Annotated in this window: 59 protein-coding genes and 9 pseudogenes (1 of these 68 running past the window's edge); 34 read left to right on the forward strand and 34 right to left on the reverse strand. The window is 59.6% G+C overall.

Going from position 1 to position 53,151, the window contains the following annotated elements:
- The 5 genes from LJX93_RS13010 to LJX93_RS13030 form a co-directional block, all read left to right on the forward strand.
- Nucleotides 1–150, forward strand: the 3' end of a protein-coding gene (locus LJX93_RS13010) for an NAD-dependent succinate-semialdehyde dehydrogenase (protein ID WP_033697811.1). It extends 1,326 nt beyond the left edge of the window; 150 of the gene's 1,476 nt are visible here — the last part of the coding sequence; the start codon falls outside the window, past its left edge; it ends in the stop codon at nucleotides 148–150.
- A gap of 194 nt (nucleotides 151–344) precedes the next feature.
- Nucleotides 345–935: a hypothetical protein gene (locus LJX93_RS13015; protein WP_095064745.1), complete on the forward strand. Its 591-nt coding sequence runs from the start codon at nucleotides 345–347 to the stop codon at nucleotides 933–935.
- Nucleotides 932–1,924, forward strand: coding sequence for a hypothetical protein (locus LJX93_RS13020; protein ID WP_047583711.1), 993 nt, complete (start codon nucleotides 932–934; stop codon nucleotides 1,922–1,924). The genes LJX93_RS13015 and LJX93_RS13020 overlap by 4 nt, the downstream gene beginning before the upstream one ends.
- A 29-nt stretch (nucleotides 1,925–1,953) precedes the next feature.
- Nucleotides 1,954–3,579, forward strand: coding sequence for a serine protease (locus LJX93_RS13025; RefSeq protein WP_227697276.1), 1,626 nt, complete (start codon nucleotides 1,954–1,956; stop codon nucleotides 3,577–3,579).
- A gap of 101 nt (nucleotides 3,580–3,680) precedes the next feature.
- A complete protein-coding gene (locus tag LJX93_RS13030; protein ID WP_227697277.1) occupies nucleotides 3,681–5,264 on the forward strand; it encodes a toll/interleukin-1 receptor domain-containing protein in 1,584 nt (527 codons plus the stop codon).
- A 281-nt stretch (nucleotides 5,265–5,545) separates the two neighbouring features.
- On the opposite strand, the gene LJX93_RS13035 is transcribed toward LJX93_RS13030, so the two are convergent.
- The 3 genes from LJX93_RS13035 to LJX93_RS13045 all read right to left on the reverse strand — a co-directional run bounded on the left by LJX93_RS13035 (nucleotide 5,546) and on the right by LJX93_RS13045 (nucleotide 8,119).
- Entirely contained in the window at nucleotides 5,546–6,337 is a 792-nt protein-coding gene (locus LJX93_RS13035; RefSeq protein ID WP_227697278.1) for an NYN domain-containing protein, read from the reverse strand.
- A gap of 156 nt (nucleotides 6,338–6,493) precedes the next feature.
- Nucleotides 6,494–7,120: a histidine phosphatase family protein gene (locus LJX93_RS13040; protein ID WP_050506053.1), complete on the reverse strand. Its 627-nt coding sequence runs from the start codon at nucleotides 7,118–7,120 to the stop codon at nucleotides 6,494–6,496.
- Between the two features lie 51 nt (nucleotides 7,121–7,171).
- Complete coding sequence (locus LJX93_RS13045) at nucleotides 7,172–8,119, reverse strand: AraC family transcriptional regulator (RefSeq protein ID WP_084213369.1); 948 nt, start codon at nucleotides 8,117–8,119, stop codon at nucleotides 7,172–7,174.
- Nucleotides 8,120–8,397: 278 nt separating this feature from the next.
- Here LJX93_RS13045 and LJX93_RS13050 point away from each other — a divergent pair, with 278 nt between their 5' ends.
- Nucleotides 8,398–9,510, forward strand: a complete 1,113-nt coding sequence (locus tag LJX93_RS13050) for an MFS transporter (RefSeq protein ID WP_227697304.1) — start codon at nucleotides 8,398–8,400, stop codon at nucleotides 9,508–9,510.
- Nucleotides 9,511–9,694: 184 nt separating this feature from the next.
- On the opposite strand, the gene LJX93_RS13055 is transcribed toward LJX93_RS13050, so the two are convergent.
- Together LJX93_RS13055 and LJX93_RS13060 are read right to left on the reverse strand one after the other, a co-directional pair.
- On the reverse strand, nucleotides 9,695–10,702 hold the full coding sequence (locus LJX93_RS13055; RefSeq protein ID WP_227697279.1) for a zinc-binding alcohol dehydrogenase family protein: 1,008 nt from the start codon (nucleotides 10,700–10,702) through the stop codon (nucleotides 9,695–9,697).
- A gap of 124 nt (nucleotides 10,703–10,826) precedes the next feature.
- Nucleotides 10,827–11,624: an SDR family NAD(P)-dependent oxidoreductase gene (locus tag LJX93_RS13060; protein ID WP_033697825.1), complete on the reverse strand. Its 798-nt coding sequence runs from the start codon at nucleotides 11,622–11,624 to the stop codon at nucleotides 10,827–10,829.
- Nucleotides 11,625–11,730: 106 nt separating this feature from the next.
- On the opposite strand from LJX93_RS13060, the gene LJX93_RS13065 reads away from it, so the two are divergent.
- Nucleotides 11,731–12,681: a GlxA family transcriptional regulator gene (locus LJX93_RS13065; RefSeq protein ID WP_095064738.1), complete on the forward strand. Its 951-nt coding sequence runs from the start codon at nucleotides 11,731–11,733 to the stop codon at nucleotides 12,679–12,681.
- Nucleotides 12,682–12,746: 65 nt separating this feature from the next.
- On the forward strand, nucleotides 12,747–13,049 hold the full coding sequence (locus LJX93_RS13070) for a hypothetical protein (protein WP_156310199.1): 303 nt from the start codon (nucleotides 12,747–12,749) through the stop codon (nucleotides 13,047–13,049).
- Nucleotides 13,050–13,106: 57 nt separating this feature from the next.
- On the opposite strand, the pseudogene LJX93_RS13075 reads toward LJX93_RS13070, so the two are convergent.
- From LJX93_RS13075 to LJX93_RS13100, 6 genes and pseudogenes are all read right to left on the reverse strand, one after another.
- Nucleotides 13,107–13,316: pseudogene (locus LJX93_RS13075) on the reverse strand (transposase); the annotation flags it as partial.
- Nucleotides 13,317–14,049: 733 nt separating this feature from the next.
- A complete protein-coding gene (locus LJX93_RS13080; protein WP_156056757.1) occupies nucleotides 14,050–14,529 on the reverse strand; it encodes a hypothetical protein in 480 nt (159 codons plus the stop codon).
- A 365-nt stretch (nucleotides 14,530–14,894) separates the two neighbouring features.
- Nucleotides 14,895–15,200, reverse strand: coding sequence for a DUF6482 family protein (locus LJX93_RS13085; RefSeq protein WP_016486281.1), 306 nt, complete (start codon nucleotides 15,198–15,200; stop codon nucleotides 14,895–14,897).
- A pseudogene (locus LJX93_RS13090) lies at nucleotides 15,197–15,370 on the reverse strand (DUF3833 family protein); the annotation flags it as partial. The gene LJX93_RS13085 and the pseudogene LJX93_RS13090, both read right to left, overlap by 4 nt.
- A gap of 36 nt (nucleotides 15,371–15,406) precedes the next feature.
- Nucleotides 15,407–15,934, reverse strand: coding sequence for a chalcone isomerase family protein (locus tag LJX93_RS13095; protein WP_033697870.1), 528 nt, complete (start codon nucleotides 15,932–15,934; stop codon nucleotides 15,407–15,409).
- A gap of 99 nt (nucleotides 15,935–16,033) precedes the next feature.
- Nucleotides 16,034–16,594 carry a hypothetical protein gene (locus LJX93_RS13100; RefSeq protein WP_033697871.1) on the reverse strand — a complete coding sequence of 187 codons (561 nt, stop codon included), beginning with the start codon at nucleotides 16,592–16,594 and terminating at the stop codon, nucleotides 16,034–16,036.
- A gap of 214 nt (nucleotides 16,595–16,808) precedes the next feature.
- On the opposite strand from LJX93_RS13100, the gene chrA reads away from it, so the two are divergent.
- On the forward strand, nucleotides 16,809–18,026 hold the full coding sequence (gene chrA / locus LJX93_RS13105; protein ID WP_227697280.1) for a chromate efflux transporter: 1,218 nt from the start codon (nucleotides 16,809–16,811) through the stop codon (nucleotides 18,024–18,026).
- Nucleotides 18,027–18,180: 154 nt separating this feature from the next.
- Here chrA and LJX93_RS13110 read toward each other — a convergent pair whose 3' ends face one another.
- Nucleotides 18,181–19,191 carry a tyrosine-type recombinase/integrase gene (locus LJX93_RS13110; RefSeq protein WP_077747747.1) on the reverse strand — a complete coding sequence of 337 codons (1,011 nt, stop codon included), beginning with the start codon at nucleotides 19,189–19,191 and terminating at the stop codon, nucleotides 18,181–18,183.
- A gap of 186 nt (nucleotides 19,192–19,377) precedes the next feature.
- On the opposite strand from LJX93_RS13110, the gene LJX93_RS13115 reads away from it, so the two are divergent.
- Together LJX93_RS13115 and LJX93_RS13120 are read left to right on the forward strand one after the other, a co-directional pair.
- Complete coding sequence (locus tag LJX93_RS13115) at nucleotides 19,378–20,427, forward strand: DNA-binding protein (RefSeq protein WP_011154388.1); 1,050 nt, start codon at nucleotides 19,378–19,380, stop codon at nucleotides 20,425–20,427.
- Between the two features lie 135 nt (nucleotides 20,428–20,562).
- Nucleotides 20,563–20,832, forward strand: coding sequence for a hypothetical protein (locus tag LJX93_RS13120; RefSeq protein WP_033979952.1), 270 nt, complete (start codon nucleotides 20,563–20,565; stop codon nucleotides 20,830–20,832).
- Nucleotides 20,833–20,868: 36 nt separating this feature from the next.
- Here the strand turns inward: LJX93_RS13120 and LJX93_RS13125 are convergent.
- The 5 genes and pseudogenes from LJX93_RS13125 to LJX93_RS13145 form a co-directional block, all read right to left on the reverse strand.
- A pseudogene (locus LJX93_RS13125) lies at nucleotides 20,869–21,629 on the reverse strand (OprD family outer membrane porin); the annotation flags it as partial.
- Between the two features lie 159 nt (nucleotides 21,630–21,788).
- A complete protein-coding gene (locus tag LJX93_RS13130) occupies nucleotides 21,789–22,121 on the reverse strand; it encodes a DUF2790 domain-containing protein (protein WP_033979951.1) in 333 nt (110 codons plus the stop codon).
- Between the two features lie 314 nt (nucleotides 22,122–22,435).
- Nucleotides 22,436–22,890, reverse strand: a pseudogene (locus LJX93_RS13135) (DDE-type integrase/transposase/recombinase); the annotation flags it as partial.
- Nucleotides 22,891–22,903: 13 nt separating this feature from the next.
- Nucleotides 22,904–23,149, reverse strand: a pseudogene (locus LJX93_RS13140) (IS66 family transposase); the annotation flags it as partial.
- A 43-nt stretch (nucleotides 23,150–23,192) separates the two neighbouring features.
- Nucleotides 23,193–23,450: pseudogene (locus LJX93_RS13145) on the reverse strand (MerR family DNA-binding protein); the annotation flags it as partial.
- A 262-nt stretch (nucleotides 23,451–23,712) separates the two neighbouring features.
- Between LJX93_RS13145 and LJX93_RS13150 the strand changes: the two are divergent.
- Nucleotides 23,713–23,829 (forward strand): annotated as a pseudogene (locus tag LJX93_RS13150) (type II toxin-antitoxin system RelE/ParE family toxin); the annotation flags it as partial.
- Nucleotides 23,830–24,024: 195 nt separating this feature from the next.
- Nucleotides 24,025–24,240 carry a co-regulatory protein PtrA N-terminal domain-containing protein gene (locus LJX93_RS27365; protein ID WP_017849619.1) on the forward strand — a complete coding sequence of 72 codons (216 nt, stop codon included), beginning with the start codon at nucleotides 24,025–24,027 and terminating at the stop codon, nucleotides 24,238–24,240.
- A 162-nt stretch (nucleotides 24,241–24,402) separates the two neighbouring features.
- On the opposite strand, the gene merR (LJX93_RS13155) is transcribed toward LJX93_RS27365, so the two are convergent.
- Nucleotides 24,403–24,843 (reverse strand): Hg(II)-responsive transcriptional regulator, encoded by a 441-nt coding sequence (merR, locus tag LJX93_RS13155; RefSeq protein WP_003131870.1) that lies wholly within the window; start codon nucleotides 24,841–24,843, stop codon nucleotides 24,403–24,405.
- A 71-nt stretch (nucleotides 24,844–24,914) separates the two neighbouring features.
- Between merR (LJX93_RS13155) and merT (LJX93_RS13160) the strand changes: the two genes are divergently transcribed.
- The 9 genes from merT (LJX93_RS13160) to yidD all read left to right on the forward strand — a co-directional run bounded on the left by merT (LJX93_RS13160) (nucleotide 24,915) and on the right by yidD (nucleotide 30,025).
- The gene (gene merT / locus LJX93_RS13160; RefSeq protein ID WP_033869416.1) at nucleotides 24,915–25,265 is read left to right on the forward strand and encodes a mercuric ion transporter MerT; all 351 of its coding nucleotides are present in this window, start codon (nucleotides 24,915–24,917) and stop codon (nucleotides 25,263–25,265) included.
- Nucleotides 25,266–25,278: 13 nt separating this feature from the next.
- Nucleotides 25,279–25,554 (forward strand): mercury resistance system periplasmic binding protein MerP, encoded by a 276-nt coding sequence (merP, locus tag LJX93_RS13165; protein WP_003131872.1) that lies wholly within the window; start codon nucleotides 25,279–25,281, stop codon nucleotides 25,552–25,554.
- Nucleotides 25,555–25,625: 71 nt separating this feature from the next.
- Nucleotides 25,626–27,311: a mercury(II) reductase gene (gene merA / locus LJX93_RS13170; protein ID WP_034036508.1), complete on the forward strand. Its 1,686-nt coding sequence runs from the start codon at nucleotides 25,626–25,628 to the stop codon at nucleotides 27,309–27,311.
- 35 nt (nucleotides 27,312–27,346) lie between these two features.
- Complete coding sequence (gene merG, locus LJX93_RS13175; protein ID WP_033869423.1) at nucleotides 27,347–28,000, forward strand: phenylmercury resistance protein MerG; 654 nt, start codon at nucleotides 27,347–27,349, stop codon at nucleotides 27,998–28,000.
- A gap of 83 nt (nucleotides 28,001–28,083) precedes the next feature.
- A complete protein-coding gene (gene merB, locus LJX93_RS13180) occupies nucleotides 28,084–28,722 on the forward strand; it encodes an organomercurial lyase MerB (protein WP_079384172.1) in 639 nt (212 codons plus the stop codon).
- Entirely contained in the window at nucleotides 28,719–29,060 is a 342-nt protein-coding gene (gene merD / locus LJX93_RS13185; protein ID WP_033869424.1) for a mercuric resistance transcriptional repressor MerD, read from the forward strand. The genes merB and merD (LJX93_RS13185) overlap by 4 nt, the downstream gene beginning before the upstream one ends.
- Complete coding sequence (locus LJX93_RS27500) at nucleotides 29,053–29,223, forward strand: transcriptional repressor (RefSeq protein WP_196484667.1); 171 nt, start codon at nucleotides 29,053–29,055, stop codon at nucleotides 29,221–29,223. The genes merD (LJX93_RS13185) and LJX93_RS27500 overlap by 8 nt, the downstream gene beginning before the upstream one ends.
- A complete protein-coding gene (gene hisI, locus LJX93_RS13195) occupies nucleotides 29,223–29,696 on the forward strand; it encodes a phosphoribosyl-AMP cyclohydrolase (protein WP_034389874.1) in 474 nt (157 codons plus the stop codon). The genes LJX93_RS27500 and hisI overlap by 1 nt, the downstream gene beginning before the upstream one ends.
- Nucleotides 29,693–30,025 (forward strand): membrane protein insertion efficiency factor YidD, encoded by a 333-nt coding sequence (gene yidD, locus LJX93_RS13200; RefSeq protein WP_034389870.1) that lies wholly within the window; start codon nucleotides 29,693–29,695, stop codon nucleotides 30,023–30,025. The genes hisI and yidD overlap by 4 nt, the downstream gene beginning before the upstream one ends.
- 3 nt (nucleotides 30,026–30,028) lie before the next feature.
- On the opposite strand, the gene LJX93_RS13205 is transcribed toward yidD, so the two are convergent.
- The 3 genes and pseudogenes from LJX93_RS13205 to merR (LJX93_RS13215) form a co-directional block, all read right to left on the reverse strand.
- Nucleotides 30,029–30,445: a SufE family protein gene (locus tag LJX93_RS13205; RefSeq protein ID WP_033869425.1), complete on the reverse strand. Its 417-nt coding sequence runs from the start codon at nucleotides 30,443–30,445 to the stop codon at nucleotides 30,029–30,031.
- Between the two features lie 210 nt (nucleotides 30,446–30,655).
- Nucleotides 30,656–31,480: pseudogene (locus LJX93_RS13210) on the reverse strand (IS256 family transposase); the annotation flags it as partial.
- A gap of 33 nt (nucleotides 31,481–31,513) precedes the next feature.
- Nucleotides 31,514–31,987 carry an Hg(II)-responsive transcriptional regulator gene (merR, locus tag LJX93_RS13215; RefSeq protein WP_023102386.1) on the reverse strand — a complete coding sequence of 158 codons (474 nt, stop codon included), beginning with the start codon at nucleotides 31,985–31,987 and terminating at the stop codon, nucleotides 31,514–31,516.
- A gap of 52 nt (nucleotides 31,988–32,039) precedes the next feature.
- Between merR (LJX93_RS13215) and merT (LJX93_RS13220) the strand changes: the two genes are divergently transcribed.
- From merT (LJX93_RS13220) to LJX93_RS13255, 8 genes are all read left to right on the forward strand, one after another.
- Nucleotides 32,040–32,390: a mercuric ion transporter MerT gene (merT, locus tag LJX93_RS13220; RefSeq protein WP_023102385.1), complete on the forward strand. Its 351-nt coding sequence runs from the start codon at nucleotides 32,040–32,042 to the stop codon at nucleotides 32,388–32,390.
- 13 nt (nucleotides 32,391–32,403) lie between these two features.
- Nucleotides 32,404–32,682 (forward strand): mercury resistance system periplasmic binding protein MerP, encoded by a 279-nt coding sequence (gene merP / locus LJX93_RS13225; RefSeq protein ID WP_003131880.1) that lies wholly within the window; start codon nucleotides 32,404–32,406, stop codon nucleotides 32,680–32,682.
- A 12-nt stretch (nucleotides 32,683–32,694) separates the two neighbouring features.
- Entirely contained in the window at nucleotides 32,695–33,129 is a 435-nt protein-coding gene (gene merC / locus LJX93_RS13230; RefSeq protein ID WP_003131881.1) for an organomercurial transporter MerC, read from the forward strand.
- A gap of 32 nt (nucleotides 33,130–33,161) precedes the next feature.
- A complete protein-coding gene (gene merA, locus LJX93_RS13235; RefSeq protein ID WP_031633059.1) occupies nucleotides 33,162–34,841 on the forward strand; it encodes a mercury(II) reductase in 1,680 nt (559 codons plus the stop codon).
- A gap of 20 nt (nucleotides 34,842–34,861) precedes the next feature.
- Nucleotides 34,862–35,281, forward strand: a complete 420-nt coding sequence (locus LJX93_RS13240) for a hypothetical protein (RefSeq protein ID WP_017849615.1) — start codon at nucleotides 34,862–34,864, stop codon at nucleotides 35,279–35,281.
- A complete protein-coding gene (gene merD, locus LJX93_RS13245; protein ID WP_017849614.1) occupies nucleotides 35,278–35,640 on the forward strand; it encodes a mercuric resistance transcriptional repressor MerD in 363 nt (120 codons plus the stop codon). The genes LJX93_RS13240 and merD (LJX93_RS13245) overlap by 4 nt, the downstream gene beginning before the upstream one ends.
- Nucleotides 35,633–35,869: a broad-spectrum mercury transporter MerE gene (gene merE / locus LJX93_RS13250; RefSeq protein WP_017849613.1), complete on the forward strand. Its 237-nt coding sequence runs from the start codon at nucleotides 35,633–35,635 to the stop codon at nucleotides 35,867–35,869. The genes merD (LJX93_RS13245) and merE overlap by 8 nt, the downstream gene beginning before the upstream one ends.
- A 161-nt stretch (nucleotides 35,870–36,030) precedes the next feature.
- On the forward strand, nucleotides 36,031–36,243 hold the full coding sequence (locus LJX93_RS13255) for a DUF3330 domain-containing protein (RefSeq protein WP_032805095.1): 213 nt from the start codon (nucleotides 36,031–36,033) through the stop codon (nucleotides 36,241–36,243).
- A 293-nt stretch (nucleotides 36,244–36,536) separates the two neighbouring features.
- On the opposite strand, the gene tnpC is transcribed toward LJX93_RS13255, so the two are convergent.
- From tnpC to LJX93_RS13300, 9 genes are all read right to left on the reverse strand, one after another.
- The gene (tnpC, locus tag LJX93_RS13260) at nucleotides 36,537–36,899 is read right to left on the reverse strand and encodes a Tn3 family transposase post-transcriptional regulator TnpC (RefSeq protein ID WP_017849612.1); all 363 of its coding nucleotides are present in this window, start codon (nucleotides 36,897–36,899) and stop codon (nucleotides 36,537–36,539) included.
- Complete coding sequence (locus tag LJX93_RS13265) at nucleotides 36,899–39,916, reverse strand: Tn3 family transposase (RefSeq protein WP_033992796.1); 3,018 nt, start codon at nucleotides 39,914–39,916, stop codon at nucleotides 36,899–36,901. Before LJX93_RS13265 ends, tnpC begins: the two co-directional genes overlap by 1 nt.
- Nucleotides 39,917–40,304: 388 nt before the next feature.
- Nucleotides 40,305–41,666, reverse strand: a complete 1,362-nt coding sequence (locus LJX93_RS13270) for an ATP-binding protein (RefSeq protein WP_227697281.1) — start codon at nucleotides 41,664–41,666, stop codon at nucleotides 40,305–40,307.
- Entirely contained in the window at nucleotides 41,663–42,325 is a 663-nt protein-coding gene (locus LJX93_RS13275) for a response regulator (protein ID WP_033697875.1), read from the reverse strand. The genes LJX93_RS13270 and LJX93_RS13275 overlap by 4 nt, the downstream gene beginning before the upstream one ends.
- A 2-nt stretch (nucleotides 42,326–42,327) precedes the next feature.
- Nucleotides 42,328–42,969: a hypothetical protein gene (locus tag LJX93_RS13280; protein WP_033697876.1), complete on the reverse strand. Its 642-nt coding sequence runs from the start codon at nucleotides 42,967–42,969 to the stop codon at nucleotides 42,328–42,330.
- Nucleotides 42,966–43,772, reverse strand: coding sequence for an SDR family oxidoreductase (locus LJX93_RS13285; RefSeq protein WP_033697877.1), 807 nt, complete (start codon nucleotides 43,770–43,772; stop codon nucleotides 42,966–42,968). The genes LJX93_RS13280 and LJX93_RS13285 overlap by 4 nt, the downstream gene beginning before the upstream one ends.
- Complete coding sequence (locus tag LJX93_RS13290; RefSeq protein WP_033697878.1) at nucleotides 43,759–44,439, reverse strand: TenA family transcriptional regulator; 681 nt, start codon at nucleotides 44,437–44,439, stop codon at nucleotides 43,759–43,761. Before LJX93_RS13290 ends, LJX93_RS13285 begins: the two co-directional genes overlap by 14 nt.
- An 8-nt stretch (nucleotides 44,440–44,447) precedes the next feature.
- A complete protein-coding gene (locus tag LJX93_RS13295; protein WP_227697282.1) occupies nucleotides 44,448–45,911 on the reverse strand; it encodes an AMP-binding protein in 1,464 nt (487 codons plus the stop codon).
- On the reverse strand, nucleotides 45,901–46,578 hold the full coding sequence (locus tag LJX93_RS13300) for a thermostable hemolysin (protein ID WP_227697283.1): 678 nt from the start codon (nucleotides 46,576–46,578) through the stop codon (nucleotides 45,901–45,903). Before LJX93_RS13300 ends, LJX93_RS13295 begins: the two co-directional genes overlap by 11 nt.
- Nucleotides 46,579–46,815: 237 nt before the next feature.
- Between LJX93_RS13300 and LJX93_RS13305 the strand changes: the two genes are divergently transcribed.
- Nucleotides 46,816–47,241: a potassium channel family protein gene (locus tag LJX93_RS13305; RefSeq protein ID WP_227697284.1), complete on the forward strand. Its 426-nt coding sequence runs from the start codon at nucleotides 46,816–46,818 to the stop codon at nucleotides 47,239–47,241.
- 3 nt (nucleotides 47,242–47,244) lie between these two features.
- Here the strand turns inward: LJX93_RS13305 and LJX93_RS13310 are convergent, their stop codons facing one another.
- Both LJX93_RS13310 and LJX93_RS13315 read right to left on the reverse strand, forming a co-directional pair.
- Entirely contained in the window at nucleotides 47,245–48,459 is a 1,215-nt protein-coding gene (locus LJX93_RS13310) for a type II toxin-antitoxin system HipA family toxin (protein WP_033697892.1), read from the reverse strand.
- Entirely contained in the window at nucleotides 48,459–48,803 is a 345-nt protein-coding gene (locus LJX93_RS13315) for a helix-turn-helix domain-containing protein (RefSeq protein ID WP_033700039.1), read from the reverse strand. The genes LJX93_RS13310 and LJX93_RS13315 overlap by 1 nt, the downstream gene beginning before the upstream one ends.
- A 214-nt stretch (nucleotides 48,804–49,017) precedes the next feature.
- On the opposite strand from LJX93_RS13315, the pseudogene LJX93_RS13320 reads away from it, so the two are divergent.
- The 3 genes and pseudogenes from LJX93_RS13320 to LJX93_RS13330 all read left to right on the forward strand — a co-directional run.
- Nucleotides 49,018–49,260 (forward strand): annotated as a pseudogene (locus LJX93_RS13320) (mechanosensitive ion channel family protein); the annotation flags it as partial.
- A 13-nt stretch (nucleotides 49,261–49,273) separates the two neighbouring features.
- Nucleotides 49,274–50,614 (forward strand): putrescine-ornithine antiporter, encoded by a 1,341-nt coding sequence (gene potE / locus LJX93_RS13325; RefSeq protein ID WP_186665337.1) that lies wholly within the window; start codon nucleotides 49,274–49,276, stop codon nucleotides 50,612–50,614.
- On the forward strand, nucleotides 50,611–51,516 hold the full coding sequence (locus LJX93_RS13330) for an amino acid ABC transporter substrate-binding protein (RefSeq protein ID WP_186653281.1): 906 nt from the start codon (nucleotides 50,611–50,613) through the stop codon (nucleotides 51,514–51,516). Before potE ends, LJX93_RS13330 begins: the two co-directional genes overlap by 4 nt.
- 1 nt (nucleotide 51,517) lies before the next feature.
- Here the strand turns inward: LJX93_RS13330 and paaX are convergent, their stop codons facing one another.
- Nucleotides 51,518–52,441, reverse strand: a complete 924-nt coding sequence (paaX, locus tag LJX93_RS13335; protein WP_077068406.1) for a phenylacetic acid degradation operon negative regulatory protein PaaX — start codon at nucleotides 52,439–52,441, stop codon at nucleotides 51,518–51,520.
- 77 nt (nucleotides 52,442–52,518) lie between these two features.
- Entirely contained in the window at nucleotides 52,519–53,118 is a 600-nt protein-coding gene (gene paaY, locus LJX93_RS13340) for a phenylacetic acid degradation protein PaaY (protein WP_033697897.1), read from the reverse strand.
- Nucleotides 53,119–53,151 lie beyond the last annotated feature (33 nt).

The raw sequence follows: 53,151 nt of genomic DNA on the forward strand, positions 1-53,151 counted from the left end.
GGCATTGTCGGAGTGAACGAAGGTGCGCTGGCTGCCGAAGCTGCGCCATTCGGCGGGGTGAAGGATTCGGGTTATGGCCGCGAAGGCTCCGTCCACGGCCTGGCGGAATACATGCACATCAAGTATGTGTGCCAGGGTGGCCTGGATTAATCCGCAAACGTGGCGCGTTAGTGTGTTCTGCGTTGGGCCTTCATTGCGAAGGCCTTAACCAGCTTGGTAAGTTGCAGAACTTTCGGTTTAGTGCTTTCGTCAAGTAATTGACCCATGCCGGTTTTCATCACGATCAAATTGAAACCGGCAGGCCTTGCCCCAGCGCACGGGGTTTTCGCCAAGAGATCCACTCCATGGACGCACAAGCAGCGGTCGACGGCATTCGTTCCCTCGGCGAGAAGCGAGTGGTGACCTTTCTGGGTTTTTCCGACGCGGGCTATGAGGATGAAGCTCGAGCCCAGGAGGTGTTGCTGGCAGAGCTCGCGACCTTCGACCCTCGGGATACCATCGTGTGCTCGGGTGCCACTGCGCAAGGCATTGGCATGGTCTATCCACTGGCACTGCGTAAAGGGTTTCGCACCGTAGGTATCGTCTCTTCGCGGGCGCGCGCCGAGGGGGTGCTGTTTTCCAAGGATTGCGAGCGTGTGTTCGTGGTGGACGACCCTACCTGGGGTGGCATGCAGCCCAATGAATATCTGTCCTCCACCTCACAGGCCATGGTCGATGCCAGTGACGTGATGATCGCCATCGGCGGCGGCGCGATCGCCCGCGACGAACTCGTAGCAGGCCACAGCAAAGGCAAACTCGTCCGTTTTCATCCTGCAGACATGAATCATGCTCGCGCCATGGCGAATGCCATCAAAGAAGGCGGGCCGGCCCCACGGTCGTTCTGCGGCGACGCCCAGGCGCTCTTCCAGTGCACAGGTGGGGAGGAAGGAGCATGAGGAAATATGCGGTCGTCTTTGTGCATGGGCTGGCAAAGAAGCCTTCGCCTGAAAAGCTTGAGGAAATCTGGCGTTGGGGGCTGGAGCGAGCGGACACGCCTGCACCTTTTCATGGCCAAAACCCAGGGATCGACCTCGACACCCAGGGCGTGCCAGGCCTGTTCAACTACTATGCGGACGTATTCTACGGCACCGATTACGAAACAGATCTCGATGCGTTTTATGAGTCCAGGGACGGTTCTGTCGTTGACCTGGGGAGCCTGCACCAGATAGCAGGCGAGCTTGCCATCCCGACGCCTGCCAATGAAAAAGAAGCAAGGTTCCTTGCTGAGGTGGAGCGCAAGATGCGCGAGGCGCCTTTCCCACCCGAGCCGCCGTGCCTTGTGGCCCATCCAGCTGCACAGCAACCTACACAATTGGAGATCGCCTCGTGGCTGCCGGGGCCCGTGAAGGAGGCCATCATCAAAAAGGCGGCGATGGAAGCGTATTACTTCCTGTTCAACAAGGACTATGCGCGGCCAGCCGATGGCGCGATCTTCAAGGTGCGTGACGAGCTGCGCCAGCGCCTGATCGACGACTTGAGAAAAGCGGCGGAGCAGGCCAACAAGCTGGTGCTGGTAACTCATAGCATGGGCACGATGATCGCCTACGACGTTCTGCGCAACTGCAAGCAATGCCCTCCGGTGGAGGTGCTGTTCACCCTTGGATCGCCGCTGGGCATCACCGAAGTGCAGGAGCAACTGCGGGCCGATGGGCTGCAACACGTCGATTTCCCACCTGGGCTCGGTCGATGGATCAACGTCTACGACCCCCTCGACCCCATCTGTGGTGCTGACCCGAGAATGGACGATTTTCGCCCCACGCAGGGGCGTAGGGTGGAGGATGTTAGAGAGAGCAACTGGGGAAACTGGCGCCATACCGTCACCCACTATTTCGCCGGCAGGCAGTTCCGCTCATTGCTGATGCATACCCTCGGGATATCACGCTGATGTCGCCCATGTCAGCGGGTGAACTCGCCATGGCCCTGAAACGCGGCGAGTTTCCCAACCCGCCGTTGCAGTTGCTGACGCACGCTGTGCATTTGCTCGCGGACGAGGTGCTCGATGGCAAGCAGGCTTCGCGCAAAAGCGTCCGCGAGGCCATGGACCTGCTGCGCAGGCACCGCCATTTCGAACATGTGCACGAGCTAGGCGTCGCCTGGCACGATACCTTCGGTTGCGACGCCATGATCCAGCGCCTGCTCGCCCAGGCGAAGGTGGAGCTTGGCGCACTGGAAGGGGCCGACGATCTGCTCGATGAAGCCGGCCAAATGGCGATCAGGCACCCGACAGACCTGGAGTACCAGGCAGAGGAGAAGGACTACAACGCGTTGCGCGGGCGTATCCGCAAGCAACGGTTTGTGTTGACGGACAATGTGAACGTACTCGCCGAGTCAATCGCTTACTACCAGAAGAAGCAGCTAGCGCAACCAAGCTTCTTCCTCGACGTGAATGTACTGGCGCTGCGGGTACGCCTGCACGATCGGATAGCACAGCCGATCCAAGTACTCATCGAGTTGGCCCACGATGTTTTGAAGCAGGCAACCGTCGCTATACGAACCAAGCCTGCCGACCCATGGGCGCTGGCAACTGCGTCCGAAGCGTGCCTTGCCTTGAGCCGCTTCCTGCCGGACGAGAGCTGGTGCGACTGGGCCGAATTGTGGTTGTACCGGTTCTTGGCGCACCCGAAATGCGGCCCGTTCGAGATCGAGAGCTATTTTCGCCAGGTGCGCGAAATCTGGAGTGGAGCCCCACTGGACGAATCCACGTGTGCGGGGCGCTTGGTCAGGATCTTTGAACGGCACATGCTGCGCACTCAGCGCCGTTGGTCCGTGGACGCCCGTCAGTTGCAATGGCTTCAACAAAATCCCGAAGAGCTCGAAAAGAACTTTTGCGGTGAAAAGTCGTTCACGGTTGCCGACATCCGCAAGATGCTCGCGCTCGCACCTAACATCGGTTGCGTGACGAACGACAAAGGGGTGCGTATGGGCACCGGTTTCCTGGTGCAGGGTTCAGCTTTCGGCGATGACGGCTTGCTGTTCATCACCAATGCCCATGTGATCAGCGATACCTTGACCAAAGCGATACGCGGCAGCGATGCACGCGTCACCTTCGAGACGGAGGCAGACGGCAGCATGCCCCCCTGTCTGGTGCAAGCGATCCTGTTCAATTCGGAGCCAGGGCAACTGGGTAACGTGAAGGAGGCGCCGGGTAAGCTGGATGTTACCGTCTGCCGCCTGAGCCGCACGCCAAACGGTGCTGCTGGCCTGCCGGTGGCACCGACTGTCCCTTGGCCCTCACCGCGAACCAAAGCTTTCGTCGTCGGCCACCCGCGAGCCGGCGAACTGCAGTTCTCGCTTCAAGACAGCGTGCTGCTCGACGTCTGCGGCAACGAGCGGCTGATGCACTACCGCACGCCGACCGACCCGGGTAGTTCCGGCAGCCCGGTGTTCAACAGAGACTGGGAAGTCATAGCGCTGCATCACGCGGGCTCGCAGACATGCCCGCGTTTGTCAGGCTCAGGCTTCTATGAAGCGAATGAAGGCATCACGCTGCAGGCGATCCGACAGCATTGGAAAGGCATGGCAACTGATTTGCTTGGATAAACCGCTACGACTAGCGTGTGGGTTATTCAGCTCATGCCGTGCCATGCGTTTACATCAGTCACCCGGTGGACGCTACCCAGGCATTGGGTAGGGAGGCTTAGATGGCATCGATCTTCATCAGCTATCGTCGCAAAGACTATACGGCCGGAGTCAGCACCCTCGAGCAGCACCTGCGCGGTTATTTCGGGCAAGCGTCAGTTGTGCTCGATCAGGATGGCTTTCTCGGCGGCACGGACTGGCAAGCGGAGATGAGGGCAGCGGTCATACAAAGCAGTGTGGTTATTTGCGCAGTGGGTGATAGCTGGAGCGAACCGTCGTTGCGCAAATGCGGCCCGGACCACCTGCATGAAGAACTCAATATTGCCCGTAGTCTTGGCAAGCCCATTATTCCCGTAGTGGTTGGCAGCGGCGCGGGGAAATCAGCCCTGACCCAGCTACCCGCAGCCATTGCCTGGCTCACAAAACTGCATGCGGTCGACTGCACAGGGCCTGAGCTGGGGCGAATCAAGGCGCTCGAACGTGCCATCGGCAGCAATGTCCTGGCCGCTACAGGGGCAGGAGGGGCGTCGATCGGGGCGATGGTTGCCGATCTTTTCTACAGCCTCCTGTACCCAGTGAGTGCAGGGGGCATTGCATTACGAGGTACGGCATCAGGCATGACATCGGCTTTGCTTGGGGTCAGCTTCTCGGCAGTTGGCCTGCTGATGCTGTCCATGGTGCTGAGGGAGGACTTCGATGCACTGGCGCCTTTGGGTAAAATCCTCGGAGTGGTTGTCATCTTTGTTGGCCTGGTATACGGGCTTGCATCGTTGATTACCCGCTTTGGGCCTGCCAGGGCCCACCCTCGTGGGCGATTTACATACGCGTTGAGATTCTGTGCAGCCATCATCACGTGCGGGGTCCTTTACTTCACAGTATGGGTCAGCTTTTTGCCGGATGGCTTCTTCACGCAAATGATGAACGCGCTGGAGGAGGGCGGTGCAGCGGAATTGAAGACAGCAGAGGAGATCAACAACTTTCCTCCTCATTTGATGGTTGTGATGGGCGTGTTCAATCTTGGCTTGATCTTCCATCTGCTCTATATCACTTGGGGCTTTGTTCGCAGCATTGCGGCGGTGGTGAGAACAGGCCGGCTGCCTGCATTCCTGTTGTTCGTATCGTTGATAATGGCAATAGGCATCATGGGCTGGATCAGTTACTCGATGAGCGCCGAAACGCCTGCGCCGAGCAAGAAACCGGTTCGGATAGCGGGTCAAATGCCACGCGAGTTTTCATTTTCGAATGGTTCCGACAAGCTGACCGTAGCGGGCACCGAGTTGATGCCCATGAAAATCCGAGCCAGCGGAAACATGCGGTTCGAGAACAATATCGTGATTCTGGACTTCAAAGAGTTGGTGGTCGAAAACCGCACCGACGCATCAGTCATCGTGGACCGTATTCACTTTACGCTGGGACGGCGTGTGGACGGAAAGTTCTCATGGACTGATCCCGTCCCCTTCAGTAACGAGGTCGCGTTCGGCGCGATTGATGGGCATGGCGAGCGTCGCCTTGAGGACTTTACCCTGCGAGCACGACTGCATCCCACAATGAAGCCTGGAGAAACCGTGCTGACAGTCTGGGTGACTATTAACGGTAAAGCCGAGCAACCGATTGGCGATGGTAGTGACGCGATCTTGCGTTGGTGAAAGGTGGGTGCTGCGGAGCCTTACCTTTGTCATCGAGCGCCCCTTCAAGCCGCCCTGTGACCCTCTGCGGTCCCTTGTAGGAGCGGCCTTGCCGGGGCGCCGGACCGGTCGGAAAGGGGCGCGCAGCGGCCCCAGATTGGTGCGTCACCGCTGATAGTGCCGGGGCTGCTTTGCAGCCCTTTCGCGACGCAAGGCCGCTCCTACAACGGGCGTCGTTCGCCAAGGTGCGGAAGGCGCCCAGCTCGCCGGCTTCGAAACAGGACCTCCTGATTACAATGGCATCACTTGCTGGGTGGCTTGTGCCGGGCGTACATCGCGGTACCCCCAGCAGATGCACCACGAGCCTGCAGTTCGAACGTTTGCGGGTATGCCTTGATCAGGTCGCTCAGCTTCTTGAAACCATGGGTACGCGGGTCAAACTCCGGGCGAAGCTTCGAGATGTTCGTACCCAGCACACTTAAATGTGCCCAGCCATCCTCATCAGCAATATCGTCCAGAATCTTGGTAATGAAACCGATGGGCGCCTTGGGCTTCTTGGGCTTTTCTGCCGCCACCGGTTTTGCATCGGGCGTCACTGACGACTCGACAGACGCCTCGGCATTGGGCGACTGAGCGGCTTCGTCACGCAGCAATTCGATGTAGATGAACTTGTCGCAAGCGGCCACAGAGGGCTTGGGCGTTTTTTCCTCACCAAACCCGTAAACCGTCAAGCCTTCCTCCCGCAGCCGTGACGCGAGGCGTGTGAAGTCGCTGTCGCTGGACACCAGGCAAAAGCCATTGAAGCGCCGGGTGTAGAGCAAATCCATGGCGTCGATGATGAGCGAGCTGTCGGTGGCGTTCTTGCCCTTGGTGTAGGCAAATTGCTGAATGGGTTGGATCGAATGGTCGAGCAGCACTTTTTTCCAGCCCCCCAGTTGCGGGCCAGTCCAGTCACCGTATATACGCTTGACGCTGGCGACACCGTACTTGGCGATCTCTTCGAAAAGCCCCTCGACGATCGCGGCTGGCGCATTGTCGGCGTCAATCAGTACTGCGAGGTGTTTTTGCGTGGTGGTAGAACTGTGTGTGGCCATGGTCATCCTTGGGGTATGAAAAGAAGCTGTTCTCAGTCATTCTGGCTGCATTCGGGCGCCAACTGCCGCTGGCCAGGTAGTGTGGTCGAGCATGTAGGGCTTCCTGCTGAGATAACGCCACATAACGCCGCAGCCTAATCGCTTTTCGCGACTCGGTCATACAAAGGCGCGCCGGGCCGTACAGGATGGTTTTTCGGCATTGAGTACCAGCTCCAGTCCCCAGCCATTTTGAATGTGGTTCGCGATCTCAAATTCGCGCCAGTCAGTCATTGCCTGGCCATCGATCATGCGTGGTTCACACTCGATCAGCCAAGCCACGGCATTGAGGAACTGACCATGGGAAAACACCAGAATGTCTTCTGCAGGGTGCAGGGCTAGGCGATCCAAGAACGACCGCGCGCGCTCAATAAATGCGAGGAACGACTCTGCGCCTTCTCCGTCGACGTGGGACGGATCAGCTTTAGCCCAATACAGGTCGACCCAAGCTTTTCGTTGAGCAACCGTAGTGTTCACGCAATTCGCAGGCGCGAGGTAGGTGAATTCTTCGATGGGCCAAGTCTCGCAGGTAACGTTGGGGAACATTGAGCTCGTCGCGTCCGCGGTTGCTTGAGCGCGTGAAAAGGGTGACGCAACGATCAATCCAGGCGCCTTGCTGATTGACCTGGCTACGCGCGCTGCTTGATCGCGGCCCTTATCAGTCAATGGGATGGTCGCATGATCCAGGGTGGCCGCGCCGGCATTCGCCGCGCTTTCTCCATGACGTATGAGGCGGACGATCTTCATTTTACCTGTGGAGTACAAATGTTCTCCTCCTTGTAGATGAGTGCTCAAGGTTCAGGGCAGGCTGGGCGTGGTGGCGCCTGATCGTTCCGCACCTAGGCGCAACCCTGTGATGTCGCGCTTTGGCGGCGTGCCGAACTGCCGTCCATACTCGCGGCTGAACTGCGAGGGGCTTTCGTAGCCGACTTTGAAGGCAGCGGTGGCGGCATCCAGATGCTCGTTGAGCATCAACCGTTTCGCCTCGTTCAACCTCAACCATTTCTGGTACTGCAGCGGGCTCATCGCGGTGAGCTGGCGGAAGTGATGATGGAAGGTCGAGAGCCCCATTTGCACCTGGGAGGCCAGCTCGTCCACCCGCAGCGGGGCGGCGTAGTTCAGCTTCATCCAGTCGATGGCCTTGGCTATTCGGTGCCCCTTGCTGCCCACGGAGGCGATGTAGCGCAGGAGAGGGGCCTGATCGCTGAGTAATAGCCGGTAGTGGATTTCTCGCTGAATGAGCGGCCAGAGCGTAGGGATCGCATCGGGCTCTTCCAGCAACTCGATCAGGCGGGTGAAACTCTGCAGCAGCTTCGGGCTGAGCTCACCCACTCCAGCGCTGGTATGAAAGGCCTGACCGCTCAAGGGAAGACGACCGTCTTGCGCGATCAGTTCCGCCAGCGTGCGCAGGTCGAGCCTGAACACCAGGCCCAGACAGGGGGCTGCCTCGCTGGCCATCGTCACCGCCGAGTTGGCGGGGATATTCAGTGAGGTGACGAGGAAGCGGCTCGTGTCGTAGGGGAACACGTCGCTGCCAATGACCATTTCTTTGGCGCCCTGGGCGACCAGCACGATGCTCGGCTCAACGATGCACGTGATCGGCGGGGCCGGTGCATGACGTCGGTAGACGCCGAGCGCTGCAATGCGCGTCGCGAAATCGCCAGCGGTAGGCGCATGGGCGCTGATGACCCTGCACAGCGTGGCCATTGGGTTAGAGGGAGAGGGCGGTTGTGTGCTGGCGTTCATGGGAAGCATCCGATGATCTCGTGGGAAAACACTACGCGTTTGCTGCCTGAGATGTCCATGCCCGGTCAGCACGGGTTGGAGATTTAGGCAAGAAAACTAGCCATTTGCTCTACTGGTAGGCCGGTTTACGCGAGGAAGATGGCAGTTCATTCACTGCGGGAGCCGCGGACATGCCCCATGGAGCGAACAATTTGTACAAGCGTGAGCCGGTTTCGCTCGAACGGGATTCACTACCCCTTCAGCATTCAAGCCGCCAGGTCTGGAGTGCTGTGCTGGCGATGTCACTCTGTGCCTTCGCCCTGGTAGCGTCTGAGTTTCTGCCAGTGAGCTTGCTCACCCCCATTGCATCCGATTTGTCGCTGACTGAAGGCCAGGCCGGGCAGGCCATTTCAATCTCGGGCTTCTTTGCCGTGATCACTAGCCTGTTGCTGGCCACCCTGACCCAGGGCATCGATCGCAAGCCTGTGCTACTGGCCACAACCGCGCTGATGCTGATTTCCGGAGGGATGGTGGCATACGCCCCGAACTACCTGACGTTGATGGTGGGGCGAGCCGTGCTCGGGATTGCCATCGGTGGTTACTGGTCGATGTCCACAGCGGTGATGATGCGCATCGCACCCGAAGCGCTCGTTCCCAAGGCCATTGCCGTGATGCAGGGCGGTACCGCATTGGCCACGGCAGTCGCGGCTCCGATCGGGAGTTATTTGGGCGGCATCATTGGCTGGAGAGGGGCATTTTTGTGTGTGGTGCCGTTGGCCGCGTTGGCGTTGATCTGGCAAGCCTTCACGCTGCCGGCAATGCCGAGTGAGCGGACCAAGTTATCGGCCACCGGCTCGCTGCGCTTGCTGGGAGACAGCAGGGTCGCGCTCGGCATGGCCGCCGTTGCCTTCCTCTTCATGGGGCAGTTCACACTGTTCACTTATCTGCGGCCCTTCCTGGAAACGGTCACGCAGGTGGATGTGGCTACGCTCTCGCTGCTCCTGCTGATCATTGGCGCCGCAGGATTGGTAGGCACTGTGTTGGTGGGCCCCCTCGTTGCACGTCATCTTAATCGGGTGCTGATGGGGATACCCTTGATCATGACCGCCATTGCATTCGCCGTGATTGCGGTGGGTAGCTGGGTCGTTCCAGTCGCCGTTCTGCTGGGTTTCTGGGGGCTGATCGCTACCTGTGCTCCCGTGGGATGGTTTACTTGGTTGGCCAGGGCACTGCCGCGCGATGCTGAAGCCGGGGGTGGCCTGATGGTCGCGGTGATTCAGTTGGCTATTACTGCAGGGGCAACGGTAGGCGGCGTGCTGTACGACGGGATGGGCTATCAAGCTACGTTCGTAGCCAGCGGAGTATTTTTGCTTGTTGCAGCTGTGCTGAGCGCTATGACCCGTCGCAAGTAAGCCAGTACTGGCTAAATGCCGGTGAGATTTTGCGGGCAAAAGAAAGCCCGCTGCTAGGCGGGCAAGGTCTATCACACGTAGGGATAGCTTCAGGTTCTCTCAAACCACGTGAAAATTGAGTGAAAGAAACGTTCTCATGATGTGATGGCCGCATCTTAAAGATGAGGGCAGACCGGTGTAGCCATCAAAAGGCTTCCAGGACAATCTTGCCGCGTGCCTTGCCACTTTCGATTACGGCGTGCGCGCGCTTGAGATTATCGGCGTTGATCGTGCCGAAGTGCTCACCCACGGTGGTTTTGAGTACACCGTCATCGATCAGCTTTGAAACACGCTCGAGCAATTGGTGCTGCTTGATCATGTCCTCGGTTTTGTACAACGAACGTGTGAACATCAGCTCCCAGTGCAGTGACAGCGACTTGCGTTTGAGTGGCATTACATCCAGCTGTGCGGGGTCGTCGATCAGCGCCAGTTTGCCTTGTGGACGAAGCACTTCCACCAACTGCGCAAGGTAGGTGTCGGTGTGCGTCAGGCTGATCACATAATCGACCGTATCGAGCCCGAGCGCTTGCAACTGAGGCGCGATCGGCTTGGAGTGGTCGATGACATGATGGGCACCCAGTTCCTTGACCCACGCCTGGGTCTCAGGCCTTGAGGCGGTGCCGATGACGGTCAGCTGCGTGAGCTTGCTGGCCAGCTGAACCAAAATCGAACCCACCCCGCCAGCCGCGCCGATAACCAAAAGGCTTTGGCCTTTACCTGCATTTTCGACAACGCCCAAGCGGTCAAACAGCAGCTCCCACGCGGTAATCGAGGTCAGGGGGAGGGCAGCGGCACTCGCATTATCCAAGCTGCGAGGCTTGTGCCCGACGATGCGTTCATCCACTACGTGAAGCTCACTGTAGGTGCCCGGGCGGTCGATAGCACCGGCGTAGAAAACCTCATCGCCCGGTTGGAACAACGTCACTTCAGCACCTACCTCACGGACGACGCCGACGGCATCCCAGCCCAGCACCTGTGGTTGCTCACCGCCACGGCTTGCACGGATCTTCGTATCAACCGGGTTGACGGCGATAGCCTTGACCTCGACAAGGAGGTCCCGGGCACCGGGTGTCGGGGTGGGCAGCTCCGTGTCGTACAGCGATTGAGGGTTTTGGATCGGCAAACCGGGTTGGGTGTAGACGACGGCCTTCATTGGTTTGACTCTCTGATTGAATGTGGGTTAAGGCTAGACGTTTCGATTCACTCAAGAAATAGCCTGAATGGAGTAAGACTTTGTCGCCTGCGGTGAAAATGGTGGGTAGCGTTTGTCCTGCTGATCATTTGGCGTTGTAACGCGGAGCAAGCAGATTGCTGGAAAGCTGACTGAACATGGCCTGTCGGCTGGCTTCGTAGCGTTCGAAAGCTTGCAAGTCATGCATCGAGGGGATGGAGATCAACACACCGTCGTCGAAATCCTGCAGGGCCCCGTCCACCAGGTCTTGGGCCGACATCACGATGCCCGGATCGAGGTTCTCGACAGGCAAGCCACCGATCTGCCAGAAGTCGGTGGCTGTGGCCCCTGGTAGCACCGCCTGGATTTTGATGCCTTTATCCGCAAGCTCCTTGTGCAGGGACTGAGTGAACGCGGTCACATAGGCCTTGCTGCCGCCATACACGCCATTGAGCAGTTCTGGCGCCAGGCTCACGATGGACGAGATATTGATGACGGCGCCGTGCTTGCGAGCGGTAAATCCTGGGATGGCGGCGTAGGTAAGGCGGGTGAGGGCGGTCACGTTGAGGGTGATCATTTCGGCCATGCGCTCGACATCACTTTCCAGCAGGCTGGTGTGGGTGCCGATGCCTGCGTTGTTCACAAGCAGGCTGATGCTGGCGTCTTCACGCAGTTTGCGTTCTACCTTGGCGAGGTCATCTGCCTTGGCGAGGTCTGCCGGAAACACCTCTACGTTCTGCCGGGTTTCGCTGGTGAGCCGGCTGGCCAAGGTGTTGAGGCGCTCCCGGTTACGGGCGACCAGCACCAAATCGTAACCCCGGCGGGCCAAGCGTTCTGCGTAGATCGATCCGATTCCGGTGGAGGCGCCGGTGATGAGGGCGGTGCCCTTGAATTGCTGCGTCATGGTGATGCTCCGGTGTTTGGGTGTGGAGCCATGATGCAGAATAGCGCTGTTGTCTTAAACGACGCATATAATACGGTTTTAGGACATTGAACAGTGGAGCTCTACCATGCACCGGGTCGGCTACCTAATTACCGAAGGTTTCCAGGTCATGTCGCTGGCAACGCAGGCGGTATTCGAATTCGCCAACATCGTCGCGGGCGAAACGGTTTACAGAATCCAGAATTTCTCCATGGAGGGTGGCACAGTGCGCTCTTCTCTGGGGATGTACATGGATACGCTTCCTCTTGGGGCTCCTGGTTTGGCCGATACCTGGATGATTACGGGGACTTTGACGCCATTGACGCCTCCTGGTGAAGACGTGCTGGCCAGTGTGCGGGGCTTTGTCGACGGCGCACGGCGCACTGCGGGCCTTTGTACGGGCTGTTTTGTGTTGGCTCAGGCAGGCGTGCTGGATTATCGGCGTGCAACGACGCATTGGGCCTATGCGAAAAAGCTGCGCGAGCTGCATCCGAAGATTGAAGTCGAAGAAGATCGGATATTCATTGTGGACGGGCAGATCTGGACGTCCGCCGGCATGACCGCTGCCCTGGATATGGCGCTGGGTATGGTGGAAAAAGACCTGGGAGCCGAAATGGCCAGGTCCGTGGCGCGCAAGCTCGTGATGCATCAGCGCCGCTCGGGTGGGCAATCCCAACACTCCGAACTGCTGACGCTTGCACCGAAGTCGGATCGGATTCAAAGCGCTCTGGATTACGCTCGCAAAAATTTGAGTCGTCCGTTGAGTGTTGAGGAACTCGCTGAAGTTGTGCACCTGAGCCCTCGGCAGTTCACCCGCGTGTTCACCGCCGAGACTGGGCAATCTCCGGCCAAGGCCATAGAGCGTCTTCGTCTTGAGGCTGCCCGATTGATGATTGAGCAGAGCCGACACAGCCTGGATGTGGTGGCTAAAGAAACTGGCTTTAGGGATCGCCGGCATATGCGCGAGGTATTCATCCGCGGATTCGGCGTACCGCCACAAGCGGTGCGAAGGGATGCACGGCGGGTGGTACCTGCTTAAGAAGCGGTGCTAAACGGTTATGTGTGTGCGCCAATCGCGATTTTAGTCAGTGGAGGAAGTTTGTGATGACAGTTTCGGAATTGATGGTATTGGCGCGGGAAGCACCTCAGGATCTGCTGTGCTGGTCGAGCTTCGTAGCGCAGACCGAATTCGCCAGGCAAAACTCAATCTTGGTGTCAGATGCAGAAAGGTGGCAGACCCTTTGGTTTGAGATGGAAATTGTGAATGCGCTGGCATTGGCCGAGTGGGAGGATGATGGGCGTCCTTGCGATTGGTCTCGCCGTTGGCGCGAAGGGTACGAACAGGATGCGAAAGCGTTAGTTTCGGAGCTGCTGCCACTGCTTGTTAGCCCTGAGGCAAAGGCGTGATGCGGCGCAATGAGCTGCGGCTGCTCATTACGGGGGCGATTGGATGTCTCGCTCTTACGTCACGCTCTTGAGTTCAGCGCGTAGCTTGCGCAGTTCGGCCTGCCGATCGTCGTCTTGCTGACGCTTGCTATAGACCTTGATCCAGGCGTAAAGGCTGTGCACGGACATGCCCAGGCGCTGGGCGACATCGGCGACAGATTTGCCTTTTTCGGTCACTTGCTTGACCGCTTCGATCTTGAATTCTTCGGGGTAACGCTGACGACTCATGGCACCTCCTATTTGGGCCTTATTATGAGGCTTGGAGGTGTCTAGGAAACCAGGGGCGGATTCACTCAGGGCTTCATCGGAAATGAGCACCCGATCCATTAGGGCTTTAAATTCGAGAGACTCGGGGTATTGGGCGGCTACGTTCCGCTAGGCTGCTCGCTGGGACACCAATACATGTACGGAGGGAAGATCGGGAATGGGATGAACGGCCGCGCCATTGGTACACTCGCGAGCTAAAATTTCTGGGCATTGAACTAGCTATACCAGATGAGTCGCGCATTGGCCAATCTGGGAGTGGAGATGGTGAAACGGGGTTTTATGAGAGGAGAGCCTGAGGAGCGGCATGAGGATTCCATCGCAAACGACTGATTTTACGTCAAACGTGGTTTCTTGGAATTCTGACCGGGGATTGGTGGAAGTGGACATACCGGCAAAGCGTACGCCCAAATACTAAATTTAACATAATATGCATTATGCGCACCTTCGTATGGAGCTGCCGGGGCGTGTGTTGGCCAGATTGGAAGCCAGATCGCGGTGCAATTTTCGCGGACGCGAAAAATCCGACCTGGTCGGCCGGCACCAGGTGTTGCTAGTAGCAACACCCGCCGTACCTGTTAACGGCTATGTCATGCCCCGTTTAGCCTAAGCGGCTTTCTCGGCCAGATGCTACTCGTACTGCTCCCGATCAAGGTCGCTGTCGGTGATGCTGTCAACGACCTCAAACGGAGTCTCTTCATCGAAAGACCAACTGTCGAAACGACGAATGATGTTGAACCTGGCCTTCATGTGGAACGCGGAGCCGTGAGACATCCTGTCGAGATCCTGTTGGCCTCCGTATACGAGAGAACCCTCCAGGACCAGCTTTCCTAGAGCCTGAATCGTAATTAGCGCTGGTGGTTTTCAAGGAGGTCACTCGAAAGTCGGACGCATTCATGTCGGTCCGGGCTTCTGAGGTAGCGTCCTCCAACAAATCGTCAAGCTGAGACGGCAGATCATCTTCCCGAATGGCGTCCTTGAGGTCGTTGACGCCAAAGGCGGCACGACCAAGCCGAGGATCGTCAGGATTACGCGTGGCTACAATGATAAGGTCATGAAAATTGTAGAATTTCGCTCTCTGACTGAATAGCTCTTGAGCTGAGGACAGCGAAATTCCTTCCGATTTGGAAAGAGCTTTGGCCTGCTGCTTGATAAGACTGAGGATAGCGTAGGACATGGCACTTCTCCTTCTGACGACGCGCTGAAGGGGAAAACTGCTTGCGCATCTTCCCGGTGCATCCAAGGAAAAATGCGCTAGATAAAGGATGTGGGTTGGAGCAATGCGTAGGCCCAGCGACGCGACCTCGGCATGGACTACCCTGCCCCTTTTATATGCCTACAATGAATAACTATGCTAAATATTCATTTAGTTTAGTTATATCTGGCTGCGGCAAATGATCCCGACGCTGCCCCTCAAACACAGCTATAGCCACCCCTTCGCTCTCCGAGAGCAAATCACGCAAAGGCGGCACCTAGCGGGCCTTACCCTCCACTTCCGCCATCAGAACAACATCGCGGGCGGGCCCAGGCGCATCGTTCAGGCTACCACTGGCTGGTGAGCGTTACCGGTACGCGCAGCGGCGCAATGGGGCCGTCACGTTGCCCGCACATCTCATCATGCACCACCTGCTGTACCAGCATGCAGGGCACGGGTGGCAGGTCGGCCAACAGCTGCCGCAGCTCGGTAGTGGAGCGCACGCGAACGGGCTGCCCATGGGCATCGCTCAATGTCACGGGGCCGGCGTCGGTCAAGGCGCGCAGGAGGTAGAAGCCACCCTCCAGCGACAGCAGTTCAAGTTCCTTTGCTTCGCCGGTCGAGACCAGCTGGGTAAGCGCGATCAGGTTCATGGTGTGCCCTCTGGCAGGCGGCGGAAGAACAGGGTGATCTGGGCGATCTCAACGCTCAGCTTGCTCATGCTCGAACGGTTGATCAGGCTGTCGTCATCCATGAGGTACATCCAGTCGTCCAGGTCTACCTGCCAGTGCCGCCCATCAACTGGCAGGTCCAGCTGGTAACGCCTAGGAAACCAGCAACAGCACTTTGTGCATGTTCCTCAGTCGTTGCCAGCCAGCCCAAGCAGGCGCTGGCGCAGTTGTGTATCCCGGGCTCCGGGGTCGAGCCAGATGGCAAAGAACGCCCTGGCAAAGACCGGGTCGGCGATATCGCGGCTGAATTTACCGTCGACGTAAAAGCGGCAGCCCTGCCCCGGCAGGTACAAGCCAGTAATGCGCATGCCGGGGCGCACATCCACGAATGCCTCTTCAATCCCATGGGTCCACGCCGTGCGTTGTTGCGGCGTTATGCTGCCACCGTTGAGGCGACGCATTTCCTCGAGGCTGGCCTGTACCAAGGTGTTCCTGGACAACGAACGGTGGTAGAGGAGCTCAAGGGCGAATGGCTGGCTCCAGTCATGAACTGGCCCTGCTGTCCATAATTGGGCTGTGTAAAGACGCAGGCCAAACCAGGTGAACTCACCACTCCCCAGCCGTTGCGCCCCAGGCAGCTCCGCTCGCCAGCCCGCAACCGCCGAAAAGGCAGCCAGTAGCAGACAAAGGCAAGCCCAACGAGCACGGTGCGCCATACTGACCTCAAGTACGCGTAAATACTGTACAACAATAGCATCTTGTACAGATATCGTACTCCAAATGCATAGATTTTAATGCACAGCGCAAGACCTCGGTCACGCCACTAGCGATATGATCAGGTCCGCAATATTAAGAGGTACGAATGCCACGGTCAGCAGCGCATAGGCCTTGCGCGAGCTGGCTGCAAACACACACAGTGGGATCATGATCATGACCACGTCAAAGGCGCCCCAAAGCGCCATGGGCGAAACGCCGAACAACAGAATGTTGACGATGAACCCAAGCAGGTAATAGCCCGACAGGAACAGCAGCGCGTAGCGGCCATCCTGCTCGAAGTACACACGAAGCCCTTCGCGCTCGTCCTCGCTGCGGCTAGGCAACATCAGCGCCGAGGAAACGAACAGCGCAAGTGCCAGCAGCACCAACAGCAAAAACTCCTGGAACGAGAAGGTCGCCCTGACTTGCGGCAGCGAATTGACCGCCCACCAGAAATCCATCTGGGTGGTGAAGAGCATGACCGCCCAGACCAGAGCCACCCAGTCTGGAGCAGCGGTGCGACGGATACGGAAGACGGTCAGCGCCCCCAGAAGCAGGCGCGTGACCGAAAGGCCCAAGACCATAGACAGGACGGTAGCAACGATAGGGAAATTGCTCATGGTGCCTCCTGCTGACCAAGACTCTGGACAGCGTAGGCGGTGAACAGCAAACTTTGCACAAATGAGTACGGGTTCTGGGGGCTTGTCGCAGGTTTTTCAGTGCCTGTGAAACCGAGCGCCGCGCGGGCGGCGCTGGGGCTACGCGCCAAAGCAACCCTCAAGGCTGGCTGTTCCCCACCAAAAGCTGCAGCGTCACTTACCCAAGGAGCCTGTCTTGTCAGAACGCACTCACTGCGGCGTGAAGCCCAGCGACTCTGCCTGGTCGGTGTTTCTGGTGTTCTTGCGCCTGGGGCTGACGTCTTTCGGTGGCCCCATTGCGCACCTGGGTTACTTTCGTGAAGCATTTGTAGCGCGCCGCCAATGGCTCAGTGAACGCAGTTATGCCGAGCTGGTCGCCCTGTGCCAACTGCTTCCCGGCCCCGCCAGCAGCCAGGTGGGCATCGCGCTGGGCCTTTCACGGGCGGGGTTCCCGGGCGCTGTCGCTGCGTGGGCTGGGTTCACATTGCCATCGGCCCTCCTGCTGACGCTGTGTGCTCAGGGCCTGGGGGCATGGGGAGGTGGCGCCCCAAGTGGCCTGTTGCACGGCCTGAAAATCGTCGCAGTCGCCGTGGTGGCCCAGGCCGTATGGGGCATGGCACGTAGCCTCTGCACCGATTTCGCGCGGGTAACCATCGCCCTGTTCGCTGCCTGCACCGCGCTGCTGTGGCCCAACGCAGTCGGGCAGATAGCCGTGATCACAGGCTCGGCCATCACAGGCTTGATCCTGCTCAAGCCTCCGGGCTCCCCGGCAGGGGAAGAGCTGCCGTTTTCACTCAGCCGAAAGGCCGGGCTGGCTGCGCTGGTAATGTTCTTCGCCTTGTTGGTCGGCTTGCCGCTATTGACCCGCATCTGGCCCTCGCAAGCACTGGCAATGATCAACGCCTTTTATAGCGCAGGCTCGCTGGTATTCGGCGGTGGGCATGTCGTTCTACCGTTGCTGGAGTCGGCCACAGTGGCCAATGGCTGGGTCGCGAATGACACCTTTCTCGCAGGTTATGGCCTGGCGCAGGCCATACCTGGCCCACTGTTCACGTTTGCAGCCTTCCTGGGTGCATCCATGAGCGTGCAGCCGTCCGGCTGGGTGGGCGCGACCGTTGGCATTCTCGCCATTTTTACCCCCTCCTTCCTATTGGTGGTTGGTGCAGTTCCCTTCTGGGAAACACTGCGGCGCAGCGCCCGCAGCCAGTCAGCGCTTGCCGGTGTAAACGCCGGCGTGGTCGGGCTTCTGCTGGCAGCCTTGTACCAACCGGTGTGGACGAGCGCCATAGCCAAGCCAGCAGACTTGGCATGGGCGCTGATCGCCTTGATGGCCCTGATGTTCTGGAAGTGGCCTGCATGGTTGGTTGTCCTTGGCTGCGGCGTATTCGGTTGGCTGCTGAGCAGCACCTTTTAGGCTCTGTAGGGGGCGTGCCGAGATAAGCCAAAAATTAGGACATTCGTTCTGTAAGTAACTGTTTTTAAGGGAACTGCTCATGTGCTGCGGAAGGACGGTCGAGAATAGAGGGTGGCCACTTGGGATTCTAACCAGCCCTGCTTACAAACCTTGGCTACGGTTTGCGTCGTAATAACGAGCCAGCCGCATTCTCCTCGAAAGCTCCAGCTTCCTCGATATAGCCGTGTACGGTGCCATCGTGCCGCCAGCCACCCTGTCGTTTGATCTCAAGGAAATCCGCCCCAGCCCGATGCGCACTGGTAGCCAGTCCCCGACGCAGACTGTGGCTGCTCAGTTCGGGCACATACAACAGCCCTGCGGCTTCGGCACGTGCCGTCAGGATGGTATTCACGCTGCCCTCGTGCAGTGCCACCTCGCCGAGTACGCCCCAGCGGCTGATGCGCCGGAACAGTGGCCCCTGAACGATCTGAGCCGCGTCCAACCACCGGCGTAGCGCTGTCGCGGGGCAGCAGATGCTGTCGCCGTATGGGATCGCCTTGTCGAGTCCCTCGCCCTCCTGATCGGTCTTGGAACGGGGCAGCGTGATCCGTAGACCTTCCTGCTCCCACTCGAGGTATTGCATCTCCAGCGTGACCAATTCGCTGCGCCGGAACGCACCAAAATACCCGACCTGGAGCAGTGCACTGTCCCGCAGTGTCGCCAGTCCGTCGAGCGTGTTCAGGTGCACCACGATGCGTTCGAGATCCTCTAGGACCAGGGCCTTGGCTTTTTGTCGAGGCCGCCCGTTCACCCGCTCAATACCGCGCAAGGTTTTGCCCACGGTGGCGCTGGCGGTAGGGTCAGGAAAACCCTGATAACGGTGCCATTGCGACAGCGCCGTGAGGCGCAGGGCCAGGGTGCGCGGGTTCAATACTTCCGCAAAAGACAATAGATAACGAATCAGCGCGGCTTCATCGCACGGCAGCACGCCGCCCCAGGCGAGAAAGTGGCGAATGGCCGAGCGGTAGGTGCGCCGGGTGTTGTCGGTTGTCGCGGCGGCGAGAAAACGCTGATGTTGCTCAGCCAATTGTTCGGGGGTGGTGAGCGTACCGGGGGTACGCGCAAGTACTGTCGGCTCTTCGTGCCGCCTGGTGGGGAGGTTTTCGTCATTATTGCCGGCTGTCATCACGAAGCGCCTGTTTAGGCCATGTGTACCGCAGATTATAGACACAACCCTCGATCGCGATGACTTAACTCACGATAACCGCGCTTATCGTGGGTCAACTGACGGTCTCAGTCGGCTGAACTATTCTGTACTTAAATCGAGGTATTACGTTTTCCATAATACGGTACGAAAAAATCCGAGGTGTTCATGGCCCGTTCCGGCGTCCTCTACCTGCATGTTGCCCAGGCGGCCACCCAACTGGTGGCTGCGGGCCACAACCCCACCATTGACAGCATCCGCGTCGCCCTGGGTGGGACGGGCAGCAAAAGCACGATTGCTCCGTTGTTAAAGCGTTGGAAAGCCGCGCATCCCGGCACGCTGGCCCAGGCCGAACTGGGATTGCCCGCGGAGCTGGTCCTGGCGCTGAAAGGACTGTACGAAAAAGTTCAGGCGGAGGCGGCCGTCCAACTCCAGCAGGCCGTAGCGGCTCACCAGGCAGAGGCCGACGCGTTGCAGGAACAGTTGCAGCAGGCATTCGTCGAGCGCGACGCGCAACTCAGCGTTCAGGAGCAGCAGGCCCAGGCACTTGCCGTAGCCACTACGCGCAGCCAGGGGCTGGCTGACACCCTGCAGCGTCAGGAGATCGCCCTGGCCAGCCTGGGCAGTGAAAAGACCGGGCTCGAACAACGTCTGGCTGACCGCGCCGCCGAGGCGGCCGCACTGACCCGGCAACTGCAACAAGCGCGGGAGCAGTTTGAGCACTACCAGGCATCGGTCGCGCAACAACGCAGCGACGAGCGCCAGGCCACTGAGCAACGCCAGCAGCGCCTGGAACACGAATTGGCAGCGCTCCGGCAGCGTCTGCTCGCGCAGCAAACCCGCCTGGGCGAACTGCAGGCGCAGGAACAACGCCTGGTGCAGGACCATGATCGTCTAGAGAGCACCCTGCTCACGACGCAAGCGACGCTCGCGCAGAGTCAGATTGCGCATGAACACGTCTTACTTCAATTCACCGACTTGCAACAGTCGCATCAGGCACTGGAGCAGCGCCATGGCCAAGGTGAGCAGCGTTTGGCTGAGACGCGGACTTACCTGGCCGTCAATGAACGGGAGCGAAGCCTGCTGGCGGAACGCTTAAGCCAAACTGAAAGCCAATTGAGCCAGTTGGCCACAGAAAAGCAGCTTCTCGTGCAAGACAACGCGGTGCTGTCAAGCCAGCTCGCAGAGTCCAGAGCGATGAAGCCGAAGACTTGTTGACCGAAAAAGGCGCCTACCTCAGGCGCCTGAAACCATCCTCCAAACCAAAGGAGCCAAACAGGAGGACAGTGGAGCAATCAACTCTTCAATACACAGCCTGGCTGGAAACCAAGGTCGTAGATGAGGAGAGTCGCCATGCGTAACGCCATTACCTACACCGTCCTTGCTACCTTCATAGCCCTTGGAACTGTTGCCACGGGATTTGCCGAACAGGCCAAAGCCCCCGCCCAAAGCAGTGCCGAGACAAATAAGGGTGAGGACATGCACATGATGGACGGCAACCATATGCCGATGATGGACATGCAGGAAATGTCCAAGATGATGAAAAACTGCAATACAATGATGGAGAACATGAACCAACACATTGGAATGGAGTCCCCGAAGGGCGATAGCAAGGCACAATAGCGATCTGGTTCACGTCGGCCGTCTCCGTCCCTCGCCGGTGTGCGCCCCGACACGGAGGCCGACCTTGCCGCTCCAGATATCGTTCTCAAAACTGCCGAGGAGCTGCTTCCCCTCATCGACGGCCTTGTAGTAATTCAAACCACCGACCAAGGCGACATCATCTGCAAGCGGGTAGCTCCAGGTAGTGCCGGTATAGTATTGGTTTCAGGCATCCTTGAGACAACTGGTGTAAAGGCTGAAGCCAAGGTTGTCGTTGGGTGTGTAATCACCGCCGACTATCCACGGAGAGCCGACTTCGCCTGCGTAGAAGGTTGCAAAATCATCCCGCATGCTGCTGGAGCTGGGTTGGCTCATCGCGTGCAGGCGTCCGCCCTGTAGCACCAAGCCCTCGACACTGGTGTTGTATGCGGTGACGCCGCGGAAGCTTTCCGGAAGCAGTCGCGAATCGCCGTACTGCACGACAGGCGTGACAGGGAAGACATCGCCTACTTTGATTTCAGTGTCCAGGAAACGGGTCTTTACGGCGCCGCCGAGCTTGGAGTAATTGTCCTCGGCCTGGCCGAGCCCGACTCGAATCGGCCTATGACTCCGTGGGCCCATTCTTCCGAGTAGCCATTTCCTGTACTGCTGGACTGGCCTTTGCGAAAATCACGGTTGAAGTAGAAATTTCGATTGAGGATGCTCAGGCTGCTGCCTTCGATGAATCCCTCGCCTTTTTCCTCGGCGGCCATTGCAGCCTGCGCAGCGCTGATGCTCAAGACGATCTGAGAAAGTCCCAACAGGGCCTTGTTGTTCATAAACGCTCTTGATGTTTTGGCAGATTTTTCATTGTGCGGTTGTGTATATGCCGAAGCGCGCCGGGCATAGCCGGGTGCGCTTCTTACATACTTCCACATGCAAAATAACGTCAGGGTGACGTGAAAATTACTTTTCCGTCAGCAACACGTCAACAATGCTCAGTGCTGGCTCCTGCAGTCCGTTCCTGATACGCGGTACTCCAGAATATGCAGGTTTCCGCTCGAATCCTCGTAGGTCATTTGCGCAGGCATCACATCGCAGTTGCCATTGGTCGACGTGACGTGAATGACCTTGGCGATGTCGAGCTTCATGCCATAGCGGTAGTGAGTGACTTCTGGCGGGTTCTTGCCTTGGGCGCTAGCGTATTCGCGCATGGATTGCTCGTTGGCCTGGATCATCTTACCGTACAGGCGATCGGAACTGCCATCGGCCCATACGGTGGATGACAGCAGAGTCGCACTCACTATCAGCAGCAGTCTTAGGTGTTTCATAACGGCGATCTCCTCTCGGGTTTTCGATCCACGATTCAACTCTACCTCCGTAGTTAAGTACGGAATCAAGGAGGGAGGAGATGAAGGTCCTGGTTTATGGCGCCGAGATAAGATGGTAGGGCTTAAGTACACTTTCGTCGGGTAACAGCAGCGCATTACTGCGCCACCGCCCCCAAAGAACCGGGCATGAGAGTCGCGCCTCATCCGGCTCAAGTCTTTCGTCAGCACCATGGTCTAGTACCGGGCAATCAATCCACGTCTATCGCAGCTCGACGTTGGGCAAAGTAAGACGACCACGCAGGATCACAGGGATTGGCCAAGTTACGTAGTGCCGTTTCTCGATCCGGCTTAGGTATGTGCGCCACGTAATCACGCTTGATCGTCTTCACGAAGCTCTCGGCCATGCCGTTGCTCTGCGGGCTGCGAACTGGGGGGTCACCGGCTGCAAGCCGATCTGTCGAGCAAACAGGCACGTCTGGTCGGCGGTGTACGCCGAGCCGTTATCGCTTAGCCATTGCACCGGCGTGGCGGGCAGTTGATCACCGAAGCGCCTCTCCACGCTTTCCAGCATCAAGTCGCGGATATCATCGCCGCTGTACCCGGTCGGGCTCGCGACCTAGCCGATGGCCTCGCGATCACAGCAGTCCAGGGCGAAGGTTACGCTCAATTTGGCTCCGTCCTCGCAGCGGAACTCAAAGCCGTCCGAGCACCAACGCGTATCGCTGGTTTGCACCGCAATACGGCCTTCGTGCCGACGCGGCACGCCGGGCTGTTTTCGTAGACAGATTCAGCAGCGGTTGCAGGTGCTCGCCGCACTGGATCACCCAGCGCGCCAGGGTTTGGCGGGGGATATCGACGCCGTGACGACCGAGGATTTTTTTGAAGCGGTGCAGCGGCAGACCATCGACGTATTTGGTGATCAACAGCATCGCCAGGACGCTAGGACTGGCCATGCTCTTTTCGATCAGTTGAGCCGGTTTGTCGGCGGTGACCGGTGCGGCTTCACAGCCGCGGCAGCCGTAGACCTTGTCCGCTGGTTCCCTTCACAACCACTGGCCAACGCAGAGCGTTTTACCCATGCAGCGAAACGATTAGCGGACAGGAAACGGTCCCGTGGCTCGCACAACAGTCGTGAACCAGTTGCACCAAAACAGACTCGATCCGTCGCAGATCCGCGAGCTTGCCACGCACATCCCCAAGCTTCTGCTCGGCGAGCACGCGCGCTTCATCACAGTGAGCGCCGTCATCGAGCCTCAACAGCCCGGCCACTTCTTCGAGGCTAAAGCCCAGCCGTTGCGCGGACTTTACGAATTTCACCCGGGCGACATCAGGGGTTGGGGAGCAATGGAACTGAAAACCAACGTAAGCCGAATTAGAGTTCGTTTTACTCGTCAGCGACTGCGAATTAACGAACTTTGATTCGTGAGAAAGGTTTATTGCACTGATTTTCGGGTGTTGGTGACCTTTCCTCGCGATAGCGGAAACGGTTTCATAAAACGGTCGTTTTTCGAAACTATCCAGACGTTGCAAGGGTTTGCGGGGCAGCGACTGAGCTTAAGTGCACTTTCTGTTCCGTTGCTCCCCCAACCCCTATTTCCAGCAGCGAGGTGATGAATTCGTTTTGCTGTTGTGCGGCGGCGACAAAAGCAGCCAAAGCCGTGATATTGAAGCGGCTAAAAAACTCGCCAGCGAGTGGAGGTCAGAATGAGCGAAAAAATTTACGACTACGACCCAGCAGCAGCCCTAGACGGCCCTGAAGCAATCGCCGTCTTCATGGCGGAGCCCTGCCATTTCCTCTCAGCGCCATAATCCAGGACCTTCATCTCCTCTCTCCTTGATTCCGTACTTAACTACGGAGGTAGAGTTGAATCGTGGATCGAAAACCCGAGAGGAGATCGCCGTTATGAAACACCTAAGACTGCTGCTGGTAGTGGGTGCGACTCTGCTGTCATCCACCGTATGGGCCGAGGGCGGGAGCGACCGAGCGATTGAGCGAATTGCTGCACGCGAGAGGGCTGAAGCGACCCTGGTGGCGGAAACCGTCAAGGAGATTAAGCAACTGGGCCCCACGGCGGCAGGCCGTAGCGAAGCGCAGCCCGCCTGTCCGCCTGCAAAGTAGAGCCTGTGCTACTCGACCAGATGCAACGTGAGCCCACTCTGCTGAGGCGCGAGGGCAAATAGCAATACCAAACTGTGCCCTTTGCAAGTGCTCCTTTGGCCATTCAGCGGCGCTCATTGAGCGCCGCTTTTTTCTAAGCGCAAGCCGACCAACAGGGGCGCCTTACGCAACGGGAAATCCTCGGTTAACGCCCGAGTTGTCCCCATGCAGCGAAACGATCAGCGGACAGGAAACAGTCCCGTGGCTCGCACAACAGTCGTGAACCAGTTGCTCCAAAACTGACTCGATCCGTCGCAGATCCGCGAGCTTGCCACGCACATCCCCAAGCTTCTGCTCGGCGAGCACACGCGCTTCATCGCAGTGAGCACCGTCATCCAGCCTCAACAGCCCGGCCACTTCATCGAGGCTAAAGCCCAGCCGTTGCGCGGATTTAACGAATTTCACCCGGGCGACATCCGCCTCACCGTAACGGCGAATGCTGCCGTAGGGCTTGTCCGGTTCGGGTAACAGCGCCTTGCGTTGATAGAACCGGATGGTTTCCACGTTGACCCCGGCCGCCTTGGCGAAAGCGCCAATGGTCAGGCTTTCCAAATTGTTTTTCATACCGCTTGATTCCGTACATGACTACGGGACTAACCTTAAACCATCGATCAAATGCTCGAAAGGAGAAATGCATGTCTGAACCATCAAACGGGCGCGCCCCTCTTGTCGCCGGGGGGCTTGCGGCGATTCTCGCCTCGGCTTGCTGCCTGGGGCCGCTGGTTCTGATCGCCCTGGGGTTCAGCGGCGCTTGGATCGGCAACTTGACGGTGTTGGAACCTTATCGCCCGATCTTCATCGGCGCGGCGCTGGTTGCACTGTTCTTTGCCTGGCGGCGCATCGTCCGACCGACCGCAGCCTGCAAGCCGGGCGAGGTGTGCGCGATTCCGCAAGTGCGCACCACCTACAAGCTCATTTTCTGGTTCGTCGCCGTGTTGGTCTTGGTCGCGCTTGGTTTTCCCTACGTCATGCCATTTTTCTACTAACCAGGAGTTCATCATGAAAAAACTGTTTGCCTCCCTCGCTCTCGCCGCTTTCGTTGCCCCCGTGTTCGCCGCCACCCAGACCGTCACGCTGTCCGTACCGGGCATGACCTGCTCCACCTGCCCGATCACCGTCAAGAAGGCGATTTCCAAGGTCGAAGGCGTCAGCAAAGTTAACGTGACCTTCGAGACACGCGAAGCGGTTGTCACCTTCGATGATGCCAAGACCAGCGTGCAGAAGCTGACCAAGGCCACCGAAGACGCAGGCTATCCGTCCAGCGTCAAGAAGTGAGGCACTGAAAACGGCAGCGCAGCACATCTGACGCCCTTGTCTGCTACCACAAACGAAAAAGGATCTGTCGCATGACCCATCTAAAAATCACCGGCATGACCTGCGACTCGTGCGCGGCGCACGTCAAGGAAGCGCTGGAAAAAGTACCCGGCGTCCAATCTGCCATAGTGTCCTATGCCAAGGGCGCGGCCCAGCTCGCCCTTGATCCAGGCACAGCGCCGGACGCACTGACCGCCGCCGTGGCTGGCCTGGGCTACAAAGCGATGCTCGCCGATGCCCCGCCGACCGACAACCGCACTGGGCTGTTCGACAAGGTGCGCGGCTGGATGGGTGCCGCCGACAAGGGCAGCGGCGGCGAGCGCCCGTTGCAAGTCGCCGTGATCGGCAGCGGTGGAGCCGCGATGGCGGCAGCACTGAAGGCCGTCGAGCAAGGCGCGCAGGTCACGCTGATTGAGCGCGGCACCATCGGTGGCACCTGCGTCAACGTCGGTTGTGTGCCGTCCAAGATCATGATCCGCGCCGCCCACATCGCCCATCTGCGCCGGGAAAGCCCATTCGACGGCGGCATGCCACCCACACCGCCGACGATCTTGCGCGAGCGGCTGCTGGCCCAGCAGCAGGCCCGTGTCGAAGAACTCCGTCATGCCAAGTACGAAGGCATCCTGGACGGCAATTCAGCCATCACCGTTCTGCACGGTGAAGCGCGTTTCAAGGACGACCAGAGCCTTATCGTTAGTTTGAACGAGGGTGGTGAGCGCGTCGTGATGTTCGACCGCTGCCTGGTCGCCACGGGTGCCAGTCCGGCCATGCCGCCGATTCCGGGCCTGAAAGAGTCACCCTACTGGACTTCGACCGAGGCCTTGGTCAGCGACACCATTCCCGAACGCCTGGCCGTCATCGGCTCGTCGGTGGTGGCGCTGGAACTGGCGCAAGCCTTCGCCCGGCTGGGTAGCCAGGTCACGATCCTTGCGCGCAGCACGCTGTTCTTCCGCGAAGACCCTGCCATCGGCGAGGCCGTCACAGCCGCCTTCCGTGCCGAAGGAATCAAGGTACTGGAACATACGCAAGCCAGCCAAGTCGCCCATGTGGACGGCGAATTCGTGCTGACCACTGGACAGGGCGAAGTGCGCGCCGACAAGCTGCTGGTCGCCACCGGCCGGACACCGAACACGCGCAGCCTGGCATTGGAAGCGGCGGGGGTAGCCGTCAATGCGCAGGGGGCCATCGTCATCGACAAGGGCATGCGCACCAGTAGCCCGAACATCTACGCGGCCGGCGACTGCACCGACCAGCCGCAGTTCGTCTATGTGGCGGCAGCGGCCGGCACTCGTGCGGCCATTAACATGACCGGCGGCGACGCAACGCTCGATCTCGACGCTATGCCGGCAGTCGTGTTCACTGATCCGCAAGTTGCCACGGTTGGCTACAGTGAAGCAGAAGCCCAGCGCATCGGCCTGCAAACCGACAGTCGTACTCTCACGCTCGACAATGTGCCGCGTGCACTCGCCAACTTCGACACGCGCGGCTTTATCAAGCTTGTCGCTGAGGCTGGATCTGGACGCATTCTTGGGGTTCAGGCTGTAACACCGGAAGCAGGCGAGATCATCCAGACTGCCGCGATTGCCATCCGGGCTCGCATGACCGTCCAGGATCTTGCCAACCAACTTTTCACCTACCTCACCATGGTGGAAGGTCTCAAACTGGTGGCACAGACTTTCTCGAAGGATGTGACACAGCTATCGTGCTGTGCGGGCTAATCCAAGGACACGAAAAGAGCGACAGAGGAGTTTTTATGTTTTGCGATATTAGACTAACAGCACGTTGCACCCGTGCATGCTTAACCATTCTGTTGGCGGGTACTGCAGCGTTTGGCTTGTCAAACAATGCGCTGGCGGCCTACGACTTTTCTAAGCTGGGAGCAGCGATCGAAACATTGGCGCCGGAGACCGTCGACGGCTGGGAAAAGAAAGCGAGGGCGGGCGATGCCATGGCGCAGAACATCATGGGTCTTGCCTACAAATGCGGTATGGGCGTAAAACAAGACCATGCTGCATCGATCCAGTGGTTTCGCAGGGCGGCCGAGCAGGGTGAAGCTGATGCGCAGTTCAACCTGGGGCGCCTCTACGCAAGCGAAGTCGACGGTATGTATAAGAAAGGGCGTGCGGCTCCTGCCGACGATGCACAGGCGTTCAAGTGGTACCGCCTCTCTGCCGAGCAGGGACACACGCAGGCTCAAGTCAGGCTGGCTCAACTGTTTGCGAAGGGGCTCGGTGAGGTCGCGCGCGACCAGGTTCAGGCCTACAAGTGGATGAGTCTGGCAGCAGCGTCAGGAGAACCAACGGCAGCAAAAGTCATTGCCGACTATGCGGCTCAAATGAAGCCCGAACAGGTGCAGCAAGCGCAATTGCTGGTCCAGGAATGGAAACGCCGGCAAAGCGCACGCTGACGTGATCTTTGAAAAGCGCGGCATGTAATCGCCAAGGGTGGGTTTATGCCGCGTAACCGCTGCTTGGATGTTGGAGGTGGAAATTGGACAAGACTATATATTCCAAAAAGATTGCCGAGAGCCTCTCATCTGGCAATCATCCAGAAGAGTTCGCAACCCTCTTCGTCACCCTGCTTCGTCAGCTTGTGATGGGAAGGCCTGTGTCACGCGAAGCGCTCGGCACCGCACTCGGATGGTCTGGGCAGAGGGTTGCAACTGTACTTGAGCCGGCGCCCGGTACCGAATATGACGAGCAGGGCAATATCATTGGACTGGTCCTGACGCTACGCGAAACCCCTCACGTTTTTGAAGTGGATGGCCGCCGTTTATACACCTGGTGTGCGCTCGACACCTTGATGTTTCCCGCTTTGATTGGCAAAACAGCCCGTGTCACGTCGCGCTGTGCTGCCACCGGCAGGCCGATTACGCTCACAGTTGCGCCAGAAGCAGTGCTTCAGGTTGAACCGGCGGAAACAATGGTGTCTCTGCTAACGCCGGATGCTTCACCCGACATTCGCTGTTCCTTTTGCTGTCATGTGCATTTTTTTGCATCGCCTTCTGTTGCAAATGCATGGGCTTCGACGCACCCGGGGATAGAGCTCGTGCCTGTCGAGAATGCATTCGGTCTCGGACATCTGATCGCGCATAAGCTGTTAGAAGACAGCGAGCGAAACACGGCATGAATGCCTACTCGATTTCGAAGCTTGCTGAAGATGCAGGCGTAAGCGTGCATGTTGTGCGCGACTACTTGATGCGCGGGTTGTTGCATCCCGCCTGGCGAACCGAAGGTGGCTACAACGTTTTCGATGCCAAAACACTGGAACGGTTGCGTTTCCTGCGCGTGGCCTTCGAGTCGGGACCCAGGCTCGACGAGTTAACGCGACTTTGCAGGGCGTTGGATGCAGGCGATAGCAAGTGCGTACACGGATGTGTCGAGCAACTGCGTCGGAAGATCGATGTGCGCCGAAAAGAGCTGATGGTGATCGAGACCTCTTTAGGCGAGTTGGCGTCCAGTGCATAACCTCACTATCTGTCGCCAGTGCGGCTACGTCGAAGAGCTGCACCTTGATGAAATTAGCGATCAGCTTGCCGCCCTGGCCCAGCGCCAAGGCTTCAACGTTGAGCGCCAAACGATTGAGCTTCAGGGCTTATGTCAAGCATGCCGATCCGTGAGTAATGCCTAATGTCCCAATTTGATGAACTCGCCCCTCAACAGCTTTTTAAGGCGTTAGAGTCAGCGACCACAACAGCTTCCCTGCCCAAGCTTGCAACGCTACTAGATGCCATTCGCTTTAATGAAGACGGCCTGATTCCCGCCATTGCCCAGCAACATGATACGGGCGAAGTACTGATGATGGCGTGGATGAACCGAGAAGCCCTGGAAGAGACGTTAACAACGCAGCGAGTTTGCTACTTCTCACGCTCGCGCCAAAAGCTATGGCGCAAAGGTGAGACATCAGGACAGCAACAGCGCCTTAAAAGCGCAGCGCTAGATTGCGATGGTGATACGCTGCTGGTTCAGGTGGAGCAAACTGGTCCCGCGTGCCATTCCGGCCGTCGCAGCTGCTTTTATGTGTCGCTCGGTGCAGACAGCGCCAAGATTACCAGCGAGCCGCTGATTGATCCGGCCACGCTATACGGTAAAAAAGCGCCGTGAAAAATTGGCTGTTCGCCATTAAACAGGTTTTTCTTAAGCTGCTAACAGCAGTGATGGTGGGCTGTATTCGCGTTTACCAATACACCATCAGCCCACTGCTTGGCCCTCGCTGCCGCTTCTGGCCAAGCTGCTCTTCCTATACCATCGAGGCCATCCAGGTGCACGGCCCTTTCAAAGGCGGCTGGATGGCTGTCAAACGCATCGTGAAATGCCACCCAGGCAGCCCAGGCGGCATGGATCCGGTGCCCGGTGGGCGCAGCGAAGCGCTCTGCCGTGAAAATGACGACCGCCCTACTGAGCGTTGCCGCTCAACCTTCTGCCGCCACTAACGTTTATCCTTGCTTAGCCACCTGATAGATACGCTCTAACATGGCGTGCAGGCCGTTACTGCGCGTGGGTGAAAGGTGCTTATCAAGCCCGAGATCTTTCAAGAAATGCGGCTCGGTCTGATTGATCTCTTCGGCTGTGCGCTCACTATAGATACGCAGCAATACGGCAATTAACCCTGATACGATGGCAGCATCCGATGTAGCCTTGAACACCAGTTTGTCGCCTGCCTGTTCATGGCACGTCCACACGTTGGATTGGCAGCCTTGGATTTTATATTCTTCCGTACGACGCTCCTCCGGAAAGTCAGGCAGCTGCTTTCCCATATCAATAATGTACTGATAACGGTCCATCCAGTTATCAAACATCTCAAACTCTTCGACCAGCTCCTGTTGGGCTAGCTCTGCGCCTGAAGTTGCCATGGCGTATCCTTTGCGTTGATGAATCACAGTCGCGGCTATTATAACGTTTCAGCCCCTGCTTTTGGGGGCGTTTTCAAGCGGTGGCGCTGCTGCTCTTGATGCCACTCATCGGCTTCGGTGTGCAAATAACGGCTGGTGGTATCTAGCTTGGCATGGCGAGCGCTTTCCGCTAAGTAACGCGAGTTATTGTCAAATTCTGTGTATGGCCGGTCAGGCGGCAGTCCTGTCTGACTGATCGGTCAAGGGTTCGCCGTCCTTGAACTGGACGTTGTTCACGACCAGCTCCAGCTTGTTGAACCCCTTGATCCGCTTCCAGCGCTTCTGGGCGCTCTGAAGCAGCTTGAAGACCATCGCCAGGGTCGTCGCTCTGGAGCCGCAGTTCCGGCTGCGCTTGCTCCGCAGGCGGACCGTGGCGAAGGTCGACTCGATCGGGTTGGTGGTGCGGATATGCACCCAGTGTTCTGCCGGGTAGTCATAGAACGCCAGCAGCTCCTCCCGATCCTTGGCCAGGCACTCCATGGCTCTGGGGTACTTGGCCTCGAAGCGTTTCACCGTGCGATCGAAAGCCTTGTGCGCCTCATCGCGGGTCTCGGCCATCCAGATCTCATGGAGGTCGGCCTTGACCTTGGGCTGCACGGATTTCGGCAGTTTATTCAATACGTTGGCAGTCTTATGGACCCAGCAGCGCTGGTGCTCGGTCTCTGGATAGACCTTGCTCAACGCCGCCCAGAAGCCCATGGCGCCGTCGCCAACCGCTAGCTTGGGGGCCGTCGTCAGCCCGCGCTCGCGTAGCCCCGTGAGCAGCTCTTTCCAGCTGGCCTCTGACTCACGCTGCCCATCCTCGACGACGACCAACTCCTTGCGGCCCTGCTCAGTGACGCCGATGATCACCAGCAGACACAGACGGTCATCCATGCGCACGTTGCTGTACACGCCGTCTGCCCACCAGTAGACGTAGCGCTGCTCTGATAAGCCCCGCTTCTGCCACTCGGCGTGCTCAGCCTCCCACTGCTTCTTGAGCCGCGACACAGTATTGGGGTCGTCTCAGAATTCGGAAAATAAAGCACGCTAAGGCGTAGTCACCCCGTGACTCCCCCGCGCCGATGCAGCGAGCTTCGTTCCGTCTTGCAGTGACGCAATCAGCGGGCAGGAAACGTTCCCTTTCCGCGCATGGCAGGCGCACACCAGTTCAGACAGCACGGCCTCCATGCGTGCCAAGTCGGCCATCTTCTCGCGCACATCCTTGAGCTTGTGCTCGGCCAGGCCGCTGGCTTCCTCGCAATGGGTGCCATCCTCCAGCCGCAGTAGCTCGGCGATTTCGTCCAGGCTAAAGCCCAGCCGCTGGGTCGATTTCACGAACCGCACTCGTGTTACATCCGCCTCGCCATAGCGGCGAATGCTGCCATAGGGCTTGTCTGGCTCCGGCAGCAGGCCCTTGCGCTGGTAGAACCGGATGGTCTCCACATTGACCCCGGCCGCCTTGGCAAAAACGCCAATGGTCAGATTCTCCAAATTTTTTCCATATCGCTTGACTCCGTACATAACTACGGAAGTAAGCTTAAGCTATCCAAACCAAATTTGAAAGGGCAAGCGTATGTCTGAACCTCAAAACGGGCGCGGGGCGCTCTTCACTGGCGGGCTAGCCGCCATCCTCGCCTCGGCTTGCTGCCTGGGGCCGCTGGTTCTGATCGCCCTGGGATTCAGCGGGGCCTGGATCGGTAACCTGACCGTGCTGGAACCGTACCGCCCGCTCTTCATCGGCGCGGCACTGGTGGCGCTGTTCTTCGCCTACCGGCGCATTTTCCGCCCCGCTCAAGCCTGCGCACCGGGCGAGGTCTGCGCCATCCCTCAGGTACGTACCTCCTACAAGCTGCTGTACTGGCTGGTGGCGGCCTTGGTGCTGGTCGCGCTCGGCTTCCCCTACATCCTTCCCTTGTTCTACTGATCAGGAGTTCACCATGAGAAAACTGCTCGCATCCTTAGCCCTCGCCAGCCTGGTCGCCACACCCGTCTGGGCGGCCACGCAGACCGTCACCCTGGCGGTGCCGGGCATGACCTGCGCCGCCTGCCCGATTACGGTGAAGACGGCGTTGACCAAGGTCGATGGCGTGACCAAGGCTGAGGTGAGTTTCGAGAACCGCGAGGCCATCGTCACCTTCGACGATACCAAGACCAATGCCCTGGCGCTGACTAAGGCGACCGAGGACGCTGGCTATCCGTCCAGCGTCAAGCAATAGGAGGGACTTCCGATGGCAAATCCTCTCAATCTGTTCACGCGGATCGGTGACAAAGCCGGCTCCGTCGGCGTGCTGATTTCTGCCATAGGCTGCGCCATGTGCTTTCCCGCCCTTGCTAGTCTGGGGGCCGCGTTCGGTCTGGGCTTTTTGAGCCAGTGGGAAGGCCTGTTCATCACCACGCTGCTGCCTCTGTTTGCTGGACTGGCTCTGCTCGTCAATGCCCTCGGCTGGCTCAATCATCGGCAGTGGCGACGGACTGCGCTCGGCCTGATCGGTCCTACCCTGGTACTGGCAGCGGTATTTTTTATGCGGGCTTATGGCTGGCGGAGCGGTTGGCTGCTCTATATCGGCCTGGCCCTCATGTTTGGGGTGTCGATATGGGATCTCGTGTCGCCCGCTCATCGCCGTTGTGGGCCGGATGCCTGTCCGACGCCGCCAAACCAGTGAACCTGACAAGAGACGATCTAATGAGTAACGAAATGACCGAACTGAAAATCATTGGTATGACCTGCGCCTCCTGTGTCGTGCATGTGAAAGAGGCCTTGGAGAAGATTCCGGGCGTGCATCGGGCGGATGTTTCCTACGCCAGCGGGAAGGCCGAACTGAAGGTCGACGAGGGCGCAAGCCGTGAGCAGATGCAGGCCGCTGTCGAGGCCCTGGGGTATCGAGCGGCGTTCGAAGACGCCATGGTACAAGCCCGTCCTGGCCTGCTCGATAAGGCACGGGGTTGGTTGAGCAGCACTGACGCCGGGAAAGAGGGCGACAAGCTCCACGTCGCGGTCATCGGCAGTGGTGGCGCCGCCATGGCGGCCGCGCTCAAGGCGGTGGAAGGCGGTGCCCGCGTCACCCTGATCGAGCGCGGCATCATCGGCGGCACCTGCGTCAACGTGGGCTGCGTGCCCTCCAAGATCATGATTCGTGCCGCGCATGTGGCCCATCTGCGCCGCGAGAGCCCGTTCGACGCCGGGCTTTCCGCCATGACGCCGACCGTCCTACGCGAACGTCTGCTCGCGCAGCAACAAGACCGTGTCGCCGAACTGCGCCACGCCAAGTACGAAAGCATCCTGGAGAGCACGCCGGCGATCAGCGTGCTGCGCGGCACCGCCCGTTTCCAGGACGGCCACACGCTCAGCGTGAAACTGGCCGAGGGTGGCGAGCACATCGTAGCCTTCGACCGCTGCCTGGTCGCCACCGGCGCAAGCGCGGCCGTTCCACCGATTCCAGGACTGAAAGACACGCCGTACTGGACCTCAGACCAGGCACTGGCGAGCGATACAATCCCTAAGCGGCTCGCCGTGATCGGCGCCTCCGTAGTGGCAGTGGAACTGGCGCAGGCCTTCGCCCGGCTGGGTAGCGAGGTCACGATCCTGGCACGCAGTGCGATGTTCTTCCACGAAGACCCGGCCATCGGCGCGGCGGTGACGGAGGCCTTCCGTATGGAGGGCATCGAAGTGCTGGAGCAAACGCAAGCCAGCCAGGTGTCCCACGCCAACGGCGAGTTCGTACTGGCCACCAACCATGGTGAGTTACGTGCCGACCAACTGCTCGTCGCCACCGGCCGCACGCCCAATACCCAGGGCCTGAACCTGGAAGCGGCCGACGTGCAGCTGGACGAGCGCGGCGGCATCCAGATCGACGAGCGCATGCGCACCAGCGCAGCGGATATCTATGCGGCCGGCGACTGCACCGACCAACCGCAGTTCGTCTACGTCGCGGCAGCGGCTGGCACCCGCGCGGCAATCAACATGACCGGCGGCGAGGCCAAGCTCAATCTCGACGTCATGCCGGCCGTGGTGTTCACCGATCCGCAAGTGGCCACCGTCGGCTACAGCGAAGCCGAAGCGCAGCACGCCGGGATCGAAACCGACAGCCGCACCTTGACCCTGGACAACGTGCCGCGCGCGTTGGCCAACTTCGACACGCGGGGTTTCATCAAGTTGGTTGCCGAAGCGGGCTCCGGCCGACTGCTGGGAGTGCAGGCTGTGGCCCCGGAAGCAGGAGAACTGATCCAGACGGCGGTACTCGCCATCCGCAACCGTATGACCGTGCAGGAATTGGCTGACCAGTTGTTCCCCTACCTGACGATGGTCGAGGGACTGAAACTCGCCGCACAGACCTTTAACAAAGACGTCAAACAATTGTCCTGCTGCGCAGGGTAATGAGAGAGGGAGGTTGAAACATGAGCAACACGGCAGACGATCTCGGTAGGTGCGACAGCCTACGCAAGACATGGCAGTTGGTCAGCTTCTGGGGCCTGCCTGCCGTCGTGGCGACGATAGCGATTGTTCTGTCTAATCGACGCCCCGCGTTGTTCCTGGCAGCAGGCGCCGCGCTGGCCGTGATGGGCGGCGCCTGCCTGGTCAACGCCACGCGTTGTCGCCGCCTTCACTGCTACATAACGGGGCCTCACTTCCTGTTGCTCGCAGTTGGTGCGCTATTGGCTTATGTGTTTGACCAAAACGGCGAGCATCTCTCCAGGTTGTGGCTGCTACTGGCTCTGGGAGCTGCACCGTTGCTCATCTGGCTACCTGAGCGCCTAGCCGGAAGGAAATATCTGAGCGCCCCAGTTTGCGGTGAAGGTCGGGAGTGTCGGCGATGAATGCCTACTCCATATCCAGATTGGCCGAGGACGCGGGCGTCAGTGTCCATATAGTCCGAGATTATATGCTGCGCGGCTTGCTGCACCCCGCGCGGCGCACGGAAAGCGGTTACGGCATTTTCGATGAGCGGTCCCTGGCGCGGCTGTGCTTCGTACGTGCCGCCTTTGAGTCCGGTATCGGGCTCGACGAATTGGCGCGGCTCTGTCGAGCGCTCGATGCAGACGATAGTACCGATGTGATCGGGTGTATCGACCGCTTGCTTGGGCAAATCGCGACCCGGCTGGCAGCTTTAGACGCAGTGAAAACGGAGTTGGCCGGGCTGACTCATCGTGCCATCGAAGGTCACACCCATGCGTAATACCAACCAATCCGAATCAATCAAGATGCCCCGCTGGCACGCCTACACGTGGGGTGTGCTCGCCGCGCTCACTTGCCCCTGCCATCTGCCGGTGCTGGCATTACTGCTCTCGGGGACTGCGGCCGGGGCCTTCGTCAGCGAGCATTGGAGCCTCGCGACGCTCGTGCTGACGGTTCTCTTCGTCCTCTTCCTGAGAGCGGCTCTACGGGCCTTTCGGAAGCGGGCGTGACCCGCTCGGAGCACGGCGCGGTCTCCGCTGCCGAGTTGCGGCAGGCTTGGGAGCGTTGGGAATTGTTGCTGCACTGCCAGCCGCAGGTCGATCTGCGCGCAGGTTCGATCGCAGGTGTGGAAGAGTTACTAGGTTTTCTTGGACGATGGAGAAACCCCATCATGAACGCAAACGACACCCCCACTATCAGTTGCTGCGAATGTTGCAAGGAAATTTCCCTTGACGCCGCACTGACGCCGGAAGGTACCGAGTACGTCGTGCACTTCTGTGGCCTTGAATGCTATCAGCGCTTCATATCGCGCGCGGATAAGAGAGCGGCATCCGAGCCTGATCACCCCTGCACACCAGAGGTCAGTACCCGTCACGACGACTAATCTTTGCCTCTGGAAAGTGGCTCTGGTTTTTTTTAGAAAGCGTGAGTCCATTGAGATTTAATGCAAGTCCGCTCGTGGCTAATGTAAGCCCGAAGGCTTCGTCAGTAGTTTTATCTAGGCCGATGCCCGGGAGGATGGCAGCGTGCCTACAGGGCGTCAAAACCGGCTACCCAGAGTCAAATTCACCCCACAGTACAGCGATGCTATAGAGTTACTCGTCAGTCCTGCAGCATCAGTTTTACTCTGCACCTCCATTGTATTCAGTCTGCCGGCAGCCCATTTGCACGAATAGTCTAGTCCTGATAGTCAGGAGCAAGCGCTGCCAAAGGAGCAACGTGTTTAGAACCCGCCTGCAAGCATGAACATAAAGCAGAAATATCCTCTTGAAGGGCCATCGCCTGCGCCCAAATACTGTCGACATCACTGGTAGCCACAGTGAGGGGGAAACCTTCCAGTACCGTCATGGCCATGCCATGCAGGCGTAGGAAGTCTTCTCGAATGCTGCCGACCCCTCCGATTTCAGCAAGGCAGGCATCCAGCCGGTCGACCAAGTTGAGCAACTGAGCGGTGTCGTAGCTTGCACGCAGAGAGTCGAGTACCTTGGTATCGACGTCCCCATAAGGTGTCACGCGGAACGAAGCTGGCGGGATATGCATCAGTTCGTCACCTCAACGTTGCTGTCAGACATCTGTTTCGCACGCATTGATCCCGCAGCCTGCTGGAAAATGGAATCCTTGATCCAGGGTTCCGGTGGGCGTTTGAGTTTCAGGTTGAACTCCCCAAAACGTTTGACATTGCTGGTTAGGTAGGGGCTGAGAAACGATACGTCGTCGTCAGTGAACTGCCAGCCATCACGGGCGAGCTTCTGCAGGATGCGCATCATGTCCACGGTGTTCTGCAGGATCACCGACGAGGCCACCATGTCGTTGTAGCGCAGGCGTTTCTGTTGCTCGTCCGGATCGTTTTCGGCGATCACGTCACCGCCAAAGGACAGCCACTTAGAGAAGCCGTTGTAGGACTCGATCTTATTGGTGTTGGCGGTGACTTCCTGGCGCAACTCGCGGCTGCCGATCCAGTTGAGTAGGAAGATCGTCCGGATCACGCTGCCCAGCGCTTGCGCGGCATGATAGAGCTTGTTGCGCCGACTGTAGGAGCCAAGTTTGCGCAGCAGCATAGGTGAGGAAATCTTGCCGGCCTGGATTGACAACGCGACCTGCATCAGATCCTGCCAGTGGGTTTCGATCAGGTGCCAGTCGGCGGTGTCGGTGAACAGACGGTTGATGTGTTTATACGAAACGCCGCGATCTGGCCGGCACATCACCAGGTCGCGCCAGTTGCGGATACGCGGCATCAGATTGATGCCCAGCAGATGAGTGAAGGCGAACACCGTGGCCGACTGGCCCTGGGTGTCAGAGTACACCGTATCGGGTTCGACGCTGAGGTCGACCTTGAGCAACCCCTCAATCACATAGATTGCCTCCCAGATACCAGGCGGGATGAAGTGCTGGAACACCGCGATGTAGTTATTGGCCACGTGTCGGTACGCCACGGCCCCCATCTTGCGATAGCGGAAGTGGTAGCCGGCCAGCAGATTGTCGTCATAGAAGTCGAACTGCGTACCGTCCGCGGCCACCGCCTTGCCATCGCCCCAGAGCTTGGGCAGGTCAAGTTGCAGATAGAGTTCCACCAGCTCGCGGTTAGCCTTGTCTAACTTCTCAAGCGAGAGATGGCGGCGATTCGTATAGGACAGCATGTGCGGCGTGACATTACCGGCCAGATGCCGTGCGGCCTGGTTGGGGCCAAGGTTGCAGCCCATGGCGAAGATCGTCATCAGGTAGCGCTCGGCCGGTTCTTTGAGCTTTGGCTCGTTGCCGGACATCGGCCCGAAATGCCGAGTGAACTGAATCCAATGCTCAATGTTGGCCATGATGTCGAGCACGTGCCTGGCCGGCATGCGCTGCATAAGCGCCGTCTGTAGCGAGATGGCCGAAGGCGGGATGTCCCGCGCTATCACTCGGCGTAGCACCGGTTCGCCGGCTTCATTGATCGATACGTCACCTCGGCAAGAAGGGAATTTTTCATCCAGATGCTGCGCGGTTTCCTCCAGCTGAATCTTGAGGGAGGCGACAAACTCCTTCGCCGTGCCAGGCAGCCCCACCTTTTCGCAGTAGGCCGGTAGACGATGGAAACATTCTTCCCAGGGCAGCAACTGCTTACGGTAGTCGGCGAAAGATTCCGACCCCAGCACGCACATATCACCCGAGCGCAGCTCACTGGCCAGGTAAGAGAACACGCAGACTTCCAGATAGCGCCGGTTGGTAGGTGGCCCTTCACTGGCAGGACGACGCACGACCTTAACCCAGCGCTCCGACGCAAACGACAAGTCGACATGCTCGTCGATCCACTCGCGGTGTAGATTTTCGCTGTCCTGGATGAGCTGAAGCGCCTGGATAAGTGAGCGATCCTGAGTCGTGGGTTCCAGTTGAAGAAGGTGGCTCAGACGGAACAACAGCGAGCGATGGGACTTGAAGTGCTTCCAGATCAGCGGCAGGTAGTTGTTACCGCCCGTAGCCTGGACTTCGGCGCAAGTCTCGCGCAACCGATCCAGGTTGCCATCGGGAGAGAGGAATTCCCGGATCAGACTGCCAGCCTCCTGGTCATCCGGTTCCTGAACAAGAATCTGCACCACGCCATCCAGGGTGGCCGCCAGTTGCTCCAGCTTCTGGCGTTGCCGCGCCTGGATTTGCTCCAACTCCTCCTTGGCGCGTTTGTGGATCGTCGAAATCCGTCGGATGAACATCTCGGCCAGGTGATCCCGAGTTCGCACCCGCATCCGATAGATCAAGGCCAGCATCAGTGTGTAGCGTTTCGGCAGCGAGCAGTCCTTCAGCTCGGCGACGTCCGACGCGGCGGCTTGGGTGGCGAAGTGGCGGATCTTAGCATCGATGACCCCCTCAAGAATGGCATCCAGATCTCCGAAGCTCTCTAACCACGCCAGGTGGTCGATCAACACCTCCAGGTGCTTGCGGGAAGGCTTCTTGGGTGCCTGCTTGAGTGCGTTGAAGTCACTCTGCCGACGCCCGAAATCCGTGTCGAGCAGCTCCTTTAGCTTGTAGATCACCTCGATTGGCGCTCGGAGCACGATCAGGTTGAAGGTAACTTCCTGAGCACTCGCCAAAGCGGTTTCTGCGATGTTGTTGAGCGTCGAATAAGCCGGAAGCTCATAGCCACGCTGAATCAGCTCATCAAGCATGGCATTAATGAGATCGACTCGCTGCTCAAGCACTACAGCGCAGTCACGTGCGATTTCCTCAGTGATCGCTAGCCCGTCGCTGCTATAGAAGGGTGTAACCTGCAGGTACTGCCGAACCGCCGCTTGGTGTCGGTAAAGGGTGCGGGGGTTGCTGTAGCGCGGAGCTATTCGTGCGCCGTAGCGAAGGCATTGTCGGACATGACTGATGAGCTCCTGAGGAAGCTCCTCGAACGGAACAAAATAGTGTAGCTGCTGAAACACCTTTAGTTGGATTGCCAGCCCAATCGATAGCGCTGGACTCTTAGCGGTGTTATTGACCCATTCGATCTCTGAATCAGACAGGGAATAGCATCGATGCAGCTCCTTAGCTGGCAACTGACTGGGCAAGAGCGGGTAGGCTGTCCTTTCCACCGAAGCCATTGAGTTCATCCCCCAAGTAAGGCAAAACATCAGCATAGACGGCTAGTCAGGCGGGGGATGACCAGCAATCAAGAACTCAATAAATTTCCTTTTAGTTCAATATCTTGCAGAACGAATGTCCTAATTTTTGCCTTATCTCGGCATAACCCCCTGTACGAAAAGTTTTGTGGGAGCGGCGGTGCGGCGATCCGACTTGTCCCGCGATGGAGTGCGAAGCGCTCCTGTACCCGATATCAAATGGTGTCAAAGAAGCCGCGAACTCAGGCTTTGCTGCCGCGTTGCGGCAGATCGCGGGGCAAGTCGGATCGCCGCACCGCCGCTCCCTCAACGATGAATGACCATACTTTTCGTACAGAACCTAAGGGCCTTAGAGACAGTATCGGGCAGCTCACTGCAAGGGAAGCGACACGATGGCAGCCAGCCCACCAATGGCCCTGTTTTCCAGGCGCACCTGCCCCCCCAGCCGCTCGACGATAGTGGCCACGATGGATAACCCCAGCCCTGCGCCATTGGGGCTATTGCGGCTATAGAAGCGCTCGAATACCCGTACAAGATTCGCCTCGTCTAGACCTGGCCCTTCATCTTCGACAACCAGTTCGAAGCGATTGGCCAGGTGCCTGAGTGATACCGTGATACGCCCGCCAGGCGGTGAATGCTCTACCGCATTGGAAACCAGGTTCTGCAAGGCGATGCCCAGCGCTCCGGAGTCGACCATCAGGGCATGGTCACCTTCGCTGAGATCCAGCGAGGGCTCCAGGCCGCGATCCAGTATCCAGGGTGTGAGATCCGCCAGCACATCGGTGACCACTTCGCCCAAGTCGACACGGGTGGCGCGCTGACCGAGGCGCGGCTCGACGCGGGCAAGGGTCAGCAACTGGTTGACCACCCGGGTCAGCCGGTCGACACCGCCAATTAAAAAGCCCAGGGCTTTCTGCCGCTCGGCATCGGTACTGGCGGCCTGTGCGTTTTGCGCATGCAGGCGCAGGATCGCCAGGGGCGTGCGCATCTCATGGGCGGCGTCGGCAATGAACCGATGCTCGCGCCGCAGCAGGTCATCGATCTGCGCAAGCAGGCGATTGATAGCCGCCTGCATGGGCTCAAGCTCGGTCGGCAACGGCACCAGTTGCAGGGGTTCGAGGGAGTCGGCATGGCGCGCACGAATCACATCGGCCATGTTCTGCAACGGGCGCAACCCCCAGCCGATGGCCGCCCAGACCAACAGCGCCAAGCCCAGGCTGCCGAGCAGGAACGGGAACAGGGTATGGCGTACGATGCGGTCGATCAGGTCGTAACGCACGTCGTCGCGCTCACCCACCCAGATCACCCACTGTTTTTCGGGTACCGGTAATACAAAGCCGCGCCATTGTTCGCCACCGCTGGCAAAATCGTAGAAGCCCGCCGCCGTAGGCGGTGCGTCGAGGGTCGGTGCACTGGGGGTGTGCACCAGCAACCGTGCTCCCTCCCCCCACACCTGGAACGCCAGCTTGCTCTCATAGGGGTGGCCCACACGGTGGCGCCCGGCCTTGCCCAGCGCCTCGTTGAATGCCTGATACAGCTTTTCGCGGTTGCCATCCTGCACCGGCAGGTTCATCACTCCCTGCAACAGCCGGGCATTCTGAGCCATGTGAGCATCGTAGACTTCGTTGATCTCGCGTCGGCTGTCGTGATAGTTGTACAACGCCAACAAGCCGGTGCCGAGCAGCATCAGCACCATCACCCGCCACAGCGTGCGCTGGCGCAGCGAGCTCATACCTTGCCCTCGACCAAATATCCGATACCGCGCACCGTGCGGATCAGGCCGTTGAACAGTTTCTTGCGCAGGTGATAGATGTTCACTTCCAGCGTGTTGCTCTCAGGCTCCTCGTCCCAGCCATACAGCAACTGGGTCAGCCGCTCGCGCGTGAACACCTTGCCCGGTTGCGCCAGCAACTCGTGCAGCAGGCGATACTCCTTGGGCGTCAGTATCACGGGCACACCGTTGTAGTGCACCTGCTGAGTGGCAGGGTCCAGGCTTACGCCTGCGTGCTCGATGAGCACCTTGGCCCGGCCGGCGCTGCGCCTGAGCAAGGCGCGCAGGCGAGCCTTGAGCTCGTTGAGGTCGAAAGGCTTGACCAGGTAGTCGTCGGCACCGGCATCCAGGCCAGAGATACGGTCCTCGGTCGCATCGCGGGCAGTGAGAATCAGCACCGGCAGGCTGTTGCCCCCTGCCCTCACCCGTCGCAGCAGATCGATACCGCCCAACCGCGGCAGCCCGAGGTCGAGGATCACCAGGTCGAACACTTCGTGTTGCAGGGCATGCAGCCCGCTCAGGCCATCGCGCAACCAGTCGAGGGTGTAGCCCTCCTGGCGCAACCCGTCGCAGATCCCCTCGCCCAGGGCGGTATCATCCTCAACCAGCAGCAGCCGCATGTTCAGTCCTGTTTGTCCTTGATGGCCTTGAGTAAAGCATCGATATCGCCACGCCGGCCCTGGTCGGCCAGCTCGCGGCCTGGCCGTGGCGGCGCCTGGCGTGCTTTTTCCAGGGCGGCGGTGGCTTCAGCGTAGCGTTTTTGCCGGGACAGATGATCGGCCCAGAAGTAATTGCTGTCGATACCGTTGGGGTTCACTTGCAGCGCCTTGCGCAACAAAGTGTCTGCCTTGTCGCTGTCACCAAACCCGATGGGCCAGCCCGGCACCTGGTCGTACAAAGTGCCCAGGCTGGTATAAGCCGAGCCCTGCAGGGCATTGGGGTCGAGTTTCATCGCCTCCTCGAGGCTGGCCTTGGCCGACTTGACCTTGCCCAGCGCCCCCAGGCCGCCGATGGCACCCGCCCAACTGCTGTTGATGATGCCCTCCCAGATCAAGGGTTCGGCCGAGCCCGGGTGCTGATGGACCAGCGTAGAAGCGTCGGCTGCGAGTTTCTCGAACGCATCGGCGCGTTTGTCTTTAGGCGTTTGGTACTGGATCTGCGCCCAGCGCTGCTGCAAGTTAGCCAATTGTTGGCTGCCGGCCTGGTCCAGCGCCCAGGTGAGCGGTGCGAACGCCAGCAGGCCAGCGATGAACAGACGTTTCATTTGATCGACTCCTTGGAATGGCTAGCGAGGTAACGACGGATCACCGGCAGTTGCTTGCGCAATGCACGGTCGACCACGCCGGGCAACATGCCGTTTATGTGCACGAAGAGCTTTTCCGGCCAGCCCAGGTAAAGCTCCCTGCGCTCTGACTGCACGGCCTTGAGCACAGCGCGGGCCACATCTGCCGGGTCGTCCATGCCGACTTTCAGGGCCTTGTTGAGCGCCGTGGCAGCGGTGCTGTTCATCGCGGTGCGTGTTGCCCGGGGGGCGGCGTACATGACATTCACCGAGGTATCGGCCAGCTCGCGGCGCAGCGCCTCCGAGAAGCCGCGCAGGGCAAACTTGCTGGCGCAGTAGGTGGCATAGCCGGGGTAGCCGATCGAGCCGTAGGTGGAACCGACGTTGACCACCAGTGCCCTGGGTTGTGCGCGCAGCAGCGGCAGGCACACACGCGTCAGTTGCAGGGCGGCTTTGAGGTTGATGTCCAGCAACTCGTCCAGCGCCTGCTCGTCGATCTGATCGAACAGGGCAAAACGGTTCACGCCCGCGGCATTGATCAGGACGTTGACCCCGCCCATCTCCCGGGCACGGGCAAGCACCTGCTCGCGCCCCTCATGGCTGCGCAGATCGGCCGACTGCCAGAGCAGCCTGTCGTGATAACGGTTCATCAACCCGGCGAGTTTGCCCATCTGCCGGCTCACCGCCAGTACCCGGGCACCGGCTGCGCACAACTGCTCGGCCAGTTCCAGGCCGATGCCTCCGCTGGCGCCGGTGAGTATCACTACACACTCAGGCAAGCGCATGACGCACCTCTTGCAGGCCCGCACGCGGCAGCCCCTGGAACATATCGGTATACAGCCGGTAAACCACTTTGGCCGCTTGGATCACAGCCCGCTGGTCGTCAGCATCATCAAGGCGGTCCATTAATTGCCGGTAGGTGACCATGTGATCCTGGTCCAGCGCGCCATGGGAGCTGAGGTAGCTGAAGGCCCTGTCGGGCAACGCCAGCGTGCTCTGGATCGTGCCGGCGGCCTGGGTGGCTAGGGCAATGCTGGTGCCTTCGAGCACATTTACCATGCCAAACAGCCCGACCGGGTTGCCGCGGGCGATCATGTCGTAAAGGTAGGCGACCATCAGCTCGATCGGCAGTGCCGGGCGACCGTCACGTACCGCTTCCCAGTCGCCACCGCAGGCATTGATGTCATTGAGGATCCACTGCTCGTGGCCGTACTCCTCCTCGATGTATTCGCAGACGGCGCCGCGCAGCCATTCCAGGCGCGAAGGCAGGCGCGCCCCGCACGCCATCATCAGCGGCACGGTATGGCGTACATGGTGGTATGCCTGGGTCAGGAAGGCCACATAGCTGTCGAGGCTGACGTGCCCCGCCAACGCATCGCGTATGATCGGTACGGCGAACAGGGCCTGACGCTCCTGGCTGGTTTGCATTTGCAGGGTATCGAAAAAGGACATGGCAGACCTCACAACGGGATATCGGATAACAGGGAGTGGTAACGCCGCAGGATGGCCTCGCGGCGCGGGCGGCCATTGGCGGTCAGGGTGTCTTCGGTACTGGACAAGGGGCACGGCAGGCGACGCCAGGCATGGACCCTGGCGTAGTCCGGCAGCAAGGCATTGCAATGCTGCACAGCCTGGTCGATGAGGGTGTCGGGGGTAGCGGGGTCCAGCGGCCAGAGCAATGCGAGGTTCTTTGGCAGGGCCTCGCCATGCACGAACGCCTGGGAGATCACGCCGCTCTGGGTCAGTTCGGCCTCCACCCACTCCGGGTTGACGTTGCGCCCGAAGCTGGTGATGAACTGGTGTTTCTTGCGGCCATCGAGGTACAGGTAGCCCTCCTCGTCGAAATGGCCGAGGTCGCCAGTGGCCCACCAGCTATCGCAAACAGGTGGTTCCGCCAGATAGCCGAGCAACACCGAGCCCGCCACCAGCACCTCCCCGTCCTCGGCAATACGCACCTGCACATGGGGCAGCGGTTTGCCGACACTGCCTCGGCGGGCTGCGCCCGGCCGGTTCAAGGCCACCACCGAAGCGCACTCGGACAGGCCATAGCCCTCGAACACCGGCAGGCCGATCGCTTCGGCGCGGGCCAGCAAGCTGGGCGCCACCCGGGCACCGCCGACCGCAACGAACCGTAGCGCCCCCACCTGCATCAGCCCGCGCTCGATGGCAGTGATCAGCCCCATCAACAGCTGTGGCACCACAATCAGGCTCTGCGCGCCGCTCAGGGCGACAGCCCCCAGCAAGCGCTTGAAATCGACCTGGCTTGCACCGCCCATGCCCAGTTGCGCCTGGGGGTACAGCAGCAGACTCGCCCCGGCCATCAATGCGGCGTAGGCACCAAGGTTTTCCAGCAGCACACCAAGCGGCAGCACCGCCAGGTAACGCTGAGGTTCACTGGGCCGGCTGGCCACCTCCAGTTCCCGGGCGACACGCAACAGGGCTTCGACAGACAGGCACACGCCTTTGGGCTTGCCCGTACTGCCGGAGGTGTAGGTGATCTTGGCGGTGCCGGCAGGCAGCGCTGCAGCGGGCTCTGCCTCGCGAACCCAGAACACGTCCTGCTGAGCGAACCCCAACTCGGCGAGCGTACCGTGCCATTGCGGGTCGCACAGCACATGGCTGGCACCACTCTGCTCAATGCAATGCCTGAACTGGGCAACACTGAAGAACGACGGGACGATTACACAGGGACGCTCGGCAAACAGCGCCGCCAAATCCCAGAACAGCAACTGCGGGCTGTTATCCAGCGCCAGTACCAGAGGGCCTGGCGAACACGTACGCAAGCTGTGGGTGCCTAACCCCACCTCTGCCAGCAACTGCCTGTAGGTGAAGCGCTCGGTCGCCCCTTGCACGGCAATGGCGTCAGCGTGATCGCGGGCAAACGTGACCAGCAGTTGATGAAAGCGCTCCAGTTCATGCGGCATGGCCAGCCTCCTGAAAGGCCGTTGGCAATCCCAGGCGCTGGAACACTCCAGCCTTGCTCAAGGCATCGAAGCCATGACCGATGCTGCCGGCAAAGACTTGCGGATGCTGAGCGTAGTAGGTACCCCATTGGTCCACCTGCCCATTCAGCCGAGCCGGGTCGGCCGACGCCAGTACCGATGGCACCAATCCCAGGCGCTGGAAACTGTTGATCAGTGTCGTCGCGCCGGTGAATGCCACCCACTTCAGGCCCCGTGTGGCCAGCAACCAGGTCACCGCTATGATCATGATTCGCGCGCTACCGGCACTGAGCGAGGCCAGGTTGCCGACTTCGACCATGCACTCACGCTCAAGGGGGCAGCCCGCTACGCGTGAAACTGCAGCTTCCAGCGGCTCATCCAGGTAGTGCTCGAGAAACAGCGGCCCGCTGCTGGCCGGGCGCAAGCCTGCGGCAGCAATCAGCCGACCATGGCTGTCATGCAGCGCCAGCAGTTCTGGGAGGTAATGGTGCACATCAGCGTGGTGCACGCTGGCAAAACACTGATGAATGAAGTGCTCCAGCTCATCGCGGCCAGGGTCCTTGTGCAGATGAAGCGACAAGTGGGCGTGATTGTCGACGTGGCTGCCGATAGGCAATGGGAGCAGGCTGCTCCACTGAGACTGGGTCATGAAACTCCCCCCGTTTGGGCTTGATGGGGTGAGTATCAGTGGTCAATCTGAAGGGAATCTGAAGTCAAGGATTCGACCTTGGTCGCAGGGCGCGTGCTGATCGTTGGAGACAGAAGCCAGCGCGATAAGAGCGGCCACTCACTGACCTTTATCAATCACCCCGTGATGTTCAAGCGTAGAACCGACACGATGGCCTTTATCGGCCAAACTTCTGTCAGGGCCACAGGGGAGCCGTCGATGTTAACCGTCACACTGATCAACGCGCTGGTCGTGATGCTGGTGGTGGTGATTCATTACGAATGCCTGCTACGCCTGAACGACTGGCTACCGCGGCTCAAGCTCTGGAGCCGGTTTCGCATCGTCATCGGGGTGTTCGGCGCGTTGGCGGCCCACGCACTGGAAGTCTGGTGCTTTGCCCTGGCCTATTACCTGATGGCCAATGCCAAACGGTGGGGTACGCTGAGCGGCAACTTCGATGGCACATTCATGGACTGCGTGTACTTCTCATTCACCACCTACACCACCATCGGCTTTGGCGATATCGCGCCAAGTGGCGACCTCAAATACCTCACAGGCCTGCAGGCGCTGACGGGCCTGGTGATGATCACCTGGACGGCCTCCTTTCTGTTTCTGGAAATGCAGAAGTACTGGAAGACCAAGTAGCGATCAGCTGAGCATCCGCACCGAACTCGCCGCCTCACACGCCATCCTCAGGTCTTCCCCCGCAAGCAAATGCTGGTAATGCGCCTTCAATGCCGGCTCCCAGCCCGCCACTTCCTCCAGTACTTGCTCGGCCTGCTCCCGCGTCAGGGCAAAGTGAGCGTGGTGGCTGAGCAGGTTTGCGCGGCTGATCTGGCTGCCCTCACGGCCAACAGCCATGGCCAAGGTTTGTGCCGGCCCTTCTTCGAGCATGGGCAGTACGTCGTACATCGGCGACAGACGCCACCCGCCTGCCACCCAGATCACTGCATGGTTGCGTGGATGGTCGTCAGAGTTCCCCACCAGAGCGTTGTAGCACATGCGTTTGAACAGCTCCTGCAGATCAGCATCGGGCACGCCCCGCCGGCGCATTTCATCGGCTACGGCAGCGTAGCGCCAATCCCGATGGTGTGCGCCGTTCCATTCTGAATCCAGCAGGGTCAATGCGCTGAGCATGGGAATGCGCCGGGCGCCCTGCGCAATTGGCGTGCGGTCGAAGCGTTCGATCAGCAAGGTTGAAGGGTTTTCGGCATGCAGCGCGGTTTTTGCCACGTTCAAACCCTGCCCTGCTGCAAAGGTCATGCAGGCATATTCGATGGAGGGCAGGTCGTAGTGGTCGTAGCGATCACGGGGCTTGGCCAGTATCAACATGCCATTGTCCTGCAGCGTGCGTTTGGGGCGCGCGCCGCCCAGGGCGGAACGCTGTTGGCGGACGTTGAGGGTTGCTACCGACTCGGCGTCGAGCTGGCCGTCGTACACCGCCTCGCACGCGGCGACGAATTTCGCCAGGCCTTTCAAGGTGGGTACCGCGCCGTCGCCCAGGCCAGGTGCGGGCGTGGTTGCGCCGCCGGCCATCAGGTTGCCGACGCGGTCGTTGTTCGGTGACTTGAGCAAGAAATCGAGGGTGCCCAGTTCCTGGCCGTACGCCCTATGCAGCAGCCGCTCGCCCCAGCCATCAGGCATGGCGTCATTGATGAAGCCGGGTATGCCGCGGTTCTTGGCGATCCCCGTGTAGGGCTCGGCACGCAGGGGGTAATTGATGGGGTCGGGTACCCAGCCGCCCTGCGCCACATGGTCAGGCGCATAGAGGAACTCACCGAGCTTGCCTTTGAGGGTCAGCCGGCCAAGGGTGATGACCTCACCCGTCTCGGGGTGCTCCATATAGATGTAGGCACGGGACATCAGAATTCCTCGGGCTTGGGTTTTGCCAGCCGCACGCGGCGGGATGCGAGGCTCTGGTGGGCATCGTCGTCATCACTGAAGCGGGTGATCTGGGAGGTTCTTTCAATGCCCTCCAGCGAGGCGAAGACCGTGTCGCTGATGCCCAGGCGCCATAACACCAGCATGAAAGAACGCAGGTCCACGCGTGCGGAGCCGCCTTCGATCTTGCGAAGGGTATGCGCGGAGACGCCGATTGCTGCTGTGAGGTCTGTTTGACGCAAACCGAGCGACAGGCGCCTTGCCTTCACCAGAAGCCCTATTTTACTAAGAGTATCGACGCAGGCGACGGGGAAAAAGTCATCCATAAAGTCTACCAGTACTAACATTAAGTCTCATAAGGTAAACCATAGCACGCATTACGGTTTGTTACGATGAGCATAAAGCTCACAATATTAAGTTTTAACTCTAATAAGGGACACCACGATTAACGTTATAGATTGCTGATGGTCACCTGTCGGTGATGCCGGGCAGCCAGAAACCCGACTATGCTGGAAGCAGCCCAACCTCGGGTCGCAGGGGAGCTCGGATTTTTATCCGGAGTACCGCCTAGTGGCCCAGGCCGTTCCATCGCAGCCCAGGCCACGCGCCCTCCTCCTCAGCCTGCTGCACGCCAATATCCAGGACGTTTTCAACGAGTTCGGCGTGCAGATCATGTCGCCCCACTACCTCGGCGACCCGCTGCAGGCCAAGTGGGTGCCAAGGGAGCAGTGGTACGCCGACCCTGCCAAGCCAGAACATCCGCAGCCAGCCAGCAAGCCTTGAAAGGGAGTTTGCGATGACGGACCCAAGCAAGAAGATGAGCCTGATGGGCCTTACTACGCTGGTGACGGTCAACATGATGGGGTCGGGCATCATCATGCTGCCGACCAACATGGCGCAACTGGGCGCGGTGTCGCTGTTGTCATGGGCCTTCACCGCGATTGGTTCGATGGCCATTGCCTACTGTTTTGCTCAATGCGGGATCTTCTGCCCGCGCTCTGGCGGCCTGTCGGCCTACACCGAAGAAGCCCACGCAAAATCAGGCTTCTTTCTCTGCTCCTACCTGTACTTTCTGTCGCTGGCGATCGCCAACGTGGCGGTGGCAATTTCTGCGGTGGGCTACATGACCGCGTTCGTGCCTTGGTTGGGCACCGGTGCCGTGCCGCTGTTCATCGGCACCGTGGGGCTGATCTGGCTGACCATCGTCGCCAACTTTGGCGGCCCGAACATCACCGGCAAGATCGGTGCAATCACGGTCTGGGGTGTCATCATCCCCGTTGCGGGGCTGAGTATCATCGGCTGGTTCTGGTTCAAGCCCGACCTGCTCCAGGCCGCCTGGAACCCTAATGCGTTGCCGCTTTCCGAGGCCATCGGCAAGGCCATACCGCTGACCCTGTGGGCCTTTCTCGGCATGGAGTCGGCAGCCCAGGCGTCCGATGCGGTCGAGAACCCGAAGCGCGACGTGCCGCTGGCGTGCCTCTTCGGTACCCTGGGGGCGGCGGTGGTCTACGTGCTTTCGACCACGGTCATCCAGGGCATCATCCCCAACGCTGAGCTGGCCAACGCGTCAGCGCCTTTCGCGCTGGTCTACGCGAAGATGTTCAGCCCGCTGGTGGGCAATATCGTCATGGCCTTGGCGGTCATGGCCTGTGTCGGCTCACTGCTGGGCTGGCAGTTCACCCTGGCCCAGACTGCCAAGATGACCGCCGACCAGAACCTCTTTCTCAAGCTGTTTAGCAAGCTCAACAGGTTTGGGGCGCCGGTTATTGGCATGATCGTCTGCGGCCTGTTGCAGACTGCAATGGCCGTGTCGACCATTTCACCCAATGCCAGTGCGCAATTCAGCAAGCTGGTGAACCTTGCTGCAGTGACCAACCTGATCCCCTACGTGACAGCGCTGACCGGGCTACTGGTGATCATGTACAAGGCCAACGTCTCGCCAACGGTGTACTCGCGCAACCTGGTTGTGCTGCTGATTGCCGTGTCCTACTCGCTTTATGCGCTATATGCCTGCGGCATGGAGGCCTTGTTTGGCGGGTTGCTGGTGCTTGCCTTTGGCTACCTGCTGTACGGGTTTCTCGCCAAGCGGTTTGTCTACTCGCCAACTGACGGCCTGAGCGGAGGGCGCGAGCAATGAAGTCATTATCAGCGAAGCTTTTGCGTCTGCTGCTGGCGGGTGCGCTCTCTGGTGTTTCGGTTGTTTCCTGGGCCGATACCCTGGAGCGGGTGCGCAGCAGTCATACCCTGACGCTGGGCTACCTGCCTGGGTCAGCACCGTTCAGTGCCCTGAACGGCGACACCGTCGAGGGTTACGCCATTGATCTTTGTCTGAAGATCAGTGAACGGGTCAAATCCGAACTGCAGCAACCCGCGTTGCAGGTGCGGTTTCAGCCCGTGGAAATTACCCAAGCGGTTGCTGCGGTCAGCTCGGGCAAAGTCGATATCCTCTGCACGCCGACCCCGCAGACGCTCGAGCGGCGCAAAGCAGTGAGCTTTTCGCTGCCGGTGTATACCGCGGGGCTCTCGGCCGTGGTCCGTAAGCAGTCACCTGAGCCGTTGCTCAAGGCGCTCAACGGTGAGGTGGCGCATGACGGGCCGACCTGGCGCGCCACGGTCAATCGGGGCCTGGCCAAGCAGACCTATGCCGTATTGGCGGGTAGTGCCACGCAGCAGTGGGTTGGCGAGCAGATGCGGCTGCTTGGGGTGATCGCGACCTTGGTTAGCGTCAAGAGCAATGAGGAAGGCGTACGGCGCGTGGCCGAGGGCGGTGCCGATGCGTTCTTTGCCGACCGTATCCTGCTCAAGACCCACATCGCGTCGGGCTATCCGGACGGCAGCCTATTGCTGCTCGACCGAATCTACGAATATGCGCCGGTTTCGCTGATGATCGCGCGCGGCGATGATGACTTCCGGTTGCTGGTCGATACGGTGCTGAGCGAGATGTACCGATCGGGCGAAATCGAGCAGGCCTACGTCAAATACCTCGACGGTGTGAGCGACACGGCCAGGCGGTTGTTCAAGGTTTATGCGTTGCCCTGACTCAGCCCAGCCCACCAAACCGCTTGTAGAAGCTCTCGTTAACATCCGGCAACGGCCCATCTGCCGTCTCTAGTGCGGTCCCCAGCCACGCTTCCGCCTTGCCCCACACCAGCCGATAGAGGTTACGGCACAACTGGCGAGCAGCCCTGCCTTCCCAGTCCCCAGGCAGCAGCTCATCCGGCAACTGCGGGTCACGCAGCAGCAGCCGGCGGTACTCATGAATCAACAAGGTGCGCGCCAGGAAGCAGTCCTGGGCATCGAGTTCATTCTCCTCCTTGAGCGCCTGCCACAGCGGTCGGAACAAGCGGATGAACTCGCTGTAGTGCTCACCCAGTTCCTCGATCCGCCAGCTTTCCCGCACCTGGGCGCGCATGGCCTTGGAGGCTAGTACTTCCTGGGTGTGGGTTTCGAAGACGATGCTGTCGTCAGTGGCGTCCAGCTCGCGCAAGGTGGTCGCCAGGTCGGCACGATCAGCGCGCGGGCAGCCCAGTACGTTCGGGGCGATGGCGCCGTAGCCCTGCCACTCCAGTTCCTCGCGCACGGCCTTGCGCTTGCTGGCCTCCAGCTGCGACAGCAACACCAGCGTCCAGGCGCCGTCCCAGGCTGGCAGGCTCGCGCTGTAAACACGCTTGAAGGCTTTTTCGAAACGGCGCCGGCCTGTGCCGGTGAGGCTGTAATAGCTGCGCCGGCCGACTTTCTCGGCGGTCAGCCAGCCTTCCTTGGTCAGGCGGAAGATCGAGGTGCGGATCAGCCGTTCGTTGATGCCGATCGGCTCCAGCAGGTTGATCAGGCTGCCCAGCCAGACCGTGCCACCATGCGGCTCGATGGCGTCGCCATACAGGGTGATGATCAGCGAGCTCGCGCGGATCGGCGTCTGCTCCTGGAAGCGGGTGATCAAGGTATTGAGGGGGGCAAGGCTGCTCATGAGGGAACTGTAAGCCGATGGAGCCCCGACTATACCTGCCCGCCGTGCCGCCTGGCCATTGCCAGTCACCACCAGGCTCATGCCTGCGCCTCGCCTTTGGGGCGAAAGCCGCAATCCCCCATGCGTGGGCGCTGCGCCTCGACTTCGCTCAGGGGCGGGCATTCGACCAGGGCGGCACTGCAGCGCTGGGCCAGACGCTGGTATTCGGCTGTGCCGCGTTGCTTCCAGGCGACCTCTTGATCGCTGAGGGTACGCTTGGCCTGTGCCGGCGCGCCGATTACCAGGCTCTGCTCGGGGCATTCGAAGCCAGCCTTGACGAAGGCCGTGGCGCCGACGATGCAGCGTGGCGCGATGTGTGCGCCGTCCATGATCACCGCATTCATGCCCACCAAGGCATCGGCGCCTATCCGGCAGCCGTGCAAAACCGCGCCGTGGCCCACATGGCCATGGCGCTCTATCACCGTATCGCCGCCCGGGAAGCCGTGCATCACGCAGGTGTCCTGCAGGTTGGCACCCTCCTCCAGCACGATGCGGCCAAAGTCGCCGCGCAATGACGCCAGGGGGCCGACGTAACACTGCGGGCCGATGATCACATCGCCGATCAGCACGGCCGTCGGGTGTACGTACGCCGTTGGGTGGATCACGGGGGTCAGGCCGTCCAGCCGATAGCAAGGCATGTCACACCTCTCAAAATGATTCAGTTAGTGGGG

Origin of the sequence: Pseudomonas sp. HN2-3, from assembly GCF_020691745.1 — a bacterium.
Lineage (GTDB): Bacteria > Pseudomonadota > Gammaproteobacteria > Pseudomonadales > Pseudomonadaceae > Aquipseudomonas > Aquipseudomonas capeferrum.

Excerpts from the sequence above, each read along its gene's own strand:
- merR (WP_003131870.1), bottom strand. The coding sequence starts at position 24,843 with ATGAAAAACAATTTGGAAAGCCTGACCATTGGCGCTTTCGCCAAGGCG.
- LJX93_RS27365 (WP_017849619.1), top strand. The coding sequence starts at position 24,025 with ATGAAACACCTAAGACTGCTGCTGGTAGTGGGTGCGACTCTGCTGTCA.
- merG (WP_033869423.1), top strand. The coding sequence starts at position 27,347 with ATGTTTTGCGATATTAGACTAACAGCACGTTGCACCCGTGCATGCTTA.
- LJX93_RS13120 (WP_033979952.1), top strand. The coding sequence starts at position 20,563 with ATGCGTAACGCCATTACCTACACCGTCCTTGCTACCTTCATAGCCCTT.
- LJX93_RS13285 (WP_033697877.1), bottom strand. The coding sequence starts at position 43,772 with ATGCGCTTGCCTGAGTGTGTAGTGATACTCACCGGCGCCAGCGGAGGC.
- merD (WP_033869424.1), top strand. The coding sequence starts at position 28,719 with ATGAATGCCTACTCGATTTCGAAGCTTGCTGAAGATGCAGGCGTAAGC.
- LJX93_RS13255 (WP_032805095.1), top strand. The coding sequence starts at position 36,031 with ATGAACGCAAACGACACCCCCACTATCAGTTGCTGCGAATGTTGCAAG.
- LJX93_RS13130 (WP_033979951.1), bottom strand. The coding sequence starts at position 22,121 with ATGAAACACCTAAGACTGCTGCTGATAGTGAGTGCGACTCTGCTGTCA.
- potE (WP_186665337.1), top strand. The coding sequence starts at position 49,274 with ATGACGGACCCAAGCAAGAAGATGAGCCTGATGGGCCTTACTACGCTG.
- merE (WP_017849613.1), top strand. The coding sequence starts at position 35,633 with ATGCGTAATACCAACCAATCCGAATCAATCAAGATGCCCCGCTGGCAC.
- LJX93_RS13270 (WP_227697281.1), bottom strand. The coding sequence starts at position 41,666 with ATGAGCTCGCTGCGCCAGCGCACGCTGTGGCGGGTGATGGTGCTGATG.
- merR (WP_023102386.1), bottom strand. The coding sequence starts at position 31,987 with ATGTACGGAGTCAAGCGATATGGAAAAAATTTGGAGAATCTGACCATT.
- LJX93_RS13315 (WP_033700039.1), bottom strand. The coding sequence starts at position 48,803 with ATGGATGACTTTTTCCCCGTCGCCTGCGTCGATACTCTTAGTAAAATA.
- paaY (WP_033697897.1), bottom strand. The coding sequence starts at position 53,118 with ATGCCTTGCTATCGGCTGGACGGCCTGACCCCCGTGATCCACCCAACG.
- hisI (WP_034389874.1), top strand. The coding sequence starts at position 29,223 with ATGTCCCAATTTGATGAACTCGCCCCTCAACAGCTTTTTAAGGCGTTA.
- LJX93_RS13020 (WP_047583711.1), top strand. The coding sequence starts at position 932 with ATGAGGAAATATGCGGTCGTCTTTGTGCATGGGCTGGCAAAGAAGCCT.
- LJX93_RS13035 (WP_227697278.1), bottom strand. The coding sequence starts at position 6,337 with ATGGCCACACACAGTTCTACCACCACGCAAAAACACCTCGCAGTACTG.
- merP (WP_003131880.1), top strand. The coding sequence starts at position 32,404 with ATGAGAAAACTGCTCGCATCCTTAGCCCTCGCCAGCCTGGTCGCCACA.
- merT (WP_033869416.1), top strand. The coding sequence starts at position 24,915 with ATGTCTGAACCATCAAACGGGCGCGCCCCTCTTGTCGCCGGGGGGCTT.
- paaX (WP_077068406.1), bottom strand. The coding sequence starts at position 52,441 with ATGAGCAGCCTTGCCCCCCTCAATACCTTGATCACCCGCTTCCAGGAG.
- LJX93_RS13050 (WP_227697304.1), top strand. The coding sequence starts at position 8,398 with ATGTCACTCTGTGCCTTCGCCCTGGTAGCGTCTGAGTTTCTGCCAGTG.
- LJX93_RS13205 (WP_033869425.1), bottom strand. The coding sequence starts at position 30,445 with ATGGCAACTTCAGGCGCAGAGCTAGCCCAACAGGAGCTGGTCGAAGAG.
- LJX93_RS13045 (WP_084213369.1), bottom strand. The coding sequence starts at position 8,119 with ATGAACGCCAGCACACAACCGCCCTCTCCCTCTAACCCAATGGCCACG.
- LJX93_RS13330 (WP_186653281.1), top strand. The coding sequence starts at position 50,611 with ATGAAGTCATTATCAGCGAAGCTTTTGCGTCTGCTGCTGGCGGGTGCG.
- LJX93_RS13060 (WP_033697825.1), bottom strand. The coding sequence starts at position 11,624 with ATGACGCAGCAATTCAAGGGCACCGCCCTCATCACCGGCGCCTCCACC.
- LJX93_RS13100 (WP_033697871.1), bottom strand. The coding sequence starts at position 16,594 with ATGAGCAATTTCCCTATCGTTGCTACCGTCCTGTCTATGGTCTTGGGC.
- LJX93_RS13265 (WP_033992796.1), bottom strand. The coding sequence starts at position 39,916 with ATGGCTTCGGTGGAAAGGACAGCCTACCCGCTCTTGCCCAGTCAGTTG.
- LJX93_RS13110 (WP_077747747.1), bottom strand. The coding sequence starts at position 19,191 with ATGACAGCCGGCAATAATGACGAAAACCTCCCCACCAGGCGGCACGAA.
- LJX93_RS13070 (WP_156310199.1), top strand. The coding sequence starts at position 12,747 with ATGACAGTTTCGGAATTGATGGTATTGGCGCGGGAAGCACCTCAGGAT.
- merA (WP_034036508.1), top strand. The coding sequence starts at position 25,626 with ATGACCCATCTAAAAATCACCGGCATGACCTGCGACTCGTGCGCGGCG.
- LJX93_RS13095 (WP_033697870.1), bottom strand. The coding sequence starts at position 15,934 with ATGGCGCACCGTGCTCGTTGGGCTTGCCTTTGTCTGCTACTGGCTGCC.
- merC (WP_003131881.1), top strand. The coding sequence starts at position 32,695 with ATGGCAAATCCTCTCAATCTGTTCACGCGGATCGGTGACAAAGCCGGC.
- LJX93_RS13295 (WP_227697282.1), bottom strand. The coding sequence starts at position 45,911 with ATGCCGCATGAACTGGAGCGCTTTCATCAACTGCTGGTCACGTTTGCC.
- LJX93_RS13025 (WP_227697276.1), top strand. The coding sequence starts at position 1,954 with ATGGCCCTGAAACGCGGCGAGTTTCCCAACCCGCCGTTGCAGTTGCTG.
- LJX93_RS13040 (WP_050506053.1), bottom strand. The coding sequence starts at position 7,120 with ATGAAGATCGTCCGCCTCATACGTCATGGAGAAAGCGCGGCGAATGCC.
- LJX93_RS13085 (WP_016486281.1), bottom strand. The coding sequence starts at position 15,200 with ATGAACCTGATCGCGCTTACCCAGCTGGTCTCGACCGGCGAAGCAAAG.
- LJX93_RS13280 (WP_033697876.1), bottom strand. The coding sequence starts at position 42,969 with ATGAAACGTCTGTTCATCGCTGGCCTGCTGGCGTTCGCACCGCTCACC.
- LJX93_RS13300 (WP_227697283.1), bottom strand. The coding sequence starts at position 46,578 with ATGACCCAGTCTCAGTGGAGCAGCCTGCTCCCATTGCCTATCGGCAGC.
- tnpC (WP_017849612.1), bottom strand. The coding sequence starts at position 36,899 with ATGCATATCCCGCCAGCTTCGTTCCGCGTGACACCTTATGGGGACGTC.
- LJX93_RS13055 (WP_227697279.1), bottom strand. The coding sequence starts at position 10,702 with ATGAAGGCCGTCGTCTACACCCAACCCGGTTTGCCGATCCAAAACCCT.
- merD (WP_017849614.1), top strand. The coding sequence starts at position 35,278 with ATGAATGCCTACTCCATATCCAGATTGGCCGAGGACGCGGGCGTCAGT.
- LJX93_RS13015 (WP_095064745.1), top strand. The coding sequence starts at position 345 with ATGGACGCACAAGCAGCGGTCGACGGCATTCGTTCCCTCGGCGAGAAG.
- merT (WP_023102385.1), top strand. The coding sequence starts at position 32,040 with ATGTCTGAACCTCAAAACGGGCGCGGGGCGCTCTTCACTGGCGGGCTA.
- LJX93_RS13240 (WP_017849615.1), top strand. The coding sequence starts at position 34,862 with ATGAGCAACACGGCAGACGATCTCGGTAGGTGCGACAGCCTACGCAAG.
- LJX93_RS13065 (WP_095064738.1), top strand. The coding sequence starts at position 11,731 with ATGCACCGGGTCGGCTACCTAATTACCGAAGGTTTCCAGGTCATGTCG.
- LJX93_RS13310 (WP_033697892.1), bottom strand. The coding sequence starts at position 48,459 with ATGTCCCGTGCCTACATCTATATGGAGCACCCCGAGACGGGTGAGGTC.
- merA (WP_031633059.1), top strand. The coding sequence starts at position 33,162 with ATGACCGAACTGAAAATCATTGGTATGACCTGCGCCTCCTGTGTCGTG.
- LJX93_RS13080 (WP_156056757.1), bottom strand. The coding sequence starts at position 14,529 with ATGTCCTACGCTATCCTCAGTCTTATCAAGCAGCAGGCCAAAGCTCTT.
- LJX93_RS13305 (WP_227697284.1), top strand. The coding sequence starts at position 46,816 with ATGTTAACCGTCACACTGATCAACGCGCTGGTCGTGATGCTGGTGGTG.
- LJX93_RS13275 (WP_033697875.1), bottom strand. The coding sequence starts at position 42,325 with ATGCGGCTGCTGCTGGTTGAGGATGATACCGCCCTGGGCGAGGGGATC.
- LJX93_RS13290 (WP_033697878.1), bottom strand. The coding sequence starts at position 44,439 with ATGTCCTTTTTCGATACCCTGCAAATGCAAACCAGCCAGGAGCGTCAG.
- LJX93_RS13030 (WP_227697277.1), top strand. The coding sequence starts at position 3,681 with ATGGCATCGATCTTCATCAGCTATCGTCGCAAAGACTATACGGCCGGA.
- LJX93_RS13115 (WP_011154388.1), top strand. The coding sequence starts at position 19,378 with ATGGCCCGTTCCGGCGTCCTCTACCTGCATGTTGCCCAGGCGGCCACC.
- merP (WP_003131872.1), top strand. The coding sequence starts at position 25,279 with ATGAAAAAACTGTTTGCCTCCCTCGCTCTCGCCGCTTTCGTTGCCCCC.